This is a genomic window from Gammaproteobacteria bacterium, from assembly GCA_016705365.1.
Taxonomy (GTDB): Bacteria; Pseudomonadota; Gammaproteobacteria; order Pseudomonadales; family UBA5518; genus UBA5518.
The window spans coordinates 1,948,996-2,006,666 of the sequence record JADIYI010000008.1 but is presented as its reverse complement, the minus strand read 5'-3'; the positions used below and the strand labels follow the sequence as shown (position 1 = coordinate 2,006,666).

46 protein-coding genes (2 of these 46 only partly in view) are annotated in these 57,671 nt (G+C 63.5%); 17 read left to right on the top strand and 29 right to left on the bottom strand.

Annotated features, from left to right (window positions below; all coding sequences use genetic code 11):
* The 11 genes from IPF49_16780 to rpsB all read right to left on the bottom strand — a co-directional run.
* A protein-coding gene (locus IPF49_16780) for a hypothetical protein (GenBank protein ID MBK6289256.1) crosses the window boundary here: on the bottom strand, positions 1-473 show its 5' portion. It extends 16 nt beyond the left edge of the window; the window shows 473 of its 489 coding nt (coding positions 1-473); its start codon is at positions 471-473; its stop codon lies off the left edge, out of view.
* 58 nt (positions 474-531) lie between these two features.
* Positions 532-1,050, bottom strand: a complete 519-nt coding sequence (locus IPF49_16775) for an OmpH family outer membrane protein (protein ID MBK6289255.1) — start codon at positions 1,048-1,050, stop codon at positions 532-534.
* A 42-nt stretch (positions 1,051-1,092) separates the two neighbouring features.
* Entirely contained in the window at positions 1,093-3,714 is a 2,622-nt protein-coding gene (bamA, locus tag IPF49_16770; GenBank protein MBK6289254.1) for an outer membrane protein assembly factor BamA, read from the bottom strand.
* A 56-nt stretch (positions 3,715-3,770) separates the two neighbouring features.
* Positions 3,771-5,135, bottom strand: a complete 1,365-nt coding sequence (gene rseP, locus IPF49_16765) for a sigma E protease regulator RseP (protein MBK6289253.1) — start codon at positions 5,133-5,135, stop codon at positions 3,771-3,773.
* Positions 5,136-5,148: 13 nt separating this feature from the next.
* On the bottom strand, positions 5,149-6,345 hold the full coding sequence (locus IPF49_16760) for a 1-deoxy-D-xylulose-5-phosphate reductoisomerase (GenBank protein ID MBK6289252.1): 1,197 nt from the start codon (positions 6,343-6,345) through the stop codon (positions 5,149-5,151).
* Positions 6,336-7,175 carry a phosphatidate cytidylyltransferase gene (locus tag IPF49_16755; GenBank protein MBK6289251.1) on the bottom strand — a complete coding sequence of 280 codons (840 nt, stop codon included), beginning with the start codon at positions 7,173-7,175 and terminating at the stop codon, positions 6,336-6,338. Before IPF49_16755 ends, IPF49_16760 begins: the two co-directional genes overlap by 10 nt.
* A complete protein-coding gene (gene uppS, locus IPF49_16750) occupies positions 7,175-7,939 on the bottom strand; it encodes a di-trans,poly-cis-decaprenylcistransferase (GenBank protein MBK6289250.1) in 765 nt (254 codons plus the stop codon). Before uppS ends, IPF49_16755 begins: the two co-directional genes overlap by 1 nt.
* Positions 7,940-7,971: 32 nt before the next feature.
* Positions 7,972-8,529 (bottom strand): ribosome recycling factor, encoded by a 558-nt coding sequence (gene frr, locus IPF49_16745; GenBank protein ID MBK6289249.1) that lies wholly within the window; start codon positions 8,527-8,529, stop codon positions 7,972-7,974.
* 23 nt (positions 8,530-8,552) lie between these two features.
* On the bottom strand, positions 8,553-9,275 hold the full coding sequence (pyrH, locus tag IPF49_16740) for a UMP kinase (protein MBK6289248.1): 723 nt from the start codon (positions 9,273-9,275) through the stop codon (positions 8,553-8,555).
* A gap of 124 nt (positions 9,276-9,399) precedes the next feature.
* The gene (locus tag IPF49_16735; protein MBK6289247.1) at positions 9,400-10,260 is read right to left on the bottom strand and encodes an elongation factor Ts; all 861 of its coding nucleotides are present in this window, start codon (positions 10,258-10,260) and stop codon (positions 9,400-9,402) included.
* 105 nt (positions 10,261-10,365) lie between these two features.
* Complete coding sequence (rpsB, locus tag IPF49_16730; GenBank protein MBK6289246.1) at positions 10,366-11,109, bottom strand: 30S ribosomal protein S2; 744 nt, start codon at positions 11,107-11,109, stop codon at positions 10,366-10,368.
* Positions 11,110-11,488: 379 nt separating this feature from the next.
* On the opposite strand from rpsB, the gene map reads away from it, so the two are divergent.
* From map to dapE, 6 genes are read left to right on the top strand one after another with little or no spacing between them, the layout of a single operon-like run.
* Positions 11,489-12,274, top strand: a complete 786-nt coding sequence (gene map / locus IPF49_16725; GenBank protein MBK6289245.1) for a type I methionyl aminopeptidase — start codon at positions 11,489-11,491, stop codon at positions 12,272-12,274.
* Positions 12,275-12,287: 13 nt separating this feature from the next.
* Complete coding sequence (glnD, locus tag IPF49_16720; GenBank protein ID MBK6289244.1) at positions 12,288-14,978, top strand: [protein-PII] uridylyltransferase; 2,691 nt, start codon at positions 12,288-12,290, stop codon at positions 14,976-14,978.
* Entirely contained in the window at positions 14,975-16,186 is a 1,212-nt protein-coding gene (dapC, locus tag IPF49_16715) for a succinyldiaminopimelate transaminase (GenBank protein MBK6289243.1), read from the top strand. The genes glnD and dapC overlap by 4 nt, the downstream gene beginning before the upstream one ends.
* Before the next feature lie 36 nt (positions 16,187-16,222).
* On the top strand, positions 16,223-16,573 hold the full coding sequence (locus tag IPF49_16710) for a Spx/MgsR family RNA polymerase-binding regulatory protein (protein MBK6289242.1): 351 nt from the start codon (positions 16,223-16,225) through the stop codon (positions 16,571-16,573).
* A gap of 39 nt (positions 16,574-16,612) precedes the next feature.
* On the top strand, positions 16,613-17,638 hold the full coding sequence (dapD, locus tag IPF49_16705; protein ID MBK6289241.1) for a 2,3,4,5-tetrahydropyridine-2,6-dicarboxylate N-succinyltransferase: 1,026 nt from the start codon (positions 16,613-16,615) through the stop codon (positions 17,636-17,638).
* 21 nt (positions 17,639-17,659) lie between these two features.
* Positions 17,660-18,808, top strand: coding sequence for a succinyl-diaminopimelate desuccinylase (gene dapE, locus IPF49_16700; GenBank protein ID MBK6289240.1), 1,149 nt, complete (start codon positions 17,660-17,662; stop codon positions 18,806-18,808).
* On the opposite strand, the gene IPF49_16695 is transcribed toward dapE, so the two are convergent.
* The gene (locus IPF49_16695; GenBank protein MBK6289239.1) at positions 18,784-19,587 is read right to left on the bottom strand and encodes a class I SAM-dependent methyltransferase; all 804 of its coding nucleotides are present in this window, start codon (positions 19,585-19,587) and stop codon (positions 18,784-18,786) included. The genes dapE and IPF49_16695 overlap by 25 nt on opposite strands.
* A gap of 191 nt (positions 19,588-19,778) precedes the next feature.
* Between IPF49_16695 and IPF49_16690 the strand changes: the two genes are divergently transcribed.
* Positions 19,779-20,297, top strand: a complete 519-nt coding sequence (locus tag IPF49_16690; GenBank protein MBK6289238.1) for a hypothetical protein — start codon at positions 19,779-19,781, stop codon at positions 20,295-20,297.
* Positions 20,298-20,299: 2 nt separating this feature from the next.
* On the opposite strand, the gene IPF49_16685 is transcribed toward IPF49_16690, so the two are convergent.
* From IPF49_16685 to IPF49_16670, 4 genes are all read right to left on the bottom strand, one after another.
* The gene (locus IPF49_16685) at positions 20,300-22,609 is read right to left on the bottom strand and encodes an EAL domain-containing protein (GenBank protein MBK6289237.1); all 2,310 of its coding nucleotides are present in this window, start codon (positions 22,607-22,609) and stop codon (positions 20,300-20,302) included.
* 437 nt (positions 22,610-23,046) lie between these two features.
* A complete protein-coding gene (locus IPF49_16680) occupies positions 23,047-23,286 on the bottom strand; it encodes a biotin attachment protein (protein MBK6289236.1) in 240 nt (79 codons plus the stop codon).
* Positions 23,287-23,308: 22 nt separating this feature from the next.
* Positions 23,309-24,277, bottom strand: a complete 969-nt coding sequence (locus IPF49_16675) for an alpha-ketoacid dehydrogenase subunit beta (protein ID MBK6289235.1) — start codon at positions 24,275-24,277, stop codon at positions 23,309-23,311.
* Positions 24,274-25,269 carry a thiamine pyrophosphate-dependent dehydrogenase E1 component subunit alpha gene (locus IPF49_16670; GenBank protein ID MBK6289234.1) on the bottom strand — a complete coding sequence of 332 codons (996 nt, stop codon included), beginning with the start codon at positions 25,267-25,269 and terminating at the stop codon, positions 24,274-24,276. Before IPF49_16670 ends, IPF49_16675 begins: the two co-directional genes overlap by 4 nt.
* 116 nt (positions 25,270-25,385) lie before the next feature.
* On the opposite strand from IPF49_16670, the gene mtgA reads away from it, so the two are divergent.
* Positions 25,386-26,066 carry a monofunctional biosynthetic peptidoglycan transglycosylase gene (mtgA, locus tag IPF49_16665; protein ID MBK6289233.1) on the top strand — a complete coding sequence of 227 codons (681 nt, stop codon included), beginning with the start codon at positions 25,386-25,388 and terminating at the stop codon, positions 26,064-26,066.
* Positions 26,067-26,078: 12 nt separating this feature from the next.
* Here mtgA and IPF49_16660 read toward each other — a convergent pair whose 3' ends face one another.
* From IPF49_16660 to IPF49_16640, 5 genes are all read right to left on the bottom strand, one after another.
* The gene (locus tag IPF49_16660) at positions 26,079-26,528 is read right to left on the bottom strand and encodes a DUF4124 domain-containing protein (protein MBK6289232.1); all 450 of its coding nucleotides are present in this window, start codon (positions 26,526-26,528) and stop codon (positions 26,079-26,081) included.
* Between the two features lie 29 nt (positions 26,529-26,557).
* Complete coding sequence (locus IPF49_16655; GenBank protein MBK6289231.1) at positions 26,558-28,462, bottom strand: B12-binding domain-containing radical SAM protein; 1,905 nt, start codon at positions 28,460-28,462, stop codon at positions 26,558-26,560.
* 18 nt (positions 28,463-28,480) lie between these two features.
* Positions 28,481-29,785, bottom strand: a complete 1,305-nt coding sequence (locus IPF49_16650; GenBank protein ID MBK6289230.1) for an MFS transporter — start codon at positions 29,783-29,785, stop codon at positions 28,481-28,483.
* Complete coding sequence (locus IPF49_16645) at positions 29,782-30,984, bottom strand: aspartate/tyrosine/aromatic aminotransferase (protein ID MBK6289229.1); 1,203 nt, start codon at positions 30,982-30,984, stop codon at positions 29,782-29,784. The genes IPF49_16650 and IPF49_16645 overlap by 4 nt, the downstream gene beginning before the upstream one ends.
* A gap of 122 nt (positions 30,985-31,106) precedes the next feature.
* Positions 31,107-32,870, bottom strand: coding sequence for an amidohydrolase (locus IPF49_16640; GenBank protein MBK6289228.1), 1,764 nt, complete (start codon positions 32,868-32,870; stop codon positions 31,107-31,109).
* A 208-nt stretch (positions 32,871-33,078) separates the two neighbouring features.
* On the opposite strand from IPF49_16640, the gene IPF49_16635 reads away from it, so the two are divergent.
* Positions 33,079-35,010, top strand: a complete 1,932-nt coding sequence (locus IPF49_16635) for an NAD(P)-binding protein (GenBank protein MBK6289227.1) — start codon at positions 33,079-33,081, stop codon at positions 35,008-35,010.
* 26 nt (positions 35,011-35,036) lie between these two features.
* On the opposite strand, the gene IPF49_16630 is transcribed toward IPF49_16635, so the two are convergent.
* The 6 genes from IPF49_16630 to IPF49_16605 all read right to left on the bottom strand — a co-directional run bounded on the left by IPF49_16630 (position 35,037) and on the right by IPF49_16605 (position 43,828).
* Positions 35,037-35,468 (bottom strand): DUF861 domain-containing protein, encoded by a 432-nt coding sequence (locus tag IPF49_16630; protein ID MBK6289226.1) that lies wholly within the window; start codon positions 35,466-35,468, stop codon positions 35,037-35,039.
* Positions 35,469-35,632: 164 nt separating this feature from the next.
* Entirely contained in the window at positions 35,633-36,664 is a 1,032-nt protein-coding gene (locus tag IPF49_16625) for a DUF2242 domain-containing protein (protein MBK6289225.1), read from the bottom strand.
* 441 nt (positions 36,665-37,105) lie between these two features.
* Positions 37,106-37,486, bottom strand: a complete 381-nt coding sequence (locus tag IPF49_16620) for a hypothetical protein (GenBank protein ID MBK6289224.1) — start codon at positions 37,484-37,486, stop codon at positions 37,106-37,108.
* A 156-nt stretch (positions 37,487-37,642) separates the two neighbouring features.
* Positions 37,643-38,890, bottom strand: coding sequence for a YIP1 family protein (locus IPF49_16615; GenBank protein MBK6289223.1), 1,248 nt, complete (start codon positions 38,888-38,890; stop codon positions 37,643-37,645).
* Between the two features lie 113 nt (positions 38,891-39,003).
* A complete protein-coding gene (locus IPF49_16610) occupies positions 39,004-42,840 on the bottom strand; it encodes an amino acid adenylation domain-containing protein (protein ID MBK6289222.1) in 3,837 nt (1,278 codons plus the stop codon).
* Positions 42,833-43,828 carry a 2-dehydropantoate 2-reductase gene (locus IPF49_16605; protein MBK6289221.1) on the bottom strand — a complete coding sequence of 332 codons (996 nt, stop codon included), beginning with the start codon at positions 43,826-43,828 and terminating at the stop codon, positions 42,833-42,835. The genes IPF49_16610 and IPF49_16605 overlap by 8 nt, the downstream gene beginning before the upstream one ends.
* A gap of 226 nt (positions 43,829-44,054) precedes the next feature.
* Here IPF49_16605 and IPF49_16600 point away from each other — a divergent pair, with 226 nt between their 5' ends.
* From IPF49_16600 to IPF49_16585, 4 genes are all read left to right on the top strand, one after another.
* Positions 44,055-45,011 (top strand): hypothetical protein, encoded by a 957-nt coding sequence (locus IPF49_16600; GenBank protein MBK6289220.1) that lies wholly within the window; start codon positions 44,055-44,057, stop codon positions 45,009-45,011.
* Between the two features lie 59 nt (positions 45,012-45,070).
* The gene (locus IPF49_16595) at positions 45,071-45,769 is read left to right on the top strand and encodes a sterol desaturase family protein (protein MBK6289219.1); all 699 of its coding nucleotides are present in this window, start codon (positions 45,071-45,073) and stop codon (positions 45,767-45,769) included.
* A 195-nt stretch (positions 45,770-45,964) separates the two neighbouring features.
* Positions 45,965-47,611, top strand: a complete 1,647-nt coding sequence (locus IPF49_16590) for a thiamine pyrophosphate-binding protein (GenBank protein MBK6289218.1) — start codon at positions 45,965-45,967, stop codon at positions 47,609-47,611.
* A gap of 39 nt (positions 47,612-47,650) precedes the next feature.
* Complete coding sequence (locus IPF49_16585) at positions 47,651-48,868, top strand: CoA transferase (GenBank protein MBK6289217.1); 1,218 nt, start codon at positions 47,651-47,653, stop codon at positions 48,866-48,868.
* Positions 48,869-48,934: 66 nt separating this feature from the next.
* Here IPF49_16585 and IPF49_16580 read toward each other — a convergent pair whose 3' ends face one another.
* Positions 48,935-50,236, bottom strand: a complete 1,302-nt coding sequence (locus IPF49_16580) for a cytochrome P450 (protein MBK6289216.1) — start codon at positions 50,234-50,236, stop codon at positions 48,935-48,937.
* 48 nt (positions 50,237-50,284) lie between these two features.
* Here IPF49_16580 and IPF49_16575 point away from each other — a divergent pair, with 48 nt between their 5' ends.
* Genes IPF49_16575 through IPF49_16565 form a run of 3 tightly spaced genes read left to right on the top strand, consistent with a single transcriptional unit; the run spans position 50,285 to position 55,259 of the window.
* Positions 50,285-52,444, top strand: coding sequence for a hydantoinase/oxoprolinase family protein (locus tag IPF49_16575; GenBank protein ID MBK6289215.1), 2,160 nt, complete (start codon positions 50,285-50,287; stop codon positions 52,442-52,444).
* 17 nt (positions 52,445-52,461) lie between these two features.
* On the top strand, positions 52,462-54,711 hold the full coding sequence (locus IPF49_16570; GenBank protein MBK6289214.1) for a hydantoinase B/oxoprolinase family protein: 2,250 nt from the start codon (positions 52,462-52,464) through the stop codon (positions 54,709-54,711).
* Positions 54,708-55,259, top strand: coding sequence for an acetone carboxylase subunit gamma (locus IPF49_16565; GenBank protein ID MBK6289213.1), 552 nt, complete (start codon positions 54,708-54,710; stop codon positions 55,257-55,259). Before IPF49_16570 ends, IPF49_16565 begins: the two co-directional genes overlap by 4 nt.
* 184 nt (positions 55,260-55,443) lie before the next feature.
* Here the strand turns inward: IPF49_16565 and IPF49_16560 are convergent, their stop codons facing one another.
* Complete coding sequence (locus IPF49_16560) at positions 55,444-56,682, bottom strand: OmpA family protein (protein MBK6289212.1); 1,239 nt, start codon at positions 56,680-56,682, stop codon at positions 55,444-55,446.
* 381 nt (positions 56,683-57,063) lie between these two features.
* On the opposite strand from IPF49_16560, the gene IPF49_16555 reads away from it, so the two are divergent.
* Positions 57,064-57,671, top strand: the 5' portion of a protein-coding gene (locus IPF49_16555; protein ID MBK6289211.1) for a U32 family peptidase. Its footprint extends 391 nt past the window's final position; the window shows 608 of its 999 coding nt (coding positions 1-608); the start codon lies at positions 57,064-57,066; its stop codon lies beyond the right edge, outside the window.

Genomic DNA, 57,671 nt, shown 5'->3' with positions numbered 1-57,671 from the left:
GGAACGGAACGGTTTATCAGGCTCATCGCGGTGATCGTCACATGATCGGCGATTTCGAGCGGCCCAACCAGAGCGGCACCGCCGCCCATGCGACAATATTTTCCGACCCGCACACTGCCGCCGATACCCGCGCATCCGGCGATCGCCGTGTAGTCGCCGATTTGTGCGTTATGCGCTATCTGCACCTGATTGTCTATCTTTACACCACGACCGAGCAGGGTGTCGGCCAGCGTCCCGCGATCGATGCAGGTGCCGGCACCGATCTCGACTCCCTGTTCGAGGCTGCAGTGGGGCCCGGTGCTGGCGCCCGGAGGGACACGCGCAGACACATCGATCACGGCGCTCGGGTGAATGCCGGGGACCGCTCGCGGAGTCTCGTCGAACAACGCCGACAGGCGGGCAAAACACAGGTAGGAATCCGGCACGACCAGGCAGTCAACCGGACATCGAGCCGCCATTGGGACCCGCAGCATAACCGCCCCGGCCGCCGTGCCGCGCACCCGTCAGAGAGTGCGCCGGCGCGGCGCAACATCATTTTTTCAGCTGGTTGAGCTTTTCGGTGACCTTGCCGTTGATGCTGTAACCGGCATCCGCGTACAGCGCAGCCTGGGCATTCAGCAACAGGCCAATGCTCTCGGCTTTCACCACGTCCATCACCACCGTGTTGGCGCGCGGCATCATTTCACGCATCACGCGCTGCGCGACATCACGCTCGGACTGCTGCAGTTTCTTGACCACGAACTCGAGGTCCGCACCCACTTCCTTGATCTTGCGGCCCTGCTCGGCTTCTTGCTCGGCGCTCATGACTTCGCGGTTCTTGTTGAACTGCTCCGCGAGGTCCTCGTACTGCTTCTTCAGCGCCTCGGCATCTTTCTTGTTCTTGGTGTAATCGGGCGTCTGGCGCAGGATATTGAACTGCGCTTTGGCTTCTTCCGTGCTGAACACGGCTTCCTCGAGGTTCAGTACCGCGACTTTGCCCTGGGCAAGAGCGGTGGCGGAAAACACACACATCAGGCAGGCAATCGCCGCTGTACGACCAAAGCGCTTCACTACACGACTCCAAAATGTTGAGGTGATGGGGAAATAACCCGCTTAAAAGCCCTGACCGAGCGAGAACTGGAAGATCTCGGTGTTGTCCTCGCGCTCGTCGTTGAGCGGTTTGGCCAGGCTGAAAGTGATTGGACCGAAACCGGTGATCCAGGTCACTCCGAAGCCGACCGAGTAACGCAGCTCGCCGAAATCAAGGTCGGAGCATATTAATTGCTGGGATTTGCAATTGGTATCAAAAACATTACCAAAATCGAGGAACAAGCCCGAGCGTACGGAGCGCTGATCCTTGATGAACGGCAAGGGGAACAACACCTCGGCGCTGCCTTCGACGAGTATGTTGCCGCCAAAGGGATCGGTGCCGTTGTTGTTGGTGTACACCCCGTCAACCAGGATCTTTTCGCCATCCGGGCCATCACAGCGCACCACGCCCGCGCCATCGACCGTCGGCGCACAACTGATATAGACGTACTGATCGTTGACCACGTCGACGACGTTGCCGTTGGCGTCGTAAACGGGGACATTCTGGATCCGGTAGGTCTGGGCCGGCGTACTCTGGGGACCCAGCGTATTGCTCTTGTAGCCGCGTACCGAGCGGAAACCACCGGCATAGAAGTGCTCATAGAACGGCAACTCGCTGGTGTCACCCCAGCCGCCGCCATAACCGAGATCGGAACGCAGATGGAAAGTGAACTGGCGCCACAACGGCAGAAAGATCTGGCCGTTGTAAGTGATCTTGTAATACTCGAGATCGCTGCCCGGCGTGGAAACCTGCAACGAGAGATTCTGCGAATACCCGCGGGTTGCGAGCTGGCCGCGGTTCAGCGCGAACTGCGACCAGCTGCCGGTGAGCAGGAGGTTGTCATAGACGTCGCCATACAGATCGAGAAAGCCATCCGGGGTGCCGGTCTGGAAGAAACTGTCGGGTACCGGGGACTGGATGGCATCGAGCGGGTACCAGCCGTTCGTCAGCGAAAGATCGCTCTGGTTGACATAGCCAATGGTGTTCTTGATCGGGCGCGGGCTGCCCTTGATCTCCTGCACCGCGCCGCGACCGGCGGTAATATCGGTGTGATTCACGCCCACACTCAGCCCAAGGCGCTGGGTCTCGCTGATCGGATAGCCGAAACTCACCGTCCCGCCGATGGTATCCGTGGTGTAACTCGCGACGTTGATCTCTTCCAGATCGGTCGAACGGTAGAACAGCGTGAAGCCACGGCTCACCCCGTCTTCCGTGAAATACGGATCGACGTAATTGAAGCTGTAGAGCGACTGGTACTGGCTGGTGTTCAGGCCGATTCCGATCTGCTTGCCGGTGCCAAGGAAGTTGTTCTGCTGCAGGTTCGCGCCGAGGATGAGCCCGGCGTCCTGCGCATAACCCACGCTTGCCCCGATACTGCCGGAGGACTGTTCCTCCACCGTGTACTCCACATCGATCATGTCATCGGTGCCGGGTACCTCCTTGTTCTCGGTCTTGACCTCCTTGAAGAAGCCGAGCCGCTCGAGACGCACGCGCGACTGCTCGATCAAAGCCGAGGAAGCCGGCGCCGACTCCATCTGGCGCATCTCGCGGCGCAGCACCTCGTCGATGCTCTTCACGTTGCCACGGAACTCGATGCGCCGCACATAGGTGCGCTTGCCCGGATCGATGAAAAACTTGACCGCGACCGTCTTGTCCTCGTCGTTGATCTCGGGAATCCCGTTGACCTTGGCAAAGGTGTAGCCTTCCACGCCGAGGCGCTGCGTGATCAGCTCCTCGGTATTGGTGACCTGGACCTGGGAAAAATCCTGACCTTCGCGCAACAGCAGGTAACGCCGCATCTCTTCCTCGGAGAGCACGATATCTCCCGACAGATCGACCTTCGTCACCGCATACTTGTCGCCCTCGGTGATATTCACGGTGATGTAGACGCCGCTGCGATCCGGGGTGATCGCGACCTGGGTCGAGTCGATGTTGAAGCGGATATAGCCGCGATCGAGATAATAGGAGCTCAGGTTCTCGAGGCCGCCGTTGAGCTTCTCGCGCGAGTACTTGTCATCGCTGGTGATCCACGACAGCCAGCCCGAGGATTTGAGCTCGAACAGATCGACCAGATCGTCTTCGTTGAACACCGAGTTACCCACGATGTTGATGTGCTTGATCGCGGCAACGCTGCCTTCGGAGATATTGATGTTCACCGCGACCCGGTTGCGTGCCTGCTCCGCGATCTCGGTCTCGATCGTGGCATCGTAACGCCCCTGGCTGACATACTGGCGTTGCAGTTCCACGCGCATCTGCTCGAGCGTGGCACGCTGGAACACCTGTCCCACCGCGAGCCCGGCTCCCTTGAGTCCGTCCATCAGCGCATCGGTTTCGATCGCCTTGTTGCCATCGATGTTGATTTCGCTGATCGACGGTCGTTCGACCAGGGTGATGACCAGCACATCGCCATCGCGGCCAATCTGCACATCATCGAAATTGCCCGAACGGAACAGCGCCCGCGAGGTGTCGGCGATCGCCGCCTGGTCGATGCGATCGTTGACCTTGATCGGGATATCGTTGAACACGGATCCGGGGGAAATGCGTTGCAGGCCCTCGACACGGATGTCGGTGACCACGAACGACTCGGCCCATGCCATCCCGGCGAGGCCGAACAGCAACGGCAGCAGAACTAGATATCGCTTCATGGGGGGTATCTGGCAGGTCCTTGTGCGTCGAGTCCTGCCCTGCGCGGCAAACCACATCAGTTTGCCGCAAGGCGACTCAGGTCGTTGTAAAAAGCCAGCATCATCACGCCGACCAGAATGAACAGGCCGACCTGGTAACCGAGCATCTGCACCCGCTCCGAAACCGGGCTGCCCTTGAGCATCTCGATGAAACAGTACATCAGATGGCCGCCATCGAGCACCGGAATCGGCAACAGGTTCAAAACACCCAGGCTGATGCTAAGCAGCGCGAGAAAGCTGATATAGGCTTCGAAACCCGATCGCGCCGAGGCGGACGCCACTTTAGCAATCGTGATGGGTCCGCTCAAGTTTTTCGGTGATATGAGACCCTCGAGCATCTTGCGGACCGAGTCCACGGTAAACACCGACAGCGACCAGGTCTGGGCCAATGCGGGCGTCCAGGCCTTCAACGGGCCATAGCGTTCCATTCTGAGGTATTCGGCAGGCCATTCCGGCACCTGCACCGACACCCCGACCTGCCCGCCCTCGCTGCCGTCCGCGCGCTTGACGCGCGCAGGCGTGATCTGCAACAGGTGCGGCGACCCGTCGCGCTCCACCTTGACCCCGAGTGTCACTCCCGCGCTGTCGCGCACCAGGTCCACCCATTCCTGCCAGGTGGATACCGGCACCCCATCGACGGCGAGAATGCGGTCCGCCGGGCGCATGCCGCCCAGTTCGGCCGGACTGCCAGCCATCACTTCCGCGATCCGCGGCTCGACCACCGGCTGCAGATACTCGATGCCGAGTCCGTCCAGCAGATCGGGTTCGTCGGCGCCTTTCAGCCAGCCTTCCACATGCGCCGTGGTCTCGTAGACCAGTTCCGAATCGGGGTAGCGCGCCGAGAAGCGGATCTCGCCACTCTCTCCGAGCCGCTGCAGCAATTGCATCGCCACCGCCTGCCGCGTGCGAGTCGGCTCGCCGTCGATGGCCACGAGTTCCTGTCCCGGCTCGAGGCCCGCCGCTTCCGCTATGGATCCGGGACGGACCTCGCCGATCACCGGTGCCAGACCGCGCACTCCAATCATGTAAAGGAGATAGAACGCAAATATGGCGAGCAGGAAATTGGCCAGCGGGCCCGCTGCCACGACCGCGATGCGCGCCAGCACCGGCTTGCGGTTGAAGCTCAGCGTCAGCTCGTCGTCGGCCACCGGCCCTTCACGCTCGTCGAGCATTTTCACGTAGCCGCCAAGCGGCACCGCGGCCACCACGTATTCCGTCCCGTCGCGCCCCTGATGGCGCCATACGGCCTTGCCAAAACCGATCGAGAAGCGCAGGACCTTGACGCCACAGCGGCGCGCAACCCAGAAATGGCCGTATTCGTGCACCGCGACGAGGATCCCGAGGGTCACCACGGTAATCAGGATGGTTTGCAGCATATCCATGTCTTTTCCCCCGCTAATCCAGCACGCCGAGCAGCTCGCGCGCCAGCACGCGCGCATCGGCATCGAGGGCTTTGACATGCTCCAGCGATTCCGGTTCTGCGACAATGTGCCGTTGCAGCACCCTGTCTATCAGCTCGGCGATCCGGGTGAAGCCGATCCGTCTTTCGAGGAACGCAGCCACCACGACCTCGTTTACCGCATTCAACACCACCGGCGCGGATCTGCCAACACGCGCCGCGTGCATCGCCAGACCCAGACAGGGAAAGCGCCCCAGGTCGGGTTTCTCGAACGCCAGCGCCGGCCCGCCGGCCAGATCGAGCGAGGCCGCTCCCGATTCGATACGCTCGGGCCACGCCAGGCCGCAAGCGATCGGAACCCGCATGTCGGGGTTGCCAAGCTGCGCCAGCACCGAGCCGTCGACATACTCGACCAGCGAGTGGACCACGCTCTGCGGATGGATCACGACTTCGATGCGATCGGCGGGCATCGCGAACATCCAGCACGCCTCGATCAGTTCGAGACCCTTGTTCATCATGCTCGCCGAGTCGACCGAGATCTTGCGCCCCATCACCCAGTTGGGGTGCTTGACCGCCTGTTCCGGCGTCACGCGCGCCAGTTGCTCCGGTGCAAGTTCACGAAACGGCCCGCCCGAGGCCGTGAGCAACAGGCGGCGCACCGCCACTTCCCGTTCGCCGCTGCGATAGCCGCCCGGCAGGCATTGAAAAATGGCATTGTGTTCGCTGTCGATCGGCAACAATTCAGCGCCGCCCGCGTGCACCGCATCCATGAAAAAGGCTCCGGCCATGACCAGCGATTCCTTGTTCGCCAGCAACACCCGCTTGCCGGCGCGGGCCGCCCCGATGCTCGGCATCAGTCCCGCCGCACCGACGATGGCTGCCATGACGGTATCGACCGCCGCATGGGTGGCGATCTCGACCAGTCCCTGCTCGCCATCCAGCACGTCGACCGTGAGACCGGACTCCGCGATCGCCGCGCGCAACTGCGCCGCCGCACGAGGATCGACCACCACGGCATACTCTGGGGAAAATGCCTGGCATTGCGCCAGCAACTCGCGCCAGCGCGTCGCACAACTCAGGGCGAATACCCGAAAGCGCTGCGGATGTCGCGCGATCACGTCGAGCGTGCTCACGCCGATCGAGCCGGTGGAGCCGAGTACCGCAATGCTGCGTACGCCGCCGCTTACTTCCATGGGTCACCCGCGCACATCAGACCGAACGCAAACACCGGCAGGCCCGCGGTCAGGCTGTCGAGCCGGTCGAACAGACCCCCGTGACCAGGCAACAGCGAGCCACTGTCCTTGATCCCGCTGTGGCGTTTGACCATGCTTTCCAGCAGATCGCCGACCACCGAGGCAAGCACGGCACCAAGCGTCACGGCAAGCCAGGCGCCGAGACGCGCGCCGCTGATGCCCACCACCACGCCGACCAGCACTGCCAGGGCCATGCTCGCGGCAACGCCCCCGCAGAAGCCGGACCAGGTCTTGCCAGGGCTGACTCGCGGCATCAACTTCGGACCACCCAGCGCACGCCCGGTAAAATAGGCGCCGATATCGGCAAACGCGATGATCGCGATGGCACAGATCACCAGGTATTCGCCATTGGGCAGCGAGCGCAGGAACAGCGCGGCAAGCCACGGAGGCACCAGCACCAGCGCACCCATCGCCCGCAAACGGTCGTTGCCACCCCAGATCCCGGCGCCGCGCGGATACAGTACCACGCCCAGGCCCGCCAGCAACCAGGCGCAGACAGCCAGCGTGAACAGCGCACCGAGACCGGAACCCGGCTGCATCGACCATGGCGCCAGCAGCAGGCATGCGCCTCCCAGCACGACGCCGATCAGCGCGACATAGGCTCCTTTGCCCGTTCGCGTGGCCAACCCGGCCAGTGCTGCCCACTCCCAGGAGGCCGCCAGCACCAGCAGCGCAAACGCCATGCCCATCCACGCCGGCGGCGCAAGCAGGATCAGCGCCACCACGAGCACGGCAAAAACCAGCGCGGTAATGAAGCGTTGTTTCAGCATCAGGATTTCTCGCTCGCAATCCGCGCCGGGCGCGCGCCGAAACGGCGCTCGCGGGCGGAGTAATCGCGCAGCGCCGCCGCGAACTCCCCGGCATCGAAATCCGGCCAGAAGCACTCGGTGAAATACAACTCGGTATAGGCCAGTTGCCAGAGCAGGAAGTTGCTGATGCGATGATCGCCACCGGTGCGGATCAGCAGGTCCGGGCGCGGCAGATCGCTCAGGCAGAGATGCTGCTCGAGACGCTCGGCATCGACCTCGTGCGCAGCGATGCGTCCGGCAGCTACCTCGACGGCAATCGCCCGCGCAGCCTGCACGATATCCCACTGGCCACCGTAATCCGCCGCGATGACGAGGGTAAATCCGCGATTGTCCGCGGTCAGCCGTTCACCGTCCTGCATGAGCCGGCGCAACCGGGGGGCGAAACGCTCCCGGTCACCGATCACCCGCAGACGGATCCCGTTGCCGTGGAGCTTGCGTACCTCTGCGCGCAGATAGCGCATGAACAAGGCCATGAGGCCACGCACCTCCTCCCGCGGACGTTGCCAGTTCTCGCTGCTGAATGCGAACAGTGTCAGCACCTCGACCCCATGTTCGCGGCACGCGCCGAGCAGCTTGCGGATCACCTCGATGCCGGCACGATGGCCGGCGATCGCGGGCAAGCCGCGCGCCTTGGCCCAACGGCCGTTGCCATCCATGATGATGGCCACGTGCTGCGGTATGTTGCCCGGTGCTTCGACCTCCGGAACGAATGGCGTGGATGCCATGGGAATTGCGACTCGCGCCCGCTGGCCTGCGCTCAGATATCCATCAGGTCCTTTTCCTTGGACGCGAGCATATGATCGATCTCGGACACGAAACGATCGGTGAGCTTCTGCACCTCGTCCTGGGCGCGCCGCTCCTCATCCTCGGAAACCGTCTTGTCTTTCAGCAGGGCTTTCAGATCACCGTTCACGTCGCGACGGATATTGCGCACCGACACCCGTGCGGCTTCCGCCTCGTGACGCGCCTGGCGGATGAAACCCTTGCGCGTCTCCTCGGTGAGTGCAGGCATCGGCAGGCGTATGACCTGTCCGGCGCTCGAGGGGTTCAGCCCCAGATCGGATTTCATGATGGCCTTTTCCACCTCGGGCACCATGGCCCGCTCCCACGGCGTGATCATCAGTGTGCGGGAATCCTCGACGCTGATGTTCGCCACCTGGCTGAGCGGCACCTCGTTGCCGTAGTAGGCGACACGGACCGTGTCGAGCAGGCTCGGATGGGCCCGCCCGGTGCGGATCTTGTTGAACGCCAGCCCCAGCATCTCGACACTCTTGCCCATGCGGGTCTCGGCATCTTTCTTCAACTCATTGATCACGACAAGTTCCTCTGCAGCAACGGCTAATCGATCAGGGTGCCTTCGTCGCCGCCCATCACGATACTGAGCAGCGCGCCGGGCTTGTCCATCGCGAACACGCGCACCGGCATGTGGTGATCGCGACACAGGCAGATCGCGGTGAGGTCCATCACCTCGAGCTTGCGGGCCAGCACCTCGTCAAAACCGAGCCGCTCGAAGCGCACCGCATCGGGATTGGTCAGGGGATCGCTGGTGTAGACCCCGTCCACCTTGGTGGCTTTCAGCACCAGCTCCGCATCGACCTCGATGCCCCTCAGGCAAGCCGAGGAATCGGTGGTGAAAAACGGATTGCCGGTACCCGCGGCAAAGATCACCACATCACCCTGGCCAAGCTGGCGAATCGCCTTGCGCCGGTCGTAGTGATCCACGATCCCGCTCATCGGAATCGCGGACATGATCGACGAGGAGATATTGGAGCGCTCCAGCGCATCGCGCATCGCCAGCGCATTCATCACCGTGGCCAGCATGCCCATATGATCGCCGGTCACGCGGTCCATGCCGGAGGCATGCAGCGAGGCACCGCGAAACAGGTTGCCCCCGCCGATCACCAGTCCGACCTGCACCCCGATCCCTACCAGCTGTCCGATCTCGAGCGCCATGCGATCGAGGATCTTCGGATCGATACCGTAGCCTTCGTTACCGGTCAGCGCCTCACCGCTCAACTTGAGCAGGATCCGCTTGTATTTCTTGTCTTTCTGCTTTTGCATCGGGAGACTCGTCTGGAAATCGCACGGGCGCAAGTCTACAGCCATATACGCGTGGCGTCTGCCGCTTCGCACCCCCCGGCGCGCCGGCACGTCCGGCGCGGCGTTGCGTGCAGCGCCCCCGGCATCAGCCTTTCAATTGCGCCGCCACCTCGGCCGCGAAATCCTTGTCTTCCTTCTCGATGCCCTCGCCGACCTCGAAGCGTACGAAGCCGATCAGCTCGGCCCCCGCCTGCTTCAGCAGCTTGCCCACGGTGGTATCGGGATCCTTGACAAAGGACTGCTCGGAAAGACTGATCTCGGCAAGAAACTTGCGCACCCGACCGTCGACCATCTTGGCCACGATATCGGCCGGCTTGCCGCTGTCGGCAACCTGGGCCACGAGAATCTCGCGCTCCTTATCGATCACGGCGGCGGGCACCTCGGCCGGCGTTCCGAACTGCGGGTTCAGCGCCGCCACGTGCATCGCCACATCGCGCGCGAGCTCGGCCGATCCACCGCGCAGTCCGACCAGTACGCCGATCTTGTTGTTGCCATGCACGTAGCTGCCGAGCACCCCGCCGCCCACATCCATCGAGTCGAGGCGCCGCACCGAGATGTTCTCGCCGATCTTCTGCACCAGGGCGGCGCGTTCGGTCTCCAGCGCGCCGCTCATCAGCGCGCTCACGTCGCCGAGCTTTGCGGCAAACGCCTGATCGGCCACCTTGGCGACGAAGCCAAGAAAGTTGGCGTCACGCGCCACGAAATCGGTTTCGCTGTTGACCTCGATGATGAGACCTCGCCCGTCTGCCGCGCGCACGCAGATCACGCCATCGGCAGCGGTGCGCCCTGCTTTCCTGGCCGCTTTCATGCCGCTCGACTTGCGCAGTTCGTCGACCGCGGCGTCCAGATCGCCATTTGCCTCGACCAGTGCCTTTTTGCACTCCATCATGCCCAGACCGGTACGCTCGCGCAGTTCCTTTACCATTGCAGCACTGATGTCCGCCATTTCGATTACCTCCGGATTTGCTGAATTTGCATGCGAAAGCGGCGGCTCACGGGCCGCCGCTTTCGATTCGATGCCGGCCGGACCTTTCCGGTCGGCGAATGTCGATCAGCCGGCGCGCTCCTGCGCGGCGACTTCGACGAACTCATCCTTCGCGACCGCACCGCCGGCATCCTGGCGACCGGCGAGACAGGCATCCGCAACCGCCGACACATACAGCTTGACCGCACGAATCGAATCATCATTGCCCGGAATCAGGTAATCGATGCCCGTCGGATCGCTGTTGCTGTCGCAGATGCCGATGACCGGGATGCCGAGCTTGTTGGCCTCGGTCACCGCGATGCGCTCATGATCGACGTCGACCACGAATATCGCATCCGGCAGCCCGCCCATGTCCTTGATGCCACCGATGCTCTGCTCGAGCTTGGCCATCAGGCGAGTGCGCATCAGCGCTTCTTTCTTGGTGAGATGCAGGAAGGTTCCGTCCATGCTCTGCTGCTCGAGCTCACGCAGCCGCTTGATCGAGGCACGGATGGTCTTGTAGTTGGTGAGCATGCCGCCGAGCCAGCGGTGGCTCACGAACGGCATGCCGGCGCGACTCGCCTCTTCCTTCACGATACTGCTGGCGGCACGCTTGGTACCGACGAACAGCAGGCGGTTCTTGTTCGAGGACAGCTGGCGCACGAAGCCCAGCGCCTCGTTGAAAGCCGGCACCGTGTGCTCGAGATTGATGATATGAACCTTGTTGCGCGCGCCGAAGATGTATTGCTTCATCTTCGGGTTCCAGTAGCGGGTCTGGTGGCCGAAATGGACCCCAGCCTGCAGCATTTCCTTCATGGATACCGTAGTCATTGTTCACCTGCATTGATAAGGGTTGATCCTCCACGCACCCCATGGGCCGACCCCGCAACGAGAAACCCGGAGGCATCGCGCGCGTCGGTGGGCACCCCAGCCCATGTGACGGTGCATGTGTGACATTCGGGCAAGTCACCCAACGTCCACGCCGGATGGCGCTGGATCGTGTGACTTCACCCCACCCCGGAAACGCTTGGCGGCTCTCCGAGGCGGGCGGCTTTATACCACGTCCTCCGGCCAAATTGAACCTGGGCCCCCATTTTTGACAAGATTGACCGGCCGTGAATGGTTTACAATTGTCCGCGCCCGCGAGAGCCTGTCGCAGATGTCCAACAGCAGGGGAACCGATAACACCATGAGGAGCCAGCCAAACCCGATGCCGGGTTACGTCAAAACCGCCGAGGAAATCGCGCGGATGCGCGTCGCCGGTCGTCTGGCGGCGGAGGTGCTGGAAATGATCGCTCCGAGCGTGGTGCCCGGCGTCAGCACCGGCGAACTCGATCGCATCTGCCACGAATACATCGTCGGGGTCCAGCAGGCGATACCGGCACCGCTGAACTATCACGGCTTTCCCAAATCGATCTGTACCTCGCTCAACCAGGTGGTTTGCCACGGCATCCCCTCGGATCGCAAGATTCTGAAGAGCGGCGACATCATCAATATCGATATCACCGTGCTGAAGGATGGCTACCACGGCGATACCAGCGCGATGTTCCTGGTCGGCGATGCCGGGCCCCATGCCGAGCGCCTGAGCAGAGTCACCCGGGAATGTCTCTATCGCGCCATCGAAATCGTGCGCCCCGGGGCCCACCTCGGGGATATCGGTGAGTTGATCCAGCAGCACGCCGAAGGCAATTATTATTCGGTGGTACGTGAATATTGCGGGCACGGAATCGGCAGCCAGTTTCACGAGGAACCCCAGGTGCTGCATTACGGCCGGGCCGGGACCGGCATGGAACTCGTGGAGGGAATGACCTTCACCATCGAGCCGATGATCAATGCCGGCAAGCGCTTCACCAAGCTCTCGAAACGCGACGGCTGGACCGTCGAGACCAAGGACGGGCGCCTTTCGGCGCAGTGGGAACATACCATCCTGGTTACCGCGGACGGCCACGAAGTGCTCACCGCCAGGCGCGGAGAACCGTTCTTCGGCGCCGCGTGAGGGAACAGCATACGTGGGCGTACCCCTGACCGAGTCGCAGCTTGCCGCGACACTGGATGAAGGCGCACCGCTGCTCGCCTCGGTTCGCGAACAACTGAGCCTGCTGCGCACCCATCTGGACCAGCGTTTTGTCGCGGGTGACGACATCCGCACGCTGGTCTGCGAGCGGGCACGCCATATCGACACCATCCTGCGTTGCATATGGACTCATCTTGGGCTCTCCGCACACCCGGGCATCGCGCTGGTGGCGGTGGGCGGCTACGGGCGCGGCGAACTGCACCCGCATTCGGATGTCGATGTGCTGGTGCTGCTCGAGGCGGCGGAGATCCGCGGCGCGAACGCCGCGGCGCTCGAGTCTTTCATCACCTTCCTGTGGGACACCGGCCTCGCCATCGGTCACAGCGTGCGCACCATCGAGGAATGCCGCGCCGCCGCGCTCGCCGACATCACCATCGCAACCAGCATCATGGAGGCTCGCATCGTCGCCGGTGAGGGCGCGCTGCTCGAGCGTCTGTCCGCGCTGACCGGACCCGACCAGATCTGGCCGAGCGCCCGGTTTTTCCGCGCCAAGTGGGACGAACAGATCGCGCGTCATCGCAAGTTCAACAACACCGAGTACAACCTCGAACCGAATATCAAGGGTTGTCCGGGCGGATTGCGCGATGTACAGACGGTCGGCTGGGTGGCCAAGCGCCATTTCCGCGCCACAAGCACGCTCGAGCTCGTGGCCCAGGGCTTTCTGACCGAGTCCGAATACCAGGGACTCAGCACCGGGCAGGATTTTCTGTGGCGGGTCCGCTATGGACTGCACATTCTGGCCGATCGCGCCGAGGACCGGCTGCTGTTCGATTACCAGTTGAGCCTGGCCAGGCTGTTCGGCTACGAGGACGACAAGCGCGGGCTCGCGGTCGAGCATTTCATGAAGGATTACTTCCGCTGGGTGCTGAAACTCGGCGTGCTGAACGAAATGCTGACCCAACTGTTCGACGAGGCGATCCTGCGCGCCTGCGAGCCAGTGAACATCTACGAGCTCAATCCGCGCTTCCGGGTCTGCAACGGCTATATCGAGGCGACCAGCGACACCGTGTTCCGGGTCACGCCATATGCGCTGATCGAGATATTCGTGCTGATGGCACAGCACCAGTTCATCGTCGGCGTGCGCGCCACCACGATGCGCCTGATTCACCAGCAGCAACGCATGATCGATGACGGACTGCGCCACGATGCACGCGCCAACCGCCTGTTCCTGCAATTGCTCGGCTCGCCGTGGCGGGTTGCCACCCAGCTCGACCGGATGAAGCGCTATGGCGTTCTGGGGCGTTTCATTCCCGAGTTCGGACGCATCATCGGCCAGACGCAGCATGACCTGTTCCACGTCTACTCGGTCGATTCACATACCATCCGGGTGGTGCGCAACATGCGTCGCCTGTTCCTGCCGGAAAGCCGCGAGATGTTCCCGACCGCCTGTTTCGCGGTGCGTCGCCTGCCGCGTCCCGAGTTGCTGTATCTCGCTGGCCTGTTTCATGACATCGCCAAGGGACGCGGCGGCGATCATTCGGAACTCGGCGCACGCGATGCGCATGATTTCTGCCTGCGGCTGGAACTGAGTGCGCGCGAGGCGAACCTCGTCGCATGGCTGGTCAGCAACCACCTCGTGATGTCGACCACCGCGCAGCGCAAGGACGTGTCCGACCCGGAGGTGATCAACAACTTCGCGCAGCTGGTCTCCGACCAGCTGCACCTGGATTACCTCTATACCCTCACGGTTGCGGATATCAACGCAACCAATCCCACGCTGTGGAACAGCTGGCGCGCGAGCCTGTTGCAGGCACTCTATGTGGAGACCAAACGGGCGTTGCGCCGGGGTCTGGAAAATCCGGTCGACAGTGGCGAGCGGGTCGCCGAGACGCGGGCCGGCGCGCTGGTGCTGCTGGCGGCACGCAATGTCGCGCCGCAGCGCGCCGAAGCCTTGTGGCAACACATGGGCGATGATTATTTCCTGCGTGAAACCGCCGAAGACGTGGCCTGGCACACCGAGGCAATTCTTGGCAGCCAGACTCCCGACGACCCTCTGGTGCTGCTGAAGCAGTCCGGTAACCGTTTCGATGCAGTGACCCAGATCTTCATCTACACGCCCGATCGCGACAACCTGTTCGCGGTCATTACCGCAACCATGGAACAACTCGGTCTCAACGTGCATGGCGCGCGGGTCTATTCATCCGCCGACCATCACACGCTCGATACCTTTTTCGTGCTCGATCTCGATGGCAAGCCGGTCGATCACGGCGATGCGCGCGGCAGCGAGATCCGCCGCACCCTGCTCGAGCATCTGCGTGGCGAGGAGCAATTTCTCGATATCGTCCAGCGCCACACCCCGCGCGCGCTGAAGCACTTCCGCTCGCCTACCCGAACCCGCCTGGTGGCCGACGCCGAAAAGGGCTATTCGATACTCGAGATCATGACCCCCGATCGCTCCGGTCTCCTGGCGCGCATCGGGCGCGTGTTCCTGGCCTTTGGCATCAAGGTACAGAATGCCCGCATCACCACGCTCGGCGAGCGGGTCGAGGACGTGTTCTTCATCACCGATGCCAGCCAGCAGCCGATCGAAGCCGAATCGCTCGGCGAGCCACTGCAGGAGGCGATACGCGATGCGCTGGACAGCGAAATCGGCGAGCCGCCACGCATCAGCCGGTCAGCCACATGAACCCCGATCTGCAACGTCTGCACCCCTACCCCTTCGAACGCCTGGCAGCGTTGCTCGCGGGGGTGCCAGCCCCCGCGGCGCTGTCGCCGGTCCTGATGTCGATCGGCGAACCGCGTCACGCGGCACCCGCCTTCGTGCTGGAGGAAATCAGCGCCCGCAGCAGCGGCTATTCGCAGTACCCGAAAACCGCCGGTGTGATCGAACTGCGCGAAGCGATCGCCACCTGGCTGGTGCAGCGCTATGAACTGCCCGCGACAAGCATCTCGGCCGACGCCCATGTACTGCCCGTCAATGGCAGCCGCGAAGCGCTGTTCGCGTTTACCCAGTGCGCGGTTTCGCGCGCCGCCAATGCCGCGCCGCTGGTCGCCATGCCCAATCCGTTCTACCAGATCTACGAGGGTGCGGCATTGCTCGCAGGGGCAACGCCCCTGTTCCTGCCCGAGCGGCAGGACCGGCCCGGAATCGCGGATTTTGCCGCGGTCTCCGCCGCTGACTGGCAACGCTGCCAGATGCTGGTCGTGTGTTCGCCGGGCAATCCTGCCGGCGCGGTGCTGGATCTCGGGGACTGGCGTGAAATCTTTGCGCTGGCCGATCGCCACGATTTCATCGTGGCGTCCGACGAATGCTATTCGGAACTCTACCTCGACGAAAACGCGGCACCGGTGGGCGTATTGCAGGCGGCCGTTGCCACCGGTCGCGAGGACTTTCACCGCTGTATCGCGTTCCACAGCCTGTCCAAACGCTCCAGCCTGCCAGGTTTGCGCTCCGGTTTCGTGGCCGGCGACCGCGCGCTCATCCGCGACTTCCTGCTCTATCGCACCTACCATGGTTCCGCGATGCCGGTCCCCCACCAGTACGCGAGCCGCCTGGCATGGTCCGACGAGCAGCACGTGCGTACCAACCGCGCGCTCTACCGTGAAAAATTCCGGGCGGTACTCGAGACGCTCGACGGTTGTCTCGAACTGAGCGCGCCGGCCGGCGGCTTCTACCTGTGGCCGCGCACGCCGGTCGACGAATGCGTATTCACCCGCGAGTTGTACCGCTCCACCCACGTCACGGTTCTTCCCGGCAGCTTTCTCAGCCGCCCCGATGAGCGTGGCGACCCCGGCAAGGGGCGCGTTCGCATGGCACTGGTCGCGGAACTCGCGGAGTGCGTCGAGGCCGCACGCCGGATCCGGGACTTCGTGAACCGCGCGCAATTCTGCTAAGCTCGCCCGTCAATCCCCTGGAGTGGAATCCCTGCCTTGCTGCTGGTCTACGGAATTTCCAACTGCGACACCGTCGCCGCTGCACGTCAGTGGCTGCAAGAGCGCGGTATTGCCCACGAATTCCATGACCTGCGCAAGGAACACGTGGATGCCCACACCATCGAGCGGTGGCTGGAGGAACTCGGCCGCGAACGCCTGATCAACAAGTCGAGCGCCACCTGGCGCACGCTCGATCGCACGCAGCGCGAGCAGGTCGACCAGGGAAATCCGGTTCCGGTGATCCTTGCCAATCCCACCCTGATACGGCGCCCGGTGCTGGTCGGTGACGATCTGCTGCACAGCGGGTTCAGCAAGGCCGACTACGAAAACCTGTTTCCGCGCACCTGAGAAATTCTGCTGGAGAAACCATTGTCCATGACGGCACCACTGTTTGCCTTTGGAGTCGGGATCGGCACCCGTGCCACACGCGGCGACTGGCTCGAAGTCTTCTACCCGGCGCCGCTGCGCGCACCGGACGCAGCGCTCGGTGCCGCGCTGGCGCAATCCTGCGCATACCAGGGCGGCAACGAAACGCTGCAACCGGACGCCGGCTCGTTGCGGGATCTGTGCCGCCTGATGCGCACCACCGGCTTCGAAGCACAGGCCGCACTGATCGAACGGCTCGCCGGCACGGATCGGCCACAGCTGCTCACCTGTCTCGCCACCGACGCCCCGCCACGCGGCGTGGCCGAGGCCTATCTCAAACTGCATCTGCTCTCGCATCGCCTGTGCCGTCCACGGCAGCAGAACCTCGAAGGCCTGTTCGCGGTTTTGCCCAACGTCGCCTGGACCAGCGAAGGGGCGATCGAGGTGGTCGAACTCGACGAGCGGCGCCTGCAGGCACGCCTCGCCGGGCGCACCCTGATCGTGCATGGTATCGACAAGTTCCCGCGCATGACCGACTACGTGGTGCCCGCGGGAGTACGGATTGCAGACGCCTCGCGGGTGCGCCTCGGCGCCTATCTCGGCGAGGGCACCACCGTGATGCACGAGGGTTTCGTCAATTTCAACGCCGGCACCGAAGGGCCGTGCATGATCGAAGGGCGCATATCGGCGGGCGTGTTCGTCGGCGCGGGCTCCGATCTGGGCGGGGGCTGCTCGACCATGGGTACCCTGTCGGGCGGCAACAGCAGCGTCATCGCGGTGGGACGCGAGTGCCTGGTCGGGGCCAATGCGGGAATCGGCATCTCGCTCGGCGATCGTTGCACCGTGGAAGCCGGACTTTATGTGACCGCCGGCTCGCGCATCACGGTGCGCGATGAAATGGGCGCGGTGGTCAAGACAGTGGCCGCGCGCGAACTGAGCGGAGGGTCCGACATGCTGTTCCGGCGCAATTCGCTGAACGGCGCCATCGAGTGTCTCAGCAACCGCTCCGCGATCGCCCTCAACGAATCACTCCACAGCCATAACTGAGCGATGACAAACCCCGAGGCGCTGTCCCCGACCCTGGAGCTGGCCATCGAATTGATCCGGCGCCGCTCCCTTACGCCCGACGATGCCGGCTGCCAGCAGCTGCTCGGCGCACGCCTCGGGAAGCTCGGCTTCGAATGCACGCACCTGCGCTACGGCGAGGTCGACAACCTGTGGGCAGTGCACGGCACCGAGGGGCCGCTGTTCGTTTTTGCCGGACACACCGACGTGGTACCGCCGGGACCGGAAAGCGCGTGGCTTCACCCGCCCTTCGCACCCCTGATTCAGCACGGCATGCTGCTCGGCCGCGGCGCGGCCGACATGAAGGGCAGCCTGGCGGCAATGGTCACCGCCTGCGAGCGCCTGCTCGCCACGCAGCGGCCACACGGCCGGATCGCGTTCCTGCTCACCAGCGACGAAGAGGGGCCATCGATCGACGGCACGCGCCGCATGGTCGAATACCTGCGCGCGCGCGGCGAGCAGATCCGCTGGTGCCTGGTGGGAGAGCCGTCCAGCAGCATTGTGGTTGGCGATGCGATCAAGGTGGGGCGGCGCGGTTCGCTCGGTGCCGAACTCACGGTGCGCGGCGTGCAGGGCCATGTTGCCTATCCGGAGCGCGCCCTCAACCCCATCCACGGCGCCGCCGCAGCGCTGGCCGAGCTGGCGAGCGTCAGCTGGGACAATGGCAATGAATTCTTTCCGCCCACCTCATTGCAGATATCGAACATCCACGCCGGCACCGGCGCCACCAATGTGATCCCCGGTGACATGCAGGTGCTGTTCAACCTGCGCTTCGGCACCGAATCGAGCACCGCGCGATTGCGCGAGCGGGTCCATGAGCTGCTCGACCGTCACGGTCTCGACTACACGATCGAATGGACCCTGCACGGCGAGCCGTTTCTGACCGCCGGCGGCGAACTGCTCGATGCAGCCGTCGCGGCAATCACCGAGGAGACTTCAGCCGCGCCCGAGCTGCTGACCAGCGGCGGCACCTCGGACGGGCGTTTCATCGCCCCGCTCGGTTGCCAGGTGATCGAACTCGGCCCCTGCAACACGAGCATTCACCAGGTCGACGAATGCGTGCGCGCGAGCGATCTCGATTCACTCAGCGCGATGTACCAGAACATCCTGCAAAAGCTGCTCTGCGGTCAGGCGAATTTGCGCAACGCGTAGACATCGAAACGGGTACTGCGCCCTTCGATCGCATGGCTGGGTTGCGGCCCGGCCAGCGGCGGCGCCTTGCGCGGACGCTTGACCACAACCCGGTGCACGGCGCTCCCGAGCGCGGCTTGCAGCAGTGATGGTGCATCCTCGTCGCCGCCGACGACACCCTGAAAGAATCGCATCTCCTTGCGTACCCCCGCGCTGCCGTGGCGCTCGGGGAACATCGGATCGAGCAGCACCACATCGGGTGCCGGGGCGGCCCACGCATGCAACACACCGCGCGCATCGGCGCAAATCAGCCTCAGCCGCGCCGCCAGTTGCCGCACCTCATCGCGCTCGCACGAGCGCGCACGCACCAGGGCATCGTCGAGCAGCGCGGCAATCAACGGCTGGCGCTCGATCATCGAGACTTCGCAACCAAGCGCGGCCAGCACTGCACTGTCACGCCCCCATCCCGCCGTCGCATCGACCACGCGCAGGGCACGGCGCTGATAGACACCAACCGCGCGTGCCAGGTCCTCGCGGCGCGCGCCCGGCCCCCGCATCCGGTACCACAACGCCGGATCGGCAAAATCGGCGCGCACCGCCAGCATGCGGGCACTTCCGGTCATGCCAAGTGCCAATCCCGCTTTGCTCACCAGCAGCAAATAGACATGACCGGCGTGTTGCCGCCAGTCGTTGTTGCCCAGCACGACACTGTCGAGCCCCAGCACCTGCGCCAGCGTGCCGGCGCGCGCGGTGCTTGCCTCGTCCAGGCAGGCGAGCGCGACACTGCCGTCAGCGGCCATCGGCGCCGGGCCCGAAGCCAATGGCGGTATTGCCGGCCCTTTCATCCCGGGTACAGGGATTCACCGTGGCGCACCCAGCCGGCATCCACGACAGCCTCGCAGGGCCTGAAACATCATTCGGGAGACCCGAAATGTAGTAGGCTTGGCAAAGGACGCAATGGCAAGCGGAACCGGACCATAAAGGACTTCCAATGAACACAAAATCCCCCGTTGTTGCTGCCGGCATGGCCGTATTGCTCTCGGCGCTGAGCGCTTGTGAAGGTTATACCTACACCGTGAACGAGCGTACCGTGTTCGAGAAACCGAAACTGTTCTCGGAGTTCGACATTGCCGATGAGGGCCTGCGCGCCTGTGTCGAGCAGGCAATCAGCGATGGCAATATCAAGAGCGCCGAGACACTCGAGGATCTCAACTGCTCCAGCGCCGGCATCGGCAGTCTCCAGGGAATCGAGATTTTCGGCAACCTGGAACGGCTCGGCATTGACGACAACGCGATCAGCGATCTGTCTCCGATCTATGCGCTGGGGAAGCTGGAGCTTCTGCAGGCGCGTGGCAACGCCCTGGAATCGCTCGATACCCGCCTGTGCCAGGGCACCGCGAAGCAGATTGCCCTGGCCGGCAATGACGCGCTCGACTGCGCCGATATCGCCGCAATACACGCCTGCGGCACGACCATAATCGACCAGCCCGCGCATTGCGCCGGCCCCTGAGATCAGGCCATGGCGATACGCGCGGAGCTCTCGAGCATTGCGCGCAGCTGTGCAATCGGTAGCGGGCGCGCAAAGAAATAACCCTGCAGCAGGTCGCAACCCATCTCGCGCAGCAACGCGACATGCTCCGCGGTCTCCACACCCTCCGCCACCACGGTCATGTCGAGTCCGTGCCCCAACGCGATGATCGAACGGATCAGGGCGCGATCCTCGGTGTCGGCGCACAGATCGCGCACAAAGGAACGGTCGATCTTCAACGTGGTGATGGGCAGCCGGTTGAGATAGGAAAGCGAGGAATAACCGGTGCCAAAATCATCGACCGCAACCCCGACGCCGAGCGCCCGGATCGAGGCGAGCTGGGTCTTGACGCGCGCGAGATCCTGGATCATCACGCTCTCGGTGAGTTCGAGCATGAGATGTTTGGCCGCCATTCCAGCCTCGCGCAAATGCGCGCTCAGGGTATCGAGCAGGCGACCTTCGCGGAACTCGGAGGCGGATATGTTGACCGAGAGCCGCAACTGCACGCCGAGATCGGCGTTCAGAGCCGCGACATCGAAGATCGCGCGCCGCATCACGAACTGGCCGATATCGCCGATCAGGCCCGCATCTTCCGCGATCTTGATGAACTCTTCGGGGGATACCTGGCCAAGCTCCGCGGAATACCAGCGCACCAGGGCCTCCACGCCGTGCATTCGCGCCTCGACTCCGGGGTCGTGAATCGGCTGGTAGTGCACGCTCAGTTCCTGCTGGTTCTGCAACGCCACGCGCAGGTGCGTCTCGACCGCGGTGCGTCGCTGTGCGGCGTGATTCAACCGCGCGTCGAAAAAACTGTAGCAGTGACGCCCGCGCCCCTTGGCATCGTAGAGCGCGAGATCGGCGTGACGCATCAATTCCTCGGGATCATCCGAATCGCGCGGTCCCACCGCAATCCCGATACTGACCGAGGTGTGGATCTGCTGCGTATCGATCTCGATGGCATCGCGAAAGCGCGCGAGAATGCGCTCGGCGACCAGTTTCGCATCGCCGTCATCGATCAGGTCGGGCAACACGATCAGGAACTCGTCACCGCCGAGCCGCGCGACGGTATCGCCGGGACGCACCGCGGCACCGAAAATCTCCCCCATGCGCACAATGACACGGTCACCGAAGCGATGCCCGTAGGTATCGTTGATCACCTTGAAGTTGTCGAGATCGGCGAACAACAATGCCGCACCGCGATTCTGCCGCATCGACATCGCAATCGCCTGGCGCAGGCGGTCCATCACGAGGGTCCGGTTCGGCAGGTTGGTGAGTGGATCGTAATGCGCCAGGTGCATCAGCCGGCCGTCGTGACGACGCTGCTGGGCGCGCGCATAGCCGTAAGCCAGCCAGGTGGCCAGCAGATAACCGAACATCAGCAGCAGCGGCAATGCCAGGGCTTTCAGGACGCGCAAACGGAGCAGTCTCATCGAGGTGCCCGCCACCACTGTCAGGCCGCTTTCGGGAAGATGCACCACGGAGACCAGGAATTCGCCGCCGAGCCCTGGCAGCGCCAACCGGGCGACCTGCCTTTCTGACTCGATGAGTGCCCCGAGCTGCTGGATCACCATCGACGGGAGCGGCGCCCCGTAGAACTTGCGCAGGGTGTCGCGGTTCATGTACGGGGAATTCACCACTGACGCGTATTGCAGGTAGCCATCGTCACGGATTACCGCAAGCCCGGTCTTCGGTGGCTGTTGCAGTCGTGCCCAGAGCGTGTTGCCACCATCGAGATCGAGCCCTGCAGTCATCACCCAGCGCACGCTGCCATCGGGTTCCGGGATCGCCACCCGCATCGGGATCACCCAGTCGTTCAGCCGCTCGATGAAATAGGGACGCCCGATTTTCAGGGTGTGACTGTGCAATGCCGCGGCGAAACTCTCGCGGGTGTTCTCGCCAAGAGCCAGGTTGGGAAGCCTGGTGCCGGCGGCAACACCGCTCGTCAGCACCAGCTGTCCGTCCGCTCGTACCAGCCCGAAGGCCTTGATACCGCTGTCGGCGCTGGCAACCTGCTCGATCAGCGCGCGTCCGTTCTCGGGATTCTCGTCAACCCCGAGCTGGCGCAATTGTTCTCCGATCATGCGCAGGCGTGACTCCTGCACGATCAGCGTGGCGCGCGTTCCCTCGGCGAACAAACGGTTGACATAGCGTAACTCGGCTTCCGCGTCCGCGCGCTGCTGCGCTACCGTCTGCCATGCATACAAAGCAAACAGCAGCACGAACAACGCCGCAGCCGCGAAAAACTGCGCCTTGAGCGGATCACGCGTCCTGCCTTGCACCTGCGGTGCCGACATATTCCTTCCCGTCACGAGCAACGCTTGTCAGAATAGGTCATTTTCGCGCTGCGGGAAACGGACGCTCGCGATTGGTTCTTCCGACTGCCTTCCAGTCGAAAATCCACGGTAATCCGTTGACGATGCAATAGCCGATCACAATCAGGTTGGCCCGACAGGTCCCGGCGGCGACCGTGTTGATTTTCAATGCCGCGAAACGCTGCCGCCAATGGTCTGACTCGCCGCGCGCATGCGCCGCGGTCCGTTTTCATCATGAATGCCCTCTGTTTTACCTGAGCAATCTCAACGCGCAGGAACCGCGGCGATGAACTTCCTGTTCGCCGTGCATTACCACCAGGAGCCAGTGGGGTGGCCTTTTGCGAGGCGGCAATCTGGCAGCCTTGCCGAGCCTGACAATCGCGCTCGCGCTGCAGCAGATCCGTCGCGAGGAAGTGCGCTCACTGTGTTTCGATCAACGCAATCGGGGTGCGAACCTCGGCTTCCTCACCTTGCGCCAGAAGGATCGACGTGAGGGTTCCTGTCACCGGCACCTCGAGATCCTGTACTGCTTTTGCGGTTTCGATTTCCACAAGTGGCTCGCCCTGTGTGACCGTGTCGCCTACGGCCTTGTACCAGCGCAGGATCGTGCCTTCGTTCATGCCGGTGCCCCATTTGGGCATGATCACCTTGACCTTCATCTGTCGCCTCCCGTGTTGCGGTTCACATCAGGCTGCGCGCGATGGCCGCAATGCTGTCCCTGTTCGGATAAAGTGGTTTCTCGAGCGGGGGACTGAACGGAATCGGCACGTCCGGCGTGGTCACGCGACGGATCGGCTTCTTCAACAGATCGAAACCCTCTTCCGCAACAATGGCCGCAATTTCCGCCGCCGCGCCGCAGGTGCGGTGCGCATAATCGACAATCACGAGTCGGCCGGTCTTGCCGAGCGAGTCGAGGATCGCATCCGTATCCATCGGCACCAGTGTGCGCAGATCGATCACCTCGGCACCGATGCCGTCGGCCGCAAGCGCCTTGGCGGCAGCCAGTGAGGCCTTGAGGCAACCGGCGACCGACACGATGGTCACGTCGCTGCCTTCGCAGCGCACGGCCGCCTTTCCGATCGGCACGACAAAGTCCGTATCAGTCGGCACCTCTTCGCGCATACTCCAGAGGTCGTTGTCCTCGAAAACCAGAACCGGGTCGTCATCACGGATCGCCGCCTTGAGCAAACCCTTGGCATCGGTGGGCGTCGCGGGCACCACGATCTTCAAACCCGGCACGTTCATGAACATCGGATAGGGGCGGTCGGAATGCTGCGCCGCATTCGCCTGGTTATGCCACATCGACGCACGGAAGGTTACCGGCACACGCAGTTGTCCCCCGCTCATGTAATGCAACTTGGCCGCCTGGTTGATGATCGGGTCGGAGGCGAGATAGACGAAGCTCGCGATGGTCAGGTCGACGATCGGTCGCAGGCCCGTCATCGCAGCGCCGACCGCCATGCCGGAGAAGCCATTCTCCGAGATGGGCGCGCTGCGGATCCGCTTGGGGTCGATATCGCCATAGGCTCCACCAGCGGCGTACAGGGAGATATCCTCACCGATGATGATGACGTTGGGGTCGCGCGCCATTTCCTCGCGCTGGGCGAGGGAGAGAGCATCGAGATAGCTGATCCTGGCGGTCTGGCTCATCGTGCTGCACCCCTCGGGTTGCGGATGACAGGGCTGGAATAAACGAGTTCAAATGCCTCGCCCGGATCGGGAAACTGACTTTCCCTGGCAAACTCGACGGCCGCGTTTACAGAGCGCGATACCTCCTCCTCGATCCCGGCCAGGGCAGCCTCGCTGTTTCCACGCGCAAGCAGTGCAGCCTTGAACAACGCAACGGGATCGCCCTCGGCCTTGAAGCGTTCCAGTTCCTCTTTGGGTCGATAGGCACCATTGACGAAGAGACCGACGCAGTGCTCATCGAAGCGGTAGGTCTTGGCCTCGATAAGCGTCGGTCCCTCGCCGCGCCGGGCGCGCGTGACAGCTTCGGCGGTGGCACGGAAAACTGCCTCGAAATCCTGACCGTCGACGATCACGCCGGGCATTCCATAGCCCTCGGCGCGGCGCGCCACATCCGGTTGGCCATGCGTGGAGGCCGCCGCAGTCACGGCGGCATAGCGGTTGTTTTCACAGAAGTAGATCACCGGCAATTTCCACACGGCGGCCATGTTCAGCGATTCATGGAACGCGCCTTCATTGACCGCGCCGTCGCCGAAGAAGGACAGGGCGACCTGATCGGTACCGCGCACCTGGGCGCTCAACGCGGCGCCCGTTGCCAGCGAGATGCCGCCACCGACGATCGCCGATTCGCCAATGCTGCCGACCGAGGTGTCGGTCAGGTGCATCGAACCGCCGCGGCCTTTGCACACCCCCGTCGCCTTGCCAAGAATCTCGGCCATCAGCGGCTTCAGATCCGCACCCTTGCCGATGGGATGGCCGTGGGAGCGGTGGGTGCCCGACATGTAGTCATCCTGGCGCAAAGCCATGCAGGCGCCGACGACGGCCGCCTCCTGGCCGATGCTCGAATGGCACGCACCGGGCACCTCGCCTTCATTGATGAGTCGGGTGACGGCCTGCTCGAAGCCGCGAATGCGCAGCATGCGGCGAAAGCCTTCGATCTCGATTTCGCTGTTCATGTCCGGACTCCAGATCCTTCGCTTGTCTATCGAGCGCAATTCGTGCAGTAATTCGTGACACTAACCTGTTTTGGAACCCGAAAATAGGGGGATCAGGAACGGTGATTGGCAGGTACCTGTTACGAAGCATCGCACTGCTGTTGACACCGGTGCTGCTGTACTGGCTGCTCGGCGTGGCGGTCTATCGTTACGTGCTGCCACCGGTGACGCCGCTGATGCTCATCCGCTCGGTCGAGCGCGGCCACCTGGTCTGGCACCAAGGCGTGCCGCTCGAAGCGATCGCGCGACCGCTGGCACTGGCAGTCGTGGCGGCAGAGGACAGCGGTTTCTGCCTGCACCGTGGCGTGGATCTGCAGGCCGTGGAGACCGCGGCGCAGGAGTACCGCGATTCCGGGCGACTGCGCGGCGCCAGCACCATCACGATGCAGGTGGCGCGCAATCTTTTCCTGTGGAACGGTGGCGGGGTATTCAGAAAGGCGCTGGAAATTCCGCTGGCCCTGGCACTCGATGCGCTGTGGCCCAAGCGCCGCATCGTCGAGGTGTACCTGAATATCGCCGAATGGGGACCGGGGGTGTTCGGCGCGCAGGCCGCGGCGCAATTCCATTTCCGGGTGAATGCCGCGCAACTCACCCCGGTGCAGGCGGCGCGTCTCGCCGCCGTGCTGCCCAGCCCCGTCAAATGGAGTCCGTCACGACCCAGTGACTACGTACAGCGCCGCGCACGCTTCATACAGACCCAAAGTGCGCGGCTCTCGGCAGCGCAACTCGGGTGTATCGCGAATATCGCACGGCGCTGAGCGCCCGCGCCATCAGTCGCAGAATTGGTGCTCGCTGGCCCGTGCCTCGGCAATTCGCTGCTGGCGATCCTGATCGGTATAGCGTTGATAACTGCCGTCCTCGCGCTGAAAACGAACCATCGGCTCGTTCTCCAGACGGCTCAGCACATCGCGCGCGGCAGCGCAGTTGGCCCGTCGCAGGGCAGCATCCTGGCGCTGCTTCGTGGCTGCCTCGGCAGCTTGCGCCTCGGCAGCGCGACGCTTTTCCGCTGTTTCGTCATAACCCTTGATCCGCTCGCTGGCCTTTTCGGGATCCGGATTGCGCAGGAACTTCAGGTCTTCGCTCTCGGCCGCCTGTCCGGGCGGAGGAGCCGAGCTGTAGTGCACACCGCCATCGGCATCCACCCAGCGATAGATCTGCTCGGCCTGCAGAGCCACCGAGCAAAGCAGCAGGACCAGACCCGCCATCAGCTTGCCACGCATAGCGATTCCTCCTCTCGCAGACATTCGTCCTAATTAAAGACCAATTCGCTGAGCTCTGCGTTCCCCGCTTCCCCGAGCGAGGATTCGCGAATCCGGCTTTGCAGCCAGATACCCCCATCGGGTGACTTGAGCACCACACCCAGACCTCCGGGGCTGCTCAGCTGCAATTGCCGCGGCCTGCCGTCGAACAGGGCCAGCCCGGGAATTCGCATCGCGCCGAGCGCCGCCAGCACGCCCTGCGCATCACAGCATACCTCGCAGCTGAACTCGTGCTCTTCACCGCAACGCGGACGCAACATGCAGTCGATATCCAGCAGTGACTCGACCAGCGGCGCGACTGCGTCCGCCGCGTGACTGGCAAGCCACAGCCGCACCGTGTCACGCACCACCTGCTCGCAGCGCTCGGGTTGCTGCAGCAGCGTCAGATAGATCTCGTCGCGCGCCGCGTACACCTGCATGCGTTCGCCACGCTCGATGCCGGGCAACTGCCGCTCGAAGGCCACCAGCAGCGCATCCGCAACCGCACGCAACAGGCTGCCCACCGGCACTTCGGCCCGCATCGCCAGGTAGCGTACCGTGGCCGGCAGGATATGTCCGCTGACCAGCAGCAGATGGGCGGTGATCAGGAAATATCCTTCCTCGCCTTCGGCCCGATCGAAAGTATGACAGCCCACCACGTATTCGCCCTTGGCTTTTCCGTAACCCGCCACCGGCAGTGTCTGGATGCGATACTCCTCGCGCCGCTCGTGAAATTCGGTGCCGGGCAGCAGTGTGTAGCCGAAAATATTGATGCTCGGAAACTTTGCCAGCAGGCGATCGAGATTGCGCTCGAAACTCGCGAGATCGTCGCCGGGAAGCCCCCAGATCAGCTCGGCGGATATGGGAATGCCTGCTTGCGCCATGCGCTGCGCGATCGGCTCGTAGACGTTCGCCGCCATGTTTTCGCGGTGGCAGAGCTGCAGGGCGAGCGGCGTGAGCGTCTGCAGTGCGAGCTGGTAGAACGGCAGCAGTCCATTCTCGTGCAGCATCAGCACGATCTCCTGCACCCGCGGACTGTGCTTCTTCGACCACGAAGTCGCGAAGGTGCGCGGCAAGCCGAAGCGCTGCTTCAACTCGCAGATCATGCGTGCTTTTTCGACGTCGTCCCGCAGCGCGCCGAAATTCGAATCCGCCAGCCAGATATTGGCGATCCCGGCACGCACGATCTTCTCCCAGTCGCGACGCAGCCGTTCCAGCGGAAATGACACCATCCTGGTACCTATCGCTCCGGTTCCCCATTCGCAGAACGCACATTTGTAGGGGCAACCGCGCGTGGTTTCGTAGCTCACCGCATCGTACAGCGGCTGTCCCCGCGCGTCGCGCAGCTCGATCACGTCAAACGGCGAAGGCAATTCCTCGAGCCGCAGCTGACGCTCACGCCGCGGCGAACGCAGCAGCGCGCCGTCCGCATCGAGACAGGCGATGCCGGGCACCGCGGGCCACAGTGCCCGTGGCGTGTCGAGCATCTCCTGGAACGTCGCCTCGCCTTCACCGATCACGATCGCATCGATAGGATCCGTTCCGAGATACGTCTCGGCCTGCTGCACGTGCGGACCGCCGGCGACGATCAGGATTTGCGGACACGCGGCGCGCACGAGGCGCGTGAGTTCGAGAAATTCGGCGGCATTCCAGGTGTAGAAGCTGAATCCAGCCACCGGCTCGAGGCCGGCGGCGTGCGCATGGCGGGCCTCGGCGGCGAGTTGCGGCAGATGTTGCGCGGCCCATTCGGCCACCTGCCCGCGCTCGCGAAAATGCACCTGGCGGAAATCGGTGCCGGCCGGCGCGCTGCCGTTGACACGGTACCAGGCGATCAAACCGCCAGTGGTGGTCGGCGCCGCATGAAAATTCTCGGAGTCGAGGCTGAACAACCATACCGGGCGCGGCCCATGCGTCATTGTCGCGGATCCGTCCATTCAGGCCGCCAGCGGCGCCAGTGGTTTGTCGGCACGGATGAACAACCACAACATGGCGCTCAATGCCGCGAAAAACACCCCGGTCGAAAGCGCCGCGACCCAGCCCCAGCCCTGCGCCAACGCCAGCCAAGGCACCAGCGGACCAACCACGACACCCGCGAGATTCGCCCCGGTGTTGAGGATCCCGCCCGCCGGTGCCGCATGACCATTCGCCACATAGGTCTGGGCCTGCCAGAACGCGCCCTCGGCAAACTGCGTCGCCGCGAAACACAATGACAACAGCACCACCGCCATATACGCGCTTTCGACATACATTCCCGCGGACAGGAACATGGCGGTCGCAAACATGCCGCAAGCCCCCGGCAGACGACATCCCCAACGCGGACCGAGCCGCGCGCACAGCCGGTCGCATACCCAGCCGCCGAGTGCCGCGGTGCAGGCGCCGGTCATCCAGGGCAGCGCGGCGAGGAAACCGGTTTCGAGAATGCTGAAACCGCGCTCCTTGACCAGGTAATGGAAAAACCAGGTAAAAAACAGGTAGAAGACATAGTTCATCGAGAAATAGCTCAGCGCGAGCAGCAGCGTATCGCGGTTGCGCAGCAATCGCTTCCACACCCGGGGATCGCGCTCGTGCTCGGAGCTGACATTGCGCCCGGCATTGATCAGCGCCAGCTCCGCGGCCCCGACGCCCGGATGATCGGCAGGGTTGTCGCGTGCGTACCACCACCACAACGCGAACAGCACCAGTCCGAACGGCACGAACACGTAGAACGCGCTGCGCCAGCCATAACTGACCATGACCCATGCGACGAGCGGCTGGGTCGCGGCCGCACCGAGCGCGAGACCGGTGCTCGACAGCGCGTTGGGGAATCCCCACTGTCCCTTGGGAAACCAGGTGCCGATAACACCCGCCTGCACCGGAAAAATGGGCGCATGAACGATTCCTGTTGCCAGTCGAATCAGGAACAGCGTCAGCAGCAGGCCAAAGGATGAAGTCACGACCAGCCCCGGCAACCAGCCGGTAAGCACCGAGGTCAGCAGCCACAGCACTCCCAGCACCGTGAGTACGCAACGTGCACCAAAGCGCTCGCCGACCAGACCGCCCGGCAACTGGAACAATGCATAGCCCCAGACGAAGGCTCCGTAGATCCAGCCCATCTCGACTTCGCTGATGGCGAGCTCGGGCATCATCTGCTCGCCCGCCACCTGCATGTTCTGGCGCAGCGCATATGACAGGAACGACATGCCGAACAGCAGCGCGAAAAAACGCCAGCGCGTGTTGCCCGCCCGCCCGGGAGAACTCACCCGCGCGCGCCCAGTACCGCATGCAGCGCCGCGGCGAGATGGTCGATATTGCCGTGGTTGATGCCCGCGAGATTGACGCGCGTCGATCCGACCATATAAACACCGAACTCCTCGCGCAGCCGTTCGAGTTGCGCCGAACTGATACCGAGAAACGAAAACATGCCCTTCTGCCGCGGGATGAACGAGAAATCGATGCCCGCGGCATTGTCCGCGAGCCGCTCCGCCAGCAGCACGCGCATCGCGTTGATGCGATCGCGCACTTCACCGAGTTCCGCCTGCCACCGCGAGCGCAAGCCATCGTCACCGAGTATCGTTGCGACGATCGCCGCGCCGTGCGCGGGCGGCATCGAATAGATCTGGCGCGCCGAAGCCATGGCCTGACTGGCCACCGCGTCGGCCGCGGCAGGGTTCGCGGCGATGAAAAACACCGCGCCGGCGCGCTCGCGATACAGGCCGAAATTCTTCGAGCAGGAGGCCGCCACGATGCATTCGGGCACCACCGCACTCAGCAGGCGCAAGCCCTCGGCATCCTGGTCGATACCATCGCCAAGGCCCTGGTAAGCGGTATCGACGAATGGCGTGAAGCCGTTTTTCAGCGCCAGGCCGGCGATCGCGCGCCATTGATCCAGATCGAGATCCGCGCCGGTGGGGTTATGACAGCAGCCGTGCAGCAGCACGATGTCACCGGCACCCACGCCGGCAAGCGTGCTCATCATCGCATCGAAATCGATGGCGCGGCGCGCGGCGTCGTAGTAGGGATACTCCAGTATCTGCAGCCCGGCGCCACCGATCAGCGGAATATGATTGGCCCAGGTCGGAGTGCTGACCCAGACCCGGGCATCGGGGCGTGCGCGACGGATGAGTTCCGCGCCGATCCGCAAGGCGCCGCAGCCGCCTGGCGTCTGCACGCCGCGGCAGCGGTTCTCCACAAGCACCGGGTGAGCCTGGCCGAGCAGCAACGCGCTCATGCGCTCGTTGTAGAGTGGATCGCCGGCGATGCCCTGGTAGGTCTTGGTGGTTTCGGTGCGAAGCAGTTGCGCTTCGGCCTCGTGCACCGCGCGCATGATCGGCGTACAACCCGATTCGTCCTGGTAGACGCCGACCCCGAGGTCGATCTTGCGAGTACGCGGATCCTGGCGGAATTCCGCCATGAGACCCAGAATCGGATCAGGCGCGAGCAGGCAAAGATTCTCGAACATGGTAATTCCTTGCAAAAACAGGGATCGGCTTTCAGCCAGCCAGGTATTGCGCGCATCGGGTATTGCCGTACCCGATGAATGCCGCTCGACGCACGGCGCTTGCGGCTCCGCGCTGCGTCACGCTACAACGCATCGATGCTGCCGTGCACCGGCTCGCCCTCGAACAGCGTCAGCAGTGCTTTCGCCTCCGAAATCTCGCGCACATCGATTGTGAACAGGTTGCGATCGAGCACCACCAGGTCGGCGTACTTGCCCGCCTCGAGCGAGCCCGCGTCGTGTTCCATGCCATTGGTGTAGGCCGCATCGATGGTAAAGGCGGCCAGCGCCTCGGGCAGGTCGATGCGCTGCTCCGCAACGAACACATCACCATCGTCGAGCTCCGGATCCGCGCGCCGCACCGCGACTTCGATCTCCTCGAAGGGATTTGCCGTCGAGACCGACCAGTCACTGCCAAAGGCGATCATGGCACCGCTGTCGTGCAGGCTGCCGATCGGGTACATGCGGCTGGCGCGCTCGGCACCGATGAAAGGGATCGTGAGCTCGGTGATGTAGTCATCGGCCCAGGCCCATAGCGGCTGGAAATTGGCGATCACGTCGAGTTGGCGAAAACGCGGGATGTCAGCGGCGTCTATCAATTGCAGGTGGGCGATATGGTGGCGATGACCGAGCGCACCGTTGTTCTCGCGCGCGCTCTGCACCGCGTCGAGACACTGACGGACCGCGGCATCACCGATGGCATGAAAGTGCACCTGGAAGCCCTCGGCATCCAGCGCCGTCACGGCTTCCTTGAGAAATTCCGGCTCGACCATCGGAATGCCGCGCACCTCGCCCTCGATGAGATAGGGCTCCAGCATCGCGGCGGTGTAGTTCTCCATCACGCCGTCCTGCATGATCTTGACGGTGGTGGCGCGCACATGACCGCGCGTATAGCGCGCGCGACGCGTCTTCATCGCGGCGATCTGCTCCAGCCCCTGATCGCGCTCCCACCATTGCGCCGCCACCACATGCAGGCTCAACTCGCGATTGGCGTCCAGTGTTTCATAGGTCTCGAGATCCGCCTCGCTGACGTGGGCATCCTGCATCCCGGTGACCCCGTAGCCATTGAGCATCGCCACCGAGTAACGCAGCCCGGCGAGACGCTGCGCCGCGCTCGGTGCCGGTACATGCTTCGCGACCAGTGCGCGGGCCCCTTCCTGCAGGCTGCCGATCGGCTCTCCACTCGCCGGATCGCGGTCGATGCGCCCGTCCACCGGATCAGGCGTATCGCGGGTAATTCCCGCAATCTCCAGCGCCTTGCTGTTGGCCCACGCGGTGTGACCATCGCTGCTCGAGAGAAATACCGGACGATCCGCGACGATCGCATCGAGGATCTCGCGCCCGGGCATGGCGCCTGGCCCGAAGGCCGACATCAGCCAGCCACCACCGGTGATCCAGGCCTCGTCGGGATGTGACTCGGCGTAACGCCTGATCGCCTCCAGGTACTGCTCGCTGGTCTTGAGGCCGTTCAGATTGCAGGCCGCTGCTTCCATGCCACCGCCGATGGGATGGATATGGACATCCTGCATGCCCGGCAACACCATTTTTCCAGCCAGATCGACCACCTGCGTTTCCGCCCCGATCAGCGCCTCGACCTCGCTATCGTCGCCCGCGAACAGAATCCGCCCGTTGCGTATCGCCACTGCCTCGGCCCAGGAGCGGGCGGCATCCATGGTGTAAATCTCGCCGCCCCGCAATACCAGGTCCGCGACCGGTCGCACCGGACTCGCCGGCCGGGGAAGTTGCGGTGCCGGCGCCTGCTCGGGTGTGCACGCCCCGAGCAGCAAGCCGAGGCCGAGCAGCGCGGCGATATTCAGCTTGCGCAGGCCTGTTCCGGTGAAAGCATTCATGCCAGGGCTCCGTCGGGAAAGAAAGGTCTGTTTCGTCGCCGTAGAGGCGGCGCGGCGATTGTGCCTGCTGGCGTTCGCGGCGTCGAGCCTCAGCCTCGCCTCGGCCGAGAACGGTCGTGATCTGCGCTATGGCCTTGTTTGCATCATTCTGCCGCACAGTGTCACCATGGGCCACCACTCGCCCGTCACCGATGGCGCGGCATGGCACATGCGCCAGGCTGTCCTGCTCCGCGCACGCGAAGGAAACACACCCATGCGCATCAAGCGACGCGACCTCATATCAGGATTCGGTATTGCCGTGGGAGCACTGCATCTCAGCCCGCTGGAGGCCATCGCAGCAGGTATGCTCGACCCTCAGGCTGCCGGCCCCGAATACTATCCGCCGGCGCTGACGGGTCTGCGTGGCAACCACGCCGGTTCCTTCGAAACGGCGCACGCGCTGGCACTGCAGGGGCAGCACTTGCCCTACCCGGCAAGCGCGAGTGATTCGCGCTACGACCTGGTGGTCGTTGGCGGAGGGTTGTCGGGACTCGCGGCGGCGCGCTTCTTCCGCGAACAGCGCGGGCACGAGGCGCGTATCCTGGTACTCGACAACCACGACGATTTCGGCGGCCATGCCAAGCGCAATGAATTCACGGTCGATGGCCACACCCTCATTGGCTACGGCGGCAGCCAGAGCATCGACACGCCCTCGGGCTACAGCCCGCAATCGGCCGCCCTGCTGCGCGCGCTCGGCATCGATACCACGCGCTTCTATCGCTATTACGACCGGGAATTCACCCGCCGCAACAAGCTGGGATCGAAACTGTTCTTCGACCGCGCGCACTACGGCGTCGACCGCCTGATCGACGATCCGCGTGCTAATTCCTGGCTGGGAACCGGCGATTCCACCGATCCGGCAGCGGCGGTGCAACGCATGCCGCTCGACGCAAAGTCCCGCGCAGCCTACCTGCGCCTGATCACCGACACCCGGGATCTGCTGGCGGGCAAGAGCACCGAGGACAAGATCCTGCTGCTGCGCGGCATGTCATACGACGATTTCCTGCGCCACGTCGCGGGCATGCCGGAGCCGGTCGTGCTGCTGTTTCGCAGCGAGTCGATGGGGCTCTGGGGCATAGGATACGATGCCATTTCGGCGCTGGAAGCCGCGCGCAACGAGATGCCGGGCACCCTTCATCTGGGCATCGGCGCGGCTCTGGCGACCCACGGCGGCGCCGAGGACGAACCCTATATCTTTCATTTTCCCGATGGCAATGCCGGCATCGCACGACTCCTCGTACGCGATCTCGTGCCGGGCAGCGCCAGCGGCAATTCGATGGAAGACATCGTCGGTGCGCGATTGCGCTACGACCAGCTCGACCTGGCGCAACATGCCGTGCGCATCCGCCTGAACGCCACCGTACTCGATGTGCGTCACGCTGCCGACCGCGCCACCGTGGACGTGATGTATGCGCGCGCCGGGCGCACCGAACGCGTGCAGGCGAGCCACGCCGTGCTCGCCTGCTACAACAACATCATCCCGTACCTGTGTCACGAACTGCCGCCAGCGCAGGCCGAAGCGCTGCGCTGGCCGCAAAAAGTGCCGCTGGTGTATACCAACGTGGCTTTGCGCAACTGGCGCGCTTTTGCCAAGGCCGGAATGTATTATTTTTCCGCACCGCAGGATTTTTTCGGCTACGGGATGCTCGATTTTCCGGTGAGCATGCCGGGCTATGCATTCAGCGAAAATCCCGACCAGCCGATCCTGCTGCACCTGGTGCATACGCCAGCGGTCCCCGGACTGCCGCCACGCGAGCAATATCGCCAGGGGCGCGCCACGCTGCTGGGCATGCGCTTCGAGGATTTCGAACAGCATGTAGTGCGCCAGTTGCAGGGCATGCTGGGCGAATACGGCTTCGATGCCGCGCGCGATATCGCCGCAATCACCGTGAACCGCTGGCCGCACGGCTATGCCTACGAATACATCGACCTCCACGATCCCGCCGACTGGGGTCACGACAAGGGCCCGCATATTACCGGGCGCGCCCGCTGCGGCAGAATATCGATCGCCAATTCGGATTCGGAAGCGAACGCCTATGTCAACGGCGCGGTCGACGCCGCGTGGCGCGCGGTAGCGGAACAGCTGGAGCAGGCCGGATAGCCGTGATCGCCCGGCTGCGATGATAATCAGTCCGGGCAGTCGTAGATCACGTAGAGCTTGCGGTAACCGGCGCTGTCCCAGGTCCCGGTCCAGCCCTTTGGCACCAGCACACCATCGCCTGCCACGGCCTCGATCACGGTGCCATCCCCCGAGCTGAGGGTCACACCGCCCTGCAGGAAGTACATGAATTCATCGTGTTCATAAGGCTCATCGACCTGGTAGCGATTGCGCCCGGTTTCATAGACACCGGTCTGCAGACAGCCGTCGTCACTTTCGTGCACGACCAGATCGCGCGCGCCCACCGTGCCGCTGGCGCTGGTCTCGTCGAGGCTCTCGGCACGCGGATCGGCGAATATTTCACCGTTGAGCAGTGCTCCGCGCATCAATACCGGGTGTTCCGCGGCGCTGCAGGCGAAGGTTACGCCGAACACAAGAGCGGCAACGATTGCTTTTCTCACGACGGATCTCCTGATCTTTTTGCAACGGGCAGCGTAGCCAGTTCTGCTGCGTCAGCCAAAGCCTCACTGCAGCGGAGACTGGGCCAGTATATAGTCGGGAAGATCACCCTGCACATGCACGGTCCGGGTCGGGAATGCGGTCTGTGCGCCATCTCCGGGACGAGTCACATGCCGAAGTAGGGAACGTGCGCGGGCGCTGTTGCGGGCGATTCCTCCGCGGGAATCGATCCGGGTTCGGGCGCTGCCATCGGCGTCGCCGGCTCGGGGATCGCGCTCGGCGCGGCCTGCGTGGCAACAGGCTCCGGCGCCATCACCGGCGCTGCCGGAGCGGGAAGCGCTTCGGCAGCAGCAGGCTCGGTCGCACCCTGGACTGGCATCGCCGCCGGAGCAAGTACTGGCTGGCCCTGGACCGGAACCGGCTCCGGCGCAGACACCGGCACGCCCTGGACCGGAACCGGCTCCGGCGCAGACACCGGCACGCCCTGGACCGGCCCCGGATCCGGTGCAGGCAACGGTACACCCTCGGCGGCCGGCGCTTGCGGCCCGCCCTCGGGCACTCGCGGCGCGGGCGTCGCCCCCTCCGTCCCGGGCGCAAACAGGGGCGTCTCCACCGGTGCCGACGCAGGCTCGGTCGGCGCCGGCGCGGGATCAGGATCGGGGAGCCGGATCTCGCCGATGGTGTGCTCGACCGCGGCAAAGAATCGACTGTAGAAATTCTTGTCGTCGATCGTCTCTTCCGAGATCTTCACCAGGGAATCGGCACTCTGACCGAAAGGCAGCGAGATCGAACCCACCGCGGCGACCCCCACGCTGGCGGAACTGCTGCTCTTCTTCAGATCGTAGGTACTGAGCACTCCGTTGACGAACAGCGCGCTGCCCTTGCTTTCAGGCACGCAAACCACGTTCATTTCGATGAATGTACTGAGACTGTCCTTGTTCCTGAGGGCCTTGCGGCCCTTGACGGTGTCGACGGTCGCGACATCGATCAGGTACCCCTGTCCGAGCAGGGAACGGCGCGCGCTTTCGCAAGCGGTGGCAACCTCGCTGTCGAATTTCATCTTGAACGGGCTATCGGTGGCGAAACTTTCCCCGGTATAGACGGCGTTGCTGCCACAGGCAGCCTGAAGCACCGCGCACAGGGCCAGCAGAAAAATTTTCGCCTTGCATTTCAGGAACAGGACGGGGCGTGATTGCATGAACGTGACCGGGGGCTCTGCTGTTTACCGGTGCGAATGATACAACGAAAGTCCGCCGCGCCTGTTGGCGCCGGCATTCCGGGGTGTGTCCGGGGCAGCCACTCATTGCGCAATAGAGGCCCGGAAGCGGTAATTGCAAACGGCAGAGGGGGGGGTTGGTCAGGATACTCGGTGACCGTTTTGCCTTCAGTCTTCCGTTGCGGGATGACTGAGCTTATCAACGGTCACCGAGCATCCAGTGGCTCAACGGCAGCAATATGTATTCCACTCCGGCCAAGGCATTGGAAACCATGGAAAAATTTCGAAGCGCCCGGTGCCGGCAGACTGCCGTGGTAAAGGATTTCGACAACAACTGCGCCAGTTGACCGGATTGACGGCTACCCGCGGCCACGAGCGGCCGACAACGTCGCGACCGGGGTAGCGACCGCGAGCGGCCGTATTTCACTTCGCGAGGAAGAACCACTGGTTTTCGAGCGCATCGGGTCGCGCGGGTATTCCTGTTCGCGCGCTGCGACGATCCTCTTTCGAGCGTTGCAGAACGCTGTCCAGCTGGCCCCACCGTCGATTGTTTTCCTCGCGCCGCTCTTCGCCACCGCGCCGATCAGCAAAATGCACATAGCGGCAATTACAGCTTTTCGAGCTGCAGTACGATAGCGGCAATTGCGGCGCATCCTTGGACAGGAACCGCTTCTGGCTCAGTCTGCGCACCCCTTCACAGGCCTCCTTGCCGCACACCACCGATACGGCGTGGAACTCGTTGGATGCACGTCGCAATGACTCGGGGAGCCCTGCCCGCGGCTTGAAATAAAGATATTTTGGCATTTGCACCCCCTTGATCCGGGCGATCCGGGCAATCGGCTTCTTTTTTCAGGCAACCCGCCCAACCGGGGCCAGCGTCCCCGCAAAGCGGAAAAGCAGCCTACTCCTGTACTCAACCCTTGTCATGGCCCATATGGGTCATTTCTCTTCATTCGGCGTCTAATCCTCCGTAACGCCCTCGCCACGCAACTCCTCGAGGCCATCGAGATCCACCTGTCCGAGCGCATCGGCCAGTTCATCGGCATCCCCGACGGTACCGGAAAGCGTGACCGTGAAGCGATCGCCGATCACCACCGAGCGCTCGCCGTACTGACTTTCCCGGTTCCAGCTTTCGCGCGTCATGCGGCCACCTTCCTTGAACGTGCGCTCGTATCCGGAATCGGTTTCCTGCTCCTGCTCGATATTCGCCCAGCCGGCCAGCGCGGTGATCCCGCGCACCGAACCGGTGTCGGTGATATGCAACTGCAGACCGCGGCCGTCGCTGTCGGCATAGTGTGCCTGGGCGGACGATACCTGGAGCCCCATCGCCCCGCTGCGCTCGGCCGTCACTTCGCTCCGCTCGCGCCCGGCAATTGACGCGGGCAGGAACTCGCGCAAGCGCTCCGGTGCCAGCGCCTCGACCTTGCCACCGCCGAGCGCGGCCCCCATCAGATCGCCCAGCGCCTCCTGCTGCGCCGCGCTGTCGCCGGATTCCTGGGCGTCGCGCATCTTGCGCTCGGCCGTTTCCATCTTCGCCGTCCAGTCCTGCAGGTTGCCCATGGGGCTGTCCTTGTCGAACTCCACCGAACTCGAACCCGCAATTCCCGGCCCCGAGCCTGCACCCAGCCCGCCGCCGATGCCGCCAACGGTCAGGGCAACGACCGAGCCAAGAATCATGGCCGCGAGGATGGTCGCGGCGGTATATTTGACGGCACTCTCCTGCGGGCACTTCATCGTCACCGGCAGCGCCAGGTACAACAGGCGGATGCTGTAGATTCCGCCGCCCAGCATCACCAGGCCGCCGATCCACGGCAGCACCTGCGCGATGCTCGCGATCATGACCGCCGTGTAGGAGTACGCGATGGTTTTCAGCGCCTGCAGCGGGTCTTTCTGCGCCTTGAAGTACGGTGCCAGCCAATCGATGACCAGCGCCACCACGTAGATCATCGCCAGGCTCATGGCATAACCGATCAGCATTGCACCCAGGCCCGCAAAGACTCCCACGCGCATGGTGCCGAGAAACGGAACGCTCGTGCCTATCAGGCTGCCCTTGATGAAACCCGCAAGCGCAGGCAGCGCCGCGAGATACAGCAGGTAGTTGCGGTAGATATCACCGGTGGTGGAAGACTCCCCGGCTATCACGCTCCATTCGTTACGGGGTTCGAGCAGGATCTTTTGCGCGCGCGCAACCAGTTTGTCGAAGTTCATGACGGGCTCCTTTGAGTTGACGGGCGCACTCAACGGCGACTCCTGGATATGCCCTGTCTATATACCCCATGCATGGGGGAGTGTCGATAGCGCCGCGCCGTCTGCCGCCCTCGCTATCGTGATCGGATAACTCGCGCCGCTGGCGCCATCGAAGCGGTGGCATCGGCAGGCAATTCCGCGTGTTCGCGCAGCCAGCGACCAGGATCTCCGGTCAGATCATGCACCTGCACTCCCATGCTCGCGTATCGTGCCCAATCCATCGCGCGCTCGCCATCACGCGTATCCGCGGCTCCCGCCGAGCGCGCCAGGATGATGGACCCGTCGAAGCGCTCACTCGGTCCGTAGCAGTCCAGCGCCCGGGAAACGGCGTATTCGATGTGCTGGTTGCGGATGATCTCCCGCAGTCTGCCAGCCATCCCGAGATCGCGGTGCAATGCCTTGAATTGCCGGCCCAGGCGGGCAAACAGTGCCGCGCCAGATCCTGCGCCGCGCGCCTGGCCGGGAGCCGGCGCATCGCACAGGATCAGTTGCGTCACCTGTTTGCCGCGCCGCTGCAGTTCCACTGCCACCGCGAAGCCGACCACGGCACCATCGCATTCTCCGGCGATGCGGTAGGGGCCGCGGCGCTGCGCGGCAAGAATGATATCAACCAGTCTGCAAGCCATTTCCTCGACGTCTCGCAGCGGCTGCAAACCCTTGTCCAGGCGCTCGCCCTGCAAGGCATGCACGTCCAGGCGGTACAGCGGCTGCCCGGAATGTATGGATCGTGCGGCAGCGGCACCACCCGGCCCGCGGCCAATCGCGTACAACTGCGAGAGTGCGGCCCCGCTTGCACCAACCGCAATTGCCTCGACAGGGCATGCCTCGCCCGCCGTTGCGCAGATATCTTCCACGGTCAGTCCCTGGAAGAAGTCCGCGAGATCGAGCCTGATGCCTAAAGCCTCCTCGATCCGGGTAACGACACTCATCGCGGCGAGCGAGTGGCCGCCCAGGTCGAAGAAGTCATCGCGAATACCAACGCGTTCCAGTCCCAGCACCTCGGCCCAGATGCCCGCGATTATTTCCTGCATCGGGGTTTGCGGTGCCACGCAGGACTCCGCGGCCAAACCGGCATCCGGAAACGGCGCCGGCAGCGCCTTGCGATCGACCTTCCCGCTCGGTGTCAACGGCATCCGCTCGAGCACGCTGACCGTCGCGGGAATCATGTATTTCGGCAGCGATTGTTTCAGATGTTCGCGCAGCAGCGCGCCCGGCTGTGCTGCCCGGTCGCTGTCCGGTGCCAGACGCACATAGGCTGCGAGTTGCTTGTTCTGCGCATCGCCGATGACCGCCACGACGGCTTCCTCGACCAGCGGGTGGCTCAGCAGGCTCGCTTCGATTTCACCGAGCTCGATGCGGTAGCCGCGCACCTTCACCTGGAAATCGCTGCGGCCCAGGTATTCGATATGACCCTCGCTGGTCCAGCGCCCGAGATCGCCGCTGCGATAAAGCCGGCCGAATTCGCCGGCCTCGACAAACGCGGCGGCCGTCAGTTCGTCACGCCCGAGATAACCACGCGCCAGGCAATCACCGCCGATACAGATCTCGCCGGCAACGCCGATCGGCAATGGCTTGAGCCAGGCATCCAGCACGTGGATCCGGTAATTGGCCAGGGGCCGTCCTATATCACCCGCGCGATAGTGCCCCGCGCGCACCACCGCATGACTCGCGTAGACCGTCGTTTCGGTGGGACCATACCAGTTCATGAACAGCGCACAACGCGCCGCCAGGCGCTCGCCAAGGCTCCCGGTCAGCAACTCACCACCAACCACGCCGACCAGCGCCTGCGCGGGTTGCCAGCCGGCATCAAGCAGCAGATGCCAGGTTGCCGGCGTTGCCTGCAGATGGGTCACGCCGCGATCATTTATCTGCCGGGCCAGCAACCGGCCATCCACCACCGTTTCATCGTTCGCCAGCACCATGCGCGCGCCACAAACCAGCGGCGCAAACAACTCCAGCGCGAATATATCGAAGGATGCCGTGGTAACCGACAGCAGGCGGTGATGCTCGCGCAACTGCAGCACCTGCTGGGCTGCGTGAATGAAATTCACCAGAGCCGCATGTTCGATCATCACACCCTTGGGCCGACCGGTCGAACCCGAGGTGAATATCACGTACGCGAGCCGCGACGATGCCAGCGCCAATCGCGGATTGCTGTCGGTGAAGTCGCCAGCGCGAAGCAGTTCGGGCAACGTCCGCTCGGTAATGATCAGTTCGAGTCCCGCTTCCTCCACGATGAGATCGTGCCGCTGCCGCGGAAGAGCAGGATCCAGCGGCACATAGCCCGCACCCGCCTTGAGAACGGCCAACAATGCAACCACGAGTTCCGGCGAACGGTTCAGGCACACGCCGACCGGCTGATCGGGCTGCACGCCGTGGCGGACCAGTGCATGCGCCAGGCGGTTGGCGCGGCAGTCGAGCTCGCGATAGCTGAGGCGTTGATCGCAAAATTCCAGCGCGATCGCAGCGGGAGTGCGTTCGACCTGCGCCTCGAACAATTGCTGGATGCCCGTGTGCGACGGATACACCCGTCCCGTGTCGTTCCACGACCGAAGCAGGCGAAGCTCGGCTTCGCCAGGCAATTCGAGGCTGTCGACGAGCACGGTGCGGTTGTCGAAGAAATGCTCCAGCAAGCGGATGAAATGATCCAGGCTGCGCTCGCGCGCAGCGGCGTCGGGCCACACCCCGATGTTGAAATCCATGGCCAGACAGAACTCGCCGCTGGCCGGCGTGTGGGTGATATCGACATCCAGGCTGGTACGCCCGGCCCAATCGCCCGCCGCACTGCTCTCCTCGCCGGGCACGGAATCCAGCAGAGCGATCGCGGCAATCCGCTGCAGGCTGGCGGCTGCTCCGCCAAAGCGGGTGTCGGACGGCACCCGGTAATTCAGCATGCATTCGAAACGGCCGTTGCGGGACGTGACCGTATGCGAGCGATGGGGCTTTATGTCGTTCGCCTCGGCGCGAATCTTCCCGAGCAGGGCGGAAAGATTGTCCTCGCTGCCGACGTTCAGCCGGTTGCGGCTGATCTCCATGAACATGCCGAGGGTGTCGGCAAACTCCGGAGTGCGATTGAGCAGCGGCACGCCGATGCACAGATCGCTGTTGCCGGTGACCCGCTTCAGGAACGCAAACAGTGCCGTGGCAAAAACAATGGAGGGCGGTGTGTCCCGCTTCACGTTGAGGATCTTCTGACTCAGCTCCAGCGGCAGCACGCGGGTGTGCCGGCGCATTGAAGCTCTCTTCCTGTCACTGCCATGACCGTAGAATCTGACCGGTTCCGGCGCCCTTTCGAAGCGTGCGTTCCAGTAGGCTTCACTGGCGCGCGCCTGTTCCGAGCGCAGGTAGTCCGCGCGCAAGACCAGGTACTCGCCAAATGAGCGATGCGGCGCGGCCTGGCCCGACTCGTCGCCACCGCCACTGCCCGTGGCTTCACGATAGAAGCGGTCGAGATCGGCAATCATGACCTGGCAGCTGCGACCATCGGTCATGCAGTGGTGCTGGTTCAGGAAAAACACGAAATGTTGCTCGTCCAGCCTGACAAGCGCCGCTTCATGCAATTGTTCATCGAGCCCGAATACCTGGCGGCATTTGCGCTGTATCCAGGCGGCGAAATCCTGCTCCGCCGCATCACCCGAAAAATCGACAAACGGCAGCTCCGGCTGCGCCCCCCCGGCGATCGTGGCAACGAAATTTCCGCTACTGTTCGACACCACCATGCGCATGGCGTCATGCGCGTCCACAAGCCTCGCGAATGCTTGTTTGAAGGCTCCGACATCGAGCCGCTGCCTGATGTCCAGGCGCGTGACCATGTTGTTGACGGGGACCTCGGGATGCAGCCGCCCTTCGATCCACATCAGGGTCTGCGCGGGCGTGAGCGCCACGCCGGCGAGCGGATTGGCGCTAGTCATGGGCGATGCGATGTCCGAGATTGATGTCGTTGCGCAGGCTGCACAGCGCATACAGGCCCTGCAATGCGGGAACCGCGACATCCACCAGTGCCGCGATCTCGATCACGGCGCCGAGAATCGCATCGAGTTCCAGCGGACGTTGCGCCAGCACATCCTGCAGCATCGAGGTCTTGTGCCCGCCCACCTGTTCCGCGCCCTGCAGACGACGCTCCAGCGGCACCCGGAATTCGACGCCCAGCCGCGCGGCCACCGCGCGGGCCTCGCTCATGAGTTGCACCACGTATGCGCGGCTGTGCGGATGGATCGCGATCTCGGCCATCGTCGCATGGGTGAGCGCGCTGACCGGGTTGAAGGCGAGATTCCCCCAGGTCTTCAACCAGATCTCGCCGCGAATGTCCTCGAGCACGGGTGATTTCAGGCCCGCATCGCCCAGCAGCGCGGAAATCCGCAGCGCTCGCGGCGTGACCGTCCCGTCCAGTTCTCCGAGCGGAAAGCGAATGCCTTCGATATGGCGAATCACCCCCGGCTCGATGACCTGCGCCGCCGGATAGGCCACGCAGCCAAGGATGCGTGCCGGATCGAACCGTGTGCTCAGGCGCCCACCCGGATCGACCGAACGCAGCACGGTGCCCTCGAAACTTCCGCCATGACGCTGGAAGTACCACCAGGGGATGCCGTTCTGCAGCGTGACGAGGGTGGTATGCCCGGCGACAACGCGCGCCAGTTCGGCGGCGAGCGGCTCGATCTCGTGCGCTTTCACGGCCAGGAAGACCACGTCGAAGGTGCCGCAGTCGCGCAGGCTGTCGAGCACCGTCAGCGTGTCGATCCGCGAGCAATTCCCGGTGGCCTCATGCAGCAAAAGTCCGCGCTCGCGCAACGCCAGCAACTGTTCGCCACGTTCCACCACGGTGATTTCAGCAGCCGTTTTCGCCAGGTACCCAGCCAGCAGGCCACCGATCGCACCACAACCGACAATACAAATCTTCATGAGATCAGCGCGAACTCCGCGGACAATGCCAAGCAGTATAGATCAGGCGGTTTCCGGCGATCCCCGCGACCCGTGGTGCGGTGCCGGCAGCTTTCCGCGGTTGAAATTAATACCACTGCCCCATCCGTCAAACAACGGATGTGGAGCCGGCGAATTGACGTTAACTTTCCACCCCGTCACTGCAATCCCCCTTACCGGACAACTCAACTCTTTCGGGAGACTTTACATGAGCAAGAATGCTACCCCAGGCAAGGATCCAAAGCCCTGCGTATTCATCCACGTGAACCACAAGCAGATTCTGGGCGCCCATGTGGGTGAAAAATCGCTGCGCTACTTTTCCAAGAACAACGACAAGTTCGATGTCCGCTTCATCGACACCAGGGACCACTCGTTTCTGAGCGACCGCGAAGGCGAGTTGTTTCTTCGTAACGGGGTCAAGCGCACCTGGCGCATGAACGACCTGCAGTCCTTCACCCCCCTGCGATTCATGCCGCCGGAGCTCATGGGCTACCGGGGCCGGGCCGTGGTCATCGATCCCGATGTGTTCGCGGTCGGCGATGTATGGGATCTGCTGACCCGTGACATGCAGGGCAAGGCAATCATGTGCCGGCCACGCAGCAAGACCAACCCGGATATCAACGGCCCCCTGGCCAGCAGTGTCATGCTGCTCGATTGCGCCAAGCTGAAACACTGGCGGGCCGAGGAGCAGTTCAATGAGTTGTTCACTGACCAGCGCGACTACAAGAAGTGGATCACCCTGATGTACGAGGACCGCAGCACAATCGGTCTGCTGGAGAACTGCTGGAACGACCTGGATGTGCTTAACCGGAGAACGCGCATGCTGCATACCACCCTGCGCTGGACCCAGCCCTGGAAGGCAGGGCTGCCCATCGATTTCGTGCCCGCGGACAAGTTTGATCGCTTCCCGCCGCTTGGCTGGGCTCTGTTCCTGCGGCGCAAACTGTTTGGCGACTACTCCTTCCTGGGGCATTACCGCAAACATCCCGACAAGAACCAGGAGAACCTGTTCTTCGCCCTGTTGAAGGAATGCGTGAAAGACGGTACGGTCACCCAGGAAATGATCCGCAACGAAATGCTGCTCGATCATGTGCGCAAGGATGCGGCGGAGGTGCTCGGCAAGGTGCCGCAACTGGACAAGGTCGTCGCTGCCCTGCCGGCTTGAAACAGCCGGCGCGGAAACCGACGGGATTTGGCCAGGCTCGCACAGAGGAGTAGTTTGATTTGTCCGTGTTTGAAACCACCGCAAACTGGAAGACGGCGCTGAACTCGTGGCGGGGAATCCACGACAAGCCGTCGAAGGAAAACAGTGCCTTCCATCATGGTATCCAGGTGATGAGCAATCCCCTGATGGAGAAATACCTGACCACGGCACACTGGACCCTGCCTGGCCTCTGGTCACTGCCACTCATAGGCCTGATGCTGTATCGATCCATCGTCACCGAGGACCGGTCGGCGCAGGAAATATCCCTGCTGTTCCTTGCCGGTGCAATTGGCTGGACACTGGTCGAGTACTGGTTGCACCGCTGGATTTTTCATATCAAGCCGTCGGCGCATCCCCTGCTTCGGTCCATCCAGTTCACGATCCATGGTTACCACCATGAATTCCCCGAAGACCCGCGACGCCTGGTCGCACCACCGGTTCTGGCAGTCCCGGTGGGCATATCGCTGGCAGTGGCGATATGGCTGTGTTTTCCAGACCACTGGCCGCCGCTCCTGGCTGGGACATTTTTCGGTTATCTGTGCTACGACTGGATGCACTACTACGCCCACCATGGTCGCCCCAAGTCGGGTGCCAGAAAGTTCATGCGACGCTTTCATCTGCACCATCATTACCGCTGCGCGGTGGTGAACTTCGGGCTCAGCTCGCCACTCTGGGACTTTGTATTCGGCACCTTCCACGACACGCGACCGAACAAATAACCGGCAGCGCACCGCCGCAAGCGTTTTCCCCGGGCGGGCGATTTTTCCCGGGAACATGATTCATATCATCCTGCCGCAGCCCGATTGCGTGCAGAGTCGAGCCGGCAACAAGGCATCCAGCAGATCGAATGCGCGCGTATCCGCCAGTGCGGCGGCTGCCGGCTCGATGGCGTCGGTTCAGGGAGATCACACCGCATGACGGACATCGATGGCGGCAGGATCACGGCGCGGCAGCTTCGCGCCTCCGGCATCGACACCGTGTTCGGCGTGGTTGCGGGACCCATGATCGGCGTGCTTGCGGGAGCACAGGCGGAAGGCCTGCGCGTGGTCGGCTGTCACCACGAGGAGAACGCTGCGTTCATGGCCAGCGCGTGGGGCTACGTGAATCGCAAGCCCGGCGTGGTGGTGGTCGGATCCGGCCCCGGCATGACCAACGCCGTGACGCCGATGTATGTCGCGACCGCGAGCGCGATGCCGCTGGTGGTTCTCGGCGGCTCGGCAAGCGATGCGCACCGCGGCATCGGCGGCTTCCAGGAAGCCGACCAGATGGCGTTCGCGATGCCCGGATGCAAATGGACGCAGCGCATCGGCAGCCCCGAACGGATTCCGGAGTTGCTGCACCTGGCGTTGGGCAAGGCCGTCGCCGGCCGACCCGGCGCGGTGTATCTGGACTTCCCGGAACAGGTCGTTTCGAGCCGCATCGCGCAAGCGAACCTGCGGCTGCGCACATCCGCACCCGACGTGGCGCGCCCGCACGCCGATCCGGCAGCCATCGAGCACGTGGCCGCGATGCTGGCACACGCCGAGCGCCCGCTCGTGATCATCGGCAAGGGAGCGGCCTGGGCGGACGCCGGCGCCGCGCTCGCACGGCTGGCGGACCTGGGCCTGCCCTACGTGGCCTCGCCCATGGCCCGTGGCGTGATTCCCGACGATCACCCCAATTTCTCGAACGCGGCGCGATCGGCGGCGCTGCGCGAGGCGGACGCCATCCTGATGGTCGGCGGACGCTTCAACTGGATGTTCGGCATGGGGCAGGCGCCGCAACTGCGGCCGGGCGTGCGGATCGCACAGATCGACGTCGCGGCCGAGGAGATGTACAGCGCAGCCGAGCTCGAGACCGGCATCGTGGCCGACGCGGCTGCGGCCTGCGGGCAACTCGCGGACGAGTTGCAGGGCCGGGCCTTGGCCTGTGCCCGCAGCGGCTGGCTCGAGGGACTGCGCGCGACATGCGCGGCGAGCGAAGAGGAACTGCGCAGCGTCAACGAAAGCGCCGCCGTTCCGATCCATCCCTACCGCCTCGTGAGCGAAGTGCGTGAAGTGCTGCCCCGCGATGCCACGCTGGCCTTCGACGGGGAGATCATCATGGGTGTAGCCCGCATGCTGATGCCGGGTTACCACGCACGTTCCGTGCTCAATGCCGGAACCACGGGCTGCATCGGCACCGGCCTGCCTTACGCGATCGGCGCAAAGCTCGCACGCCCGCACGCGCCTTCGGTCGCAATCCTCGGCGACTACGCCTTCGGCGCCGCGATGATGGATGTGGAGACCGCCGCGCGCATCGGCGCGAACGTGGTGCTGATCGTGGCGAACAACGACGGCATCGCCGGGCACCTGCTGCAGGATCACATGTTTCCGGCCGACTCGCCGCCCATCGCGCGTTTCCTGCCCGCGCGTTACGAGAAACTCGCCGAGATGGTTGGCGGACACGCCGAGTATGTCGAGCAGCCCGGGGATCTGCGTCCGGCGCTCCAGCGCGCGCTCGCCGCGGACTGCGTATCGGTGGTCAACGTGCGGGTTGATCCGAAGTCGGCGCGCGTCAAGGGAGCCTACTTCCTGAACTGAATCACCCGTGGATCCCTCGGCTGTTGCAAGGAAACCATCATGGCCATGGCACTGGAAGACATTCGCGTCATCGACTGGACCATCTGGCAGCAGGGACCGATAGGAACCGCGATGCTGGGCGACCTGGGCGCCGAGGTGATCAAGCTCGAGGCACGCGATGGCGGCGATCCCGGGCGCGGCTTGATGCGGCTTTCGGGAATGGATCTCGCCGGTCGACCCAACTTCTACTTCGAGGCCAACAACCGCAACAAGAAGAGTCTTGCGCTCGATCTGAAAAAGTCGGAAGCGCGCGAGATCGTCCACGACCTGGTACGGCATGCGGATGTGTTCGCGCAGAATTTCCGCGTCGGCGTGGCCGAACGGCTCGGGCTGGATTACGCCACGTTGCGCCGCCACAACCCGCGGCTCATCTACGCCCATGCCACCGGTTTCGGACCCAGGGGGCCCGAGGCCACGCATCCCGCCATGGACCAGATGGGGATCGCGCGCTCGGGCCTCATGATGGCCGTCGGCGAATCCGGACAGCCACCGCAGCAGATCGCGGGCGGGATAGCGGATCAGATGAGCGGGTTCATGCTCGCCTACGGCGTGCTGGCGGCGCTGGTCGCGCGCGAGCGCCACGGGGTGGGCCAGCAGGTCGATGTCTCCCAGTTGGGATCGATGGCTGCGCTGCAGGGCCTCAATCTGTCGTCCAGGCTGATGATGGGGGCGGCGTTTCCGCGCGTGGCCCGCAGCGACAGCGGCAACCCCCTGTGGAACCATTACCGCTGTGCCGATGAGCGCTGGATCGCGCTCGGCATGGCCCAGGCAGGGCGGCACTGGCCCGCGTTCTGCCGCGCCATCGGCCAGGCGCAACTGCTGGAGGACCCGCGGTTTCGCGAAATGTCGTGGAACAATCCGTCCCAGGCACGGGCCGCGGTGGCGATTCTCGACGAGGTGTTCGCGGGCCGCCCGTCACCCGAGTGGCTCGCGATCCTGCGCGAGGCGAGCCCCGATTTCATCATCTCGCCCGTCAACAGCGTGGACGACCTGCCGGACGACCCCCAAATGCGCGTCAACGACTACGTGGTCAATTTCGAACACCCGCAGTTCGGATCGACCCGGATGGCCGGTTTCCCGGTGGGTTTCAGCGAGACGCCGTGCTCGATTCGCAATGCGGCACCCGAATTTGGCCAACACACGGAAGAGATCCTGCTGGACATGCTCGGTTACGACTGGGAGCGGATCGCCGACCTGCGCCGCCTCGAGGTGATCTAAGCCGCCTTTCCCGCAACTGCCAATGGGGCGACATCCTGCCGTCGAGGTCTGGCCAAGCCCCCTCGCTCAGCTCAGGCGCAACTGCAGATGCTCGAGGCGGCGGATGAAAATGCTGGGCACGTGCCTGGCGGGGCGCTCCGGTTCGAGCGCAATGCACCTGGTCTGTCGCAGCAGTTCCTCGAGCGCCACGCGCGCCTCGAGGCGCGCGATCGGCGCACCGATGCAGAAGTGAATGCCATGACCGAAACCGAGATGACGCTGTCCGTGCGCCCGATCGAGTCGCAGCGTATCCGCCGACTCCCAGGTCTCGGCATCGCGGTTCGCCGAGGCCCAGCCGAGCAGCAGCCGGTCGCCTGCGCGCAACGCCGTGCCACACAATCCGGTCTCGCGCGTCACGATGCGGTAGTGGAATTTGAACGGGGTCTCGAGGCGCACGGCTTCCTCGACAAAGGCATCGATCAGCCGCGGTTCCGCGCGCAGTCTGTCCTGCAGACCCGGCGTACGCAGCATCAGGCTCACCGCGCAACCGAGCAGGCTCGCGGTTGATTCGCCCGCCGCGCCAAACAGGATCATCAGTATGCCGATGGCCTGTTCCGGGCTTATCAGGCACGCCTCCACACCACCTGCCAGGGTATCGGTCAGCGTGGTGCCGCGCCGCGCCGCCGGAACGGCCAGCCGGCGCCCGAAGTGCGCGCCAAGAAACGCGCCCATCGCGGTGGTTTCCTGCAGCAGCGTGTCCATCTGCGCAGCGTTGACCCGCCCGCCGAGCAGATCTCCGCCCATCATCGCCCAGCGTCGCACGGCATCCAGCGCCCCGTCGTCGAGGCCGAGAAGATTCATCACCACGTAGGCCGGCAGCGCCTCGGCAACCGTATCGCACCAGTCGCCACCGCCTGCACGCAGCAGCTGCGCGACGCGTTCGCTCGCAAAGCCCCGGATGCCCTCCTCCATCGCGGCAATCCGCGTGGCCTTCAGCGGCGGCATCAACAGGCGCCGCTGCACGGCATGATCGGGCGCATCGGCGGTGGCGATCACATCGCTCGCGATCCCGCTTGCGCCCAGATCGAAGATCCGCGGGCTCCCGTCATCACCGCAAACCAGCACCCCGCTCAGCCTGGAGGAGAAATCCTCGGGCCGGCGTACGGCCTCCTCGATCGCGGCATGGCGAGCGACAAAGAACGCGCGCGTTCCGTCGAGGCCGCAAACCGGCCCCAGGGCACGCATGCGCGCATAAAGCGGGTATGGGTCCTCCATCGCGGAGGGGCTAAAGATATCGCTGGCGTCGATGGATGGCATGGGCTCAAGAATACAGGTTGCCTGGGTATCCGGATAGCGCCCGGGGTGGTGGTGTCCCGTCGGTCGGTGCATTACGATCCATCCTGTCTACCAAAGCAATTCCGCGCGGAGAAGAATTCCATGACGAGCAAGCAAGGGGAGCGGCCCCGTGTGCAGATTATTGCCTGCGACGCCGGTGGGACCATGACCGACGCGATCATTGTTGACGAGGCCGGACGGTTTTCCATCGGCAAAGCCTCCACCACGCCCGAGGATCAAAGCATCGGTTATATCGAATCCCTGGCCGACGGTTTCGACAATTGGGGAATAGATTTCGCAAGCGAGGCCGAGGCCCTGCTCGGTGATGTCGATGCGGTCGTATATGCGGGCACGGCCATGCTCAACGCCCTGATTACCGGTACCGGCTCCAAGGTGGGGGTCATCGTCCGTCGGGGAGACGAAGATGTATTCATCCATCAACGGGTAAGTCAAAGCTGGCTCGGCCTCTCATACGCCGACACGCTGCATCATGCCGCCCATCACTATCCTCCGCCCCTGGTCCCGCGGCGGCTTGTTCACGGCGTTTCCGGGCGCATCGATTGCCAGGGCAAGGAAGTGATTCCATTGGTCGAACAGGAAATCCGTCAAGCGGTAGGGGCGCTGCTGGACGAGGGTGTCGAGTCGATTGCAGTTTGTCTGCTGTTTTCCTACATCAATCCGGGTCACGAGTTGATGCTTGCCGATATTGCCCGGGATGTCATGAGAGTGAAGGGCCGGGAGATACCGGTGCATCTTTCCTGCAAGCTGGCCCCCATCAGCCGCGAGCAGGGACGCCTGAACACCGTCTGGCTGCATGCCGCAGCAGTAGATACCGGGCGCAAGCAGTACGAGTTGATCGAACGAGCCCTGCACCAGCGGGGCTACAGGAATCCGCTGCAGGTGGTCCTGTCCCATGGAGGCATTGCCAATATCCGCTACTCCCGTCTCCATGAATCGGCCTTCTCCGGCCCCATCGGCGGCTTGCTGGGGGCGCGCTTCATGGCCCGGGAAATGGGCATCGACAACTGGATCTGCGCGGATATGGGGGGAACCAGTTTCGATGTCGGGTTGATCATGGGTCAGGAGCCCTTGATCGAGCGGGAGGTCACCATCACCCGGCGGATATTCAACATGCCCACGCTGATGATGGAAACCATCACTGCCGGCATGGGTCTTTACGTCAGCGTGGACCCGATCACGCAGCGGATCACCCTGGGCCCGGAAAGCGCCGGCGCCCATCCCGGACCAGTGTCCTATGACAAGGGCAACGAGACGCCCACCATAATGGATTGCGCCCTGGTTACCGGCCTGATCAATCCGCACAATTACCTGGGTGGCAAGGTCAAACTGAACATGGACAAGGCCCTGCGCATGCTGGATGAGAAATGCGCCAAACCCCTGAACGTGGGCCCCTATTACATCGCCGAAGGCGTATTGCGCCTGATCGCCAGCCAGATGAAGGAGCAGCTGCGCACGACCCTGAGCATTCGCGGACTTTCGCCCGTGGATTACAACGTGCTGGCCTACGGCGGGGCTGGCCCCTTGTTACTGGCACTCTACACCGAGGGACTGCCGTTCAAGGGAGTGGCAACCGTACCCTGGGCGGCGGGCTTTTCCGCTTTTGGCGCAGCGACGGTGGATTTGATGCACCGTTACGAGAAATCGGCGGGGATCGTGATTCCCCATGGCATCGACGATTCATGGAAATCGAAGATGGGCGAGGCGATCAACACCATCTGGGACGAGTTGGAGACCCAGGCGCGGGAAGACTTCCTCGATGAAGGCCTGTCGGTGGCAGCGGTAGCCTTCAAGCCCATCGCTTTTGTCCGCTACGGCGGGCAGATGGAGGATCTTGAAGTACGATCGCCCATCCGGCGTATTTCCTCGGCCAGGGAACTGGACAGCCTGATCGATGTGTTCGAGCGTCAGTACGAGCGTGCCTATGCCGGTGTGGCGAAACATGAACAGGCGGGGTTCGAGATTTTTGATCTCGGCATCGAGGCCAGCCTGCCCAAGCCCAAGCCCAAGCTCGTGCGTCGTCCCCTGGGGCCGCGGGAGCCCGTTGGGCAGGCCGTCAAGGGCGAACGCCGGATCTATTTCGACGGCCACTGGCAGAACGCGACGATCTACGACATGGACGCACTGAGCCCCGGGAACGAGGTAGGCGGTCCTGCGATTCTCGAGGCAGCCACCACGACCTATTTTCTGCCCCTGGGACGCAGCGTCCACCTGGACGATCTATCGGTAATCTGGCTCGAATGAGCCATGGAGCAGTACGCATGGAACACTTGAACGCAGACCCGGGCTCCGCCGGGGAAGGACTGAACAAGCCGCGCGGCATCGGCAGCGATGGAATGACGTTGAAGGAGATGTTGGCGCAGGGTCGGCTGGTCTACGAAACCACCGGATGCTATCGGGGCATCACCGATCCCCACGTGCTCCAGCGCGATCCGGTGAAAGCTGAACTGCTCCACACCCGGATGCTTTCCGGACTGATCGCAGGGCGCGAGAAGACACGGATGATTTCCGCTTCCCCCTACGTCCGGGAAGTGTCCGAGCTGGCGATCGGCATCTACACCCCTGAGGGGGACAACATCGCCCAGTCCACCGGCATCCAGGCACACAGCCGCAGCATGGGCGAGGCGCTGCAGTGGATGATCGAACAGGACTGGGAGGGCCGGGTCGGCATAGAGCCGGGCGATCTGTTCTGGTTCAATGAATGCAGCATCGCGGGGATGCATCCAGCCGACGTCTACGACATCCTGCCGATTTTCTGGCACGGGGAACTGGTGGCCTGGGTGGTGACGGTCATCATGGAAATGGATATTGGCGCTATCAGCCCGGGTTGCATGCCGGTGCCGAATATCGAGCGGGCCACGGACGGTATTCGCTTTGCGGGCGAGAAGGTGGGAACCCGTGACCAGCTACGCCACGACATTCATCTCAAGTGCGAGCTGAGCTTCGATATGTCCAACGTGTTCCTGCTGGACCGCAAGGGTGCCATTGCAGCGAACATCCACATCCGTGGCGAAGTGGAGAAGATGGTCGAGGAATTCGGTCTCGACTACTTCAAGTCGGCCTGCGGTGAACTGATCGAAATGGAACGGCGCAATCAGCTCCTGCGACTGCGGCGCATGACGGTGCCCGGCCGCTACCGCAATGTGGGGGTTTTCGAATACTTCATGAAGGACCAGCCCCTGACCTGGCTGGCCGCCAGGAAGGATGTGATACGGATTGCGCCCTTCGAAACCCGCATTGAAACCTCCGGGCGGGTGACGATCGATCTGGAGGGAGCTGGCCAGTGGGGGTGGCACAGCTTCAATGCAACGCCATCCGGCATGTGGGGCTGCCTCGCGATCAGCCTGGTGCAGACGCTGTCCTGTGACGGGCGGGCGAACCTCGGGTCACTGCTGCCCTTTGATCTCAAGTTACCGAAAAACTCCATTTTCAATCCGCAGGATACCCGGCCCCTGGCCCAGGCCAATATCTGGGCCACCACCATCGAATCCTTCGGCATCTGGCTGACCTCCCTGAGCCAGTCCTATTACATGCGGGGCTTTCGCGAGGAGATGCTGGGTTTTCGTTCGGCCTTTGCCATCGCCATGGCGGGCTACGACCAATACGGTGTCCGCCGACCGATGGTCTCGGGAACCGTGGGCACCATTGGCGCGGCGGCGAGTGCGGTCAGGGACGGACTGAGCCCAGGCGGCGCGGTACCCGTGCCTCATGTGGATGTGGGCAACGTGGAAATCTGGGAACAGTTTCTGCCCTATCTGGATTTGTCCCGCCGACTCAATCCCTACTCGGTGGGTCCCGGCAAATACCGCTCGGGCCTCTCAATGCCCACGATGAGTCTGATCTTCGGCGGTCGAGATATCACCGGGGGAGCTTTGCTGGCCGGAGGGACCTACAACATCCTGCCCAATCTCGGCCTGGGCGGTGGTTACCCCGGCGCCAAACTCGTCCGGGCGATCATTCGCAACACCAACGCCATGGAATTGATCGCTGAAGGCAAGCCCCTGCCGGCCCAGTTGGGACATCCGGCGAATCCGGACTTCGCCCAGATGCTGGAGGGCGACATCTGGCTGCCCCATCATGTGCCGGAACCCTTCGAGCTCAAGACGGGAGATGTGCTGGTAGATGCCAACGGCGCTGCCGGTGGCTATGGTGATCCACTGGAACGAGAACCGGATCGAATCCGCCAGGACCTCGAGGATGGACTGAGCACTGCAGACATCGCCGCGCGGATTCATGGCGTGGTGTGCAGCTGTGGTGTGGAAGACGGACACTGGACCATCGATCCCGCCGCCACCTCCGCACTGCGTCAGCAACACCGCCAGGAACGCAGGGCACGGGCGATCCCGGTGCAAACCTGGTGGCAAAGATCCCGGCAAAGTCTCGCTCAGCGCCAGTTCCATCCCCTGATCGGCGAAATGTACGCCAGCAGCATGGCCATGAGTCAGTCCTTCGCCGATGAATTTCGCGCCTTCTGGGCGTTACCGGAAACCTGGACCCCGGAGGTGGAATGATGTCCCTGACAAAAGAGGATCTGGTTGCACTGATTGACGGCAAGCTTCTCTGGAGCGACGTGAAGAATATCGTCAGTCGTCCCAAGGATCAGGATCGTTTCCAGCAGGTGCTGGAGATACTCCAGGCCCGCAGCGGATGGAAGGAGCGGATCCTGATGCCCCTGACCGAGCACCTCTACATCGTCCAGAAAGGCGCCGAGCGCATCGTGCGCTGCGACTGCGGCCACGAGTTTGGCGATTACCGCTGCAACTGGAAGCTTCGGGCTCATATCCTGGTTCGCGATGATCCGGAAAGTCTGGAGCAGATCTATCCGGGTCTTTCCGCGCCGAATCCGGAATTGGGTGAATTGCGCGAGTTCATCTGTCCCGACTGCGCGACCTTGCTGAAAGTGGAGTCGGTACCGCGAGGCTACCCATTGATCTTCGACGCCCTGCCCGACCTTGACGGATTTTATCGGGAGTGGCTGGGCGACCCTCTGGCGCAAAGCCAGGAATTCAGCGACATGACGCTTGAAATCATCACGGAATGGAGACGGACTGTAGCCTGAGCGTGGCGCTGAATTTCACTCTGCCGCGGGAGAACGGATGTCTGTCAGCAGCACCCAGCGCAACGTTCGCGCCGCGGACGCCGCCACCCGGCATGACGACGAGCAGCGCCACCAGGCGCGCGGTCCGGAGTGAACGCAGGGAAACTCCGTTTACCGTAACAGTCCGGCGCGGCAGACCGCGGTGTCATTGCGCGCTGCAATGAATCTCGACGCGCCGGTTCAGCGAGCGGCCGCTTTCGTCATTGTTGCTGGCGATCGGGCGCGCTTCGCCGATGCCGCTGGCGCCAAGGCGTTCGGCGACAAGGCCGCGGCGAACGAGATCCTCGCGCACCGCATCGGCGCGGCGCTGCGCCAGCTCCCGGTTGTAGCTTTCGCTGCCTTCGCTCGAGGTGTGACCCTCGATCATGATCGTTGTGCTGGCATCGTTCTTCAGGCCGTCATGCAACGCGGCAAGCACCGATTCGGAGTCCGGCCTGATGGTCGCGGAATCGAAATCGAAGTTGATGCCGTGGATCACCGATCCGCAACCCAATGCGGGCGCCGCGGGTTCGCTGCAACGCAAGCTGGCGATGTCGGTTGTGGGTTCGCCGCCAAAGAGCCGGAACGGCGCGCCGTTGGTCGAGCGCACCCCCTGCATCGCGCCACTGCTGCCAATGGTGGCGATGAAGGTGCTGCCGACGCCCGTATCGCGGCTGGTGCCGGTGGCGCGCAGAATATTGCCGGTGACCGTTCCCTGCAGATCGCCGGTGCCGTCATAACAGCCCGATACCAATGCGCCATCCTGTTGCATCAGCATCGCCACGCCGCGGCCACGCCAGCCACCGCCGAATTTTTCCGCAAGCGGTACGGTCTCCTGGCTGCCGTTGCCGATGATCTCGCTGAACTCGAGAAACATCTTCTCGCGTTGCACATCGATACCGTTGCTCAACACCAGCTTTAGCCACCGCACCGGGACGCGCGATTCGATCACCAGATCGGTCACCTCACCCTTGCCCGCATGCGTGCTCAGGCTTGTCTTGCCCAGAACCACGAACCCCTCTGTTGCCGAAGTGGATGAGCCCTGGACCTCGACGTCGCGGGCAAAGGTCTGGGAGGGACTGGGTGTTTCGTATACACCCGGCACGGCCAGGCGGCTGAAAGTTGTCAGCGCCGGCAATTCGTAGACAAACTCCACCACCGATCCGGGGTCGATCGCGGTGGTATAGACAAAGCCGCCCTCGTTGCCATCGATCGCGCTCACGGCGTGCTCGAAGTTGCTCCGTGCCAGCGGCTCGCCACCGACCGCAACCGGTATCGCGCCCTGGGCGAAGCTGAGGTAATCGAGCGGCGGAACCTCATCCTGTGTCCCGGACCAGGCCGTGCCACAATTCAGGATGATCGCGATGAAAAGCGCTGTTTTTGCGCGCTGAATATATCCGATCATGGTCGAAGCCTCCGCTGGATCGCTGCTCTGCGCCCGCAGCAGGCCCATTGGAAATGGGCAGCACTGCTGCAGTATACGGACACCATGCTTCATGGTATGTGGACGGGCCCATGTCGCTTCGCTCGCGCGCCGGAAACCTGCGGTTGTGCGGCTAGCGCCGTTTTGCGGCGGGCGATACCGCAATTTCTGCCATATTTCCATCATGACGACCTTGATTGAAGTCAAAGCCCGCAAGCGCGAACAAACGTACCTTCCCGACCTTGTTGGCTCCGGGCGTTGTGCCCGGATGCCCGTGGAAGCCGATATACGCCCATGAACAGATTGAACGACGGCGTGGACACCACGCCCCGCGCCAATGCTGCGGACCCTGCTCCACCGTCCATGGAGCTGGTATGTCCGGCGGGCAGCCTGCCGGCATTGAAGGCCGCCGTGGACAATGGTGCCGACTGCGTCTACCTCGGACTGCGCGATGCAACCAATGCCCGCAACTTCGCCGGACTGAACTTCGATGAGCAGGCGATTGCAGCGGGCATTCGTTATGCCCGCGAGCGCCGCTGCCGGGTTTTCATGGCGCTCAACACCTATCCGCAAGCGTCCAACCCCACGCTGTGGCAGGCGGCGGTGGACAAGGCCGCGGACATGGGTGTGGATGCCGTGATCCTGGCCGATCCGGGTCTGATGCAGTATGCGCTTGGGCGCTATCCGCAACTGCGCCTGCACCTTTCGGTGCAGGGTTCCGCCAGCAATTACGACGCCGTCAACTTCTACCGCGAGCAGTTTGGCATCGTGCGCGCGGTACTGCCGCGCGTGCTGTCACTGACCCAGGTGCAGCAGCTGATCGAAAAAACAGCCGTGGAAATCGAGGTGTTCGGATTCGGCAGCCTGTGCGTGATGGTTGAAGGACGCTGCGCGCTTTCCTCGTATGTCACCGGCGAGTCGCCCAACACCCACGGCGTCTGTTCACCGCCCAAGGCGGTTCGGTGGCAGGA

Excerpts from the sequence above, each read along its gene's own strand:
- bamA (MBK6289254.1), bottom strand. The coding sequence starts at position 3,714 with ATGAAGCGATATCTAGTTCTGCTGCCGTTGCTGTTCGGCCTCGCCGGG.
- rseP (MBK6289253.1), bottom strand. The coding sequence starts at position 5,135 with ATGGATATGCTGCAAACCATCCTGATTACCGTGGTGACCCTCGGGATC.
- IPF49_16760 (MBK6289252.1), bottom strand. The coding sequence starts at position 6,345 with ATGGAAGTAAGCGGCGGCGTACGCAGCATTGCGGTACTCGGCTCCACC.
- IPF49_16755 (MBK6289251.1), bottom strand. The coding sequence starts at position 7,175 with ATGCTGAAACAACGCTTCATTACCGCGCTGGTTTTTGCCGTGCTCGTG.
- uppS (MBK6289250.1), bottom strand. The coding sequence starts at position 7,939 with ATGGCATCCACGCCATTCGTTCCGGAGGTCGAAGCACCGGGCAACATA.
- pyrH (MBK6289248.1), bottom strand. The coding sequence starts at position 9,275 with ATGCAAAAGCAGAAAGACAAGAAATACAAGCGGATCCTGCTCAAGTTG.
- IPF49_16735 (MBK6289247.1), bottom strand. The coding sequence starts at position 10,260 with ATGGCGGACATCAGTGCTGCAATGGTAAAGGAACTGCGCGAGCGTACC.
- rpsB (MBK6289246.1), bottom strand. The coding sequence starts at position 11,109 with ATGACTACGGTATCCATGAAGGAAATGCTGCAGGCTGGGGTCCATTTC.
- map (MBK6289245.1), top strand. The coding sequence starts at position 11,489 with ATGCCGGGTTACGTCAAAACCGCCGAGGAAATCGCGCGGATGCGCGTC.
- dapC (MBK6289243.1), top strand. The coding sequence starts at position 14,975 with ATGAACCCCGATCTGCAACGTCTGCACCCCTACCCCTTCGAACGCCTG.
- IPF49_16695 (MBK6289239.1), bottom strand. The coding sequence starts at position 19,587 with ATGGCCGCTGACGGCAGTGTCGCGCTCGCCTGCCTGGACGAGGCAAGC.
- IPF49_16690 (MBK6289238.1), top strand. The coding sequence starts at position 19,779 with ATGAACACAAAATCCCCCGTTGTTGCTGCCGGCATGGCCGTATTGCTC.
- IPF49_16685 (MBK6289237.1), bottom strand. The coding sequence starts at position 22,609 with ATGTCGGCACCGCAGGTGCAAGGCAGGACGCGTGATCCGCTCAAGGCG.
- IPF49_16680 (MBK6289236.1), bottom strand. The coding sequence starts at position 23,286 with ATGAAGGTCAAGGTGATCATGCCCAAATGGGGCACCGGCATGAACGAA.
- IPF49_16675 (MBK6289235.1), bottom strand. The coding sequence starts at position 24,277 with ATGAGCCAGACCGCCAGGATCAGCTATCTCGATGCTCTCTCCCTCGCC.
- IPF49_16670 (MBK6289234.1), bottom strand. The coding sequence starts at position 25,269 with ATGAACAGCGAAATCGAGATCGAAGGCTTTCGCCGCATGCTGCGCATT.
- IPF49_16660 (MBK6289232.1), bottom strand. The coding sequence starts at position 26,528 with ATGCGTGGCAAGCTGATGGCGGGTCTGGTCCTGCTGCTTTGCTCGGTG.
- IPF49_16655 (MBK6289231.1), bottom strand. The coding sequence starts at position 28,462 with ATGACGCATGGGCCGCGCCCGGTATGGTTGTTCAGCCTCGACTCCGAG.
- IPF49_16645 (MBK6289229.1), bottom strand. The coding sequence starts at position 30,984 with ATGTTCGAGAATCTTTGCCTGCTCGCGCCTGATCCGATTCTGGGTCTC.
- IPF49_16640 (MBK6289228.1), bottom strand. The coding sequence starts at position 32,870 with ATGAATGCTTTCACCGGAACAGGCCTGCGCAAGCTGAATATCGCCGCG.
- IPF49_16635 (MBK6289227.1), top strand. The coding sequence starts at position 33,079 with ATGCGCCAGGCTGTCCTGCTCCGCGCACGCGAAGGAAACACACCCATG.
- IPF49_16625 (MBK6289225.1), bottom strand. The coding sequence starts at position 36,664 with ATGCAATCACGCCCCGTCCTGTTCCTGAAATGCAAGGCGAAAATTTTT.
- IPF49_16620 (MBK6289224.1), bottom strand. The coding sequence starts at position 37,486 with ATGCCAAAATATCTTTATTTCAAGCCGCGGGCAGGGCTCCCCGAGTCA.
- IPF49_16615 (MBK6289223.1), bottom strand. The coding sequence starts at position 38,890 with ATGAACTTCGACAAACTGGTTGCGCGCGCGCAAAAGATCCTGCTCGAA.
- IPF49_16610 (MBK6289222.1), bottom strand. The coding sequence starts at position 42,840 with ATGACTAGCGCCAATCCGCTCGCCGGCGTGGCGCTCACGCCCGCGCAG.
- IPF49_16605 (MBK6289221.1), bottom strand. The coding sequence starts at position 43,828 with ATGAAGATTTGTATTGTCGGTTGTGGTGCGATCGGTGGCCTGCTGGCT.
- IPF49_16600 (MBK6289220.1), top strand. The coding sequence starts at position 44,055 with ATGAGCAAGAATGCTACCCCAGGCAAGGATCCAAAGCCCTGCGTATTC.
- IPF49_16590 (MBK6289218.1), top strand. The coding sequence starts at position 45,965 with ATGACGGACATCGATGGCGGCAGGATCACGGCGCGGCAGCTTCGCGCC.
- IPF49_16585 (MBK6289217.1), top strand. The coding sequence starts at position 47,651 with ATGGCCATGGCACTGGAAGACATTCGCGTCATCGACTGGACCATCTGG.
- IPF49_16580 (MBK6289216.1), bottom strand. The coding sequence starts at position 50,236 with ATGCACCGACCGACGGGACACCACCACCCCGGGCGCTATCCGGATACC.
- IPF49_16575 (MBK6289215.1), top strand. The coding sequence starts at position 50,285 with ATGACGAGCAAGCAAGGGGAGCGGCCCCGTGTGCAGATTATTGCCTGC.
- IPF49_16570 (MBK6289214.1), top strand. The coding sequence starts at position 52,462 with ATGGAACACTTGAACGCAGACCCGGGCTCCGCCGGGGAAGGACTGAAC.
- IPF49_16565 (MBK6289213.1), top strand. The coding sequence starts at position 54,708 with ATGATGTCCCTGACAAAAGAGGATCTGGTTGCACTGATTGACGGCAAG.
- IPF49_16560 (MBK6289212.1), bottom strand. The coding sequence starts at position 56,682 with ATGATCGGATATATTCAGCGCGCAAAAACAGCGCTTTTCATCGCGATC.